Below are 57131 nucleotides of genomic sequence, written 5' to 3'. Positions count from 1 at the left end.
GCGGTCGTCGAGCTCGGCGTTCGGGTCGTCGGCGCCCTCCACGTAGGCCTTCATGAAGCCGTGGAAGGTGATCGTCTTGCCGGAGGCCGAGAACTCGGCGTCGCGGCCGTCGGCGGCGGTGCCGCCGATCTTCACGGTGACCGAGTTGCCGGTCGCGTCCTTCATCTGGGAGGCGACGGTCCGCTTCCAGATGAGCTCGTAGAGCCTGAACTGGTCGCCGGTCAGACCGGTCTCCGCCGGGGTGCGGAAACGATCACCCGAAGGCCGGATCGCCTCGTGCGCCTCCTGGGCGTTCTTGACCTTGCCCGCGTAGACGCGGGGCTGCTCCGGCAGGTACTCGGCGCCGTACAGCTGCGTGACCTGCGCCCGGGCCGCGGCCACGGCGGTGTCGGACAGCACGGTGGAGTCCGTACGCATGTAGGTGATGAAGCCGTTCTCGTACAGCTTCTGCGCCACCTGCATGGTCGCCTTCGCGCCGAAGCCGAGCTTGCGGCTGGCCTCCTGCTGGAGGGTCGTGGTGCGGAAGGGGGCGTACGGGGAGCGGCGGTACGGCTTCGACTCGACCGAGCGGACGGTGAAGCGGGTGTCGGCGAGAGAGGCGGCGAGGGCGCGGGCCTTCTCCTCGTCGAGGTGGAGGATGTTCGCGGTCTTCAGCTGCCCGTCGGCGCCGAAGTCACGGCCCTGCGCGACCCGCTTGCCGTCCACCGTCGCGAGCCGCGCGACCAGCGAGGACGGGTCGGAGGGGTCGCCGGCGCGGCCGGTGGAGAAGGTGCCGGTGAGGTCCCAGTACTCGGCGGAGCGGAAGGCGATGCGCTCGCGCTCCCGCTCGACGACGAGCCGGGTGGCGACGGACTGGACACGGCCGGCGGACAGGCCCCGCATGACCTTCTTCCACAGGACCGGCGAGACCTCGTAGCCGTAGAGGCGGTCGAGGATGCGGCGGGTCTCCTGGGCGTCGACCATCCGCTTGTTCAGCTCGCGCGGGTTGCGCACGGCCTGCTGGATCGCGTCCTTGGTGATCTCGTGGAAGACCATCCGGTGGACCGGGACCTTGGGCTTCAGGACTTCCTGGAGGTGCCAGGCGATGGCCTCGCCCTCGCGGTCCTCATCGGTGGCGAGGAAGAGCTCGTCGGACTCGGCGAGCAGCTCCTTCAGCTTCCTGACCTGCGCCTTCTTGTCGGCGTTGACGACATAGATGGGCTGGAAGTCATGGTCGACGTCGACGCCGAGGCGGCGCACCTCGCCGGTGTACTTCTCCGGCACCTCGGCGGCGCCGCTCGGGAGGTCGCGGATGTGCCCGACGCTCGCCTCGACGACATAGCCGGGGCCGAGGTAGCCCTTGATCGTCTTCGCCTTGGCAGGCGACTCGACGATGACGAGTCGGCGGCCGCCCTGTGCGGTCTCGCTGGTCGGGGACAACTTCGCTCTTCTCTCCGGTCGACGCTCTCTGGCACGTACTGACTGCGTACGTACGGCGCAGCGTACGTACGGCGCTGGCACGCACGGCAGTGGCACGTACGGTGACACTGTCGTCGCTGCGGAGTGTGACGGTACAACCCGCCCCCGTGTCAAACGGCGAAAGCCCGCAACGGCCACTCGAACGGTAACCCGACTTCTGCCCTTCCTGCCGCCCGGACTCCCGGACCGGCGGGGCGTCCGTCCGGCCGGGGCCGCGTCACAGCCGCCCGAAGCACCAGATCCCGAGGAGAAGGAAGACGGCCCCGAAGAGGGTGCTGAGCGCGGCGGCGGCGCCCGGCGTGACGCCGAGCGCGACGGGCTCGCGGTGCCGCACCCGGACGCCCGTCCAGAGCAGCAGCGCGGCTCCGAACAGCGTGAACGCCGCTCCCGCGAAGATCGCCGGCCCGCTCTCCATGCCCGTACCCCGTTCCGTCGCCCGTGGCTCTTCGGCCCCCCGAGCCGAGGCTGGCACCTCGCGGCGTCGTAGGGGCGAATTCCGGGTGAACGGCGCGGAGGGTCCCGAACGGTTTCACGAGGATGGCCGGTACTCCTGCGTCCTCCTCTCTCCTTTCGTCATATCGCTCACATCACGACACTCACGTCACGTCGATCACGTCATGTCCTCCCCATCTCGTCCTCCCCATCACGTCGATCGCATGGGTCAGCGGCAGCAGCTCGCCGGCGATGCGCATCCACTCCGACAGGTGTCCCGGGGCACGGGGGCGCCCGTCAGCAGGAGCAGGCCGGGGCCGGGCAGCGCGCCCGGCGGCACGGGCAGGTCGAGCACGGTCGCGGCGGCGGTGAGCACGAACGCGCTGATGAGCAGCCCGTTGAGGACGTACGGCAGAGCGCGACCCGCCCACGCGGGCCCCGGTGCCGGGGTGAGAGCAGGACGGCCCCGAGGGCGCCGTACCGGCGCTCGTCGGCGACGGCCATCGTCCCGCCGTCCACGCAGGAGGCGGAAGCTGCGGGCACGGCGTTGCCGACACCATGGAAACGGTCGTCGGAGACGCCGAGTTCCCGTCCGAGGAAGACGAAGAAGAAAACCTGAAGGGGCGTCCCCACCAGCAGAGTTCCGATGAACCTGGGCGGCGTCGCCCAGTTGAACAGGGCGCGGTAGGACAGGGCCCCGCCGACCGGCAGCAGCCGGGCGGAGCCGAGGAAGCGGAACTTCTCTGGTGGCCTTTCGGGCCGTACGGCGCGATGGCCCCCTCCCACCGTGCCGCACAGGCGGCTGCGAGTGCCGCGCACGCCGCCTCAGGGTCCGTCAGATACGGCCGCAGGAAGGGTGCGTCCTCCGGTACGGCGTAGCAGTCGGCGACCTGTGCGCGTACCAGCGCGGGTCGGTGGCGCGCAGCAGGTCCAGGGCAGCGTCAGGTGGATGGCGCGGAAGGCGTCCCGCAGGGGGCGCATCGCGATCCGGGGCTCGACGAGGGCGCCCTCGTCGCGCTCGATTTGTATCGACTCACCCGGTCTCCTCTCCGGTGACCGGCAGCAGGAAGCCCTCCTCGACGAGCAGCCGGATGGCCTGCGGGGTGCGGTCCCGCAGCAGGACCGGGTCCTCGCCGGTGAGCTGCCCGATGGCGTCGAGGATCCGTCCGGCGCTCAGCGAGCCGTCGCACACGCCCGCGAAGCCGGCGGCGACGTGGTCGACGCGGGTGGCGCGGCGCATCCCGCGGTTCTGCCGGAGCAGCACATGCTCGGGGTCCTCGGCGCCGGGCAGGCCGACCTGCTCCTGCACGACCTCCGGCGCGAGGACGAAGCGGTCGGCGAGCAGGGCCGCGTCGTCGTGCGTGCGCAGATAGTCCTGGCGCTCGAAGTGGGCCCGTACGGTGTCGCCGAGCGGCTGCTCGACCGGGTGCGGCCACTCCTCCAGGACGATCGACGGCTCGATCGCGCCGGAAGCGACGGCGGCGTTCTTCCGCAGGGTGATCCAGCCGAAGCCGATGCTCCTGGTCCCGCGTGCCTCGAACTCGTCGAGCCACCGCCCGTACGCCAGCCGGTACTCCTCCGGGTCGCCGCGGTGCTCGCCGCTGTCGCGCAGCCACAGCTCGGTGTACTGGGTGACGTCCTGGACCTCGCGCTGCACGATCCAGGCGTCGCAGCCGCGCGGCACCCAGGAACGCAGCCGGTCCTGCCACTCCTCGCCCTCGACGTGCTGCCAGTTGGCGAGGAACTGGGCGTATCCGCCGTCGTTGAGCCGGTCGCCGGCCTGCTGCACGAGCGTGCGGCACAGGTCGTCGCCGGCCATGCCGCCGTCCCGGTAGGTGAGCCCGGTGCCGGGGGAGATCACGAACGGCGGGTTGGAGACGATCAGGTCGTACGTGTCGCCGTCGACCGGCTCGAAGAGCGAGCCCTGCAGCAGCTCGGCGCCGCGGGCGCCGGACAGGGCGAGGGTGAGCCGGGTGAAGTCCAGGGCGCGCGGGTTGAGGTCGGTGGCGGTGACCAGGGTGGCGTGCTGGGCGGCGTGCAGGGCCTGGATGCCGGATCCGGTGCCGAGGTCGAGGGCGGTGGCGACGGGCGTGCGCACGGTGATGCCGGCGAGGGTGGTGGAGGCCCCGCCGACGCCGAGGACGACCCCTTCGTCCTTCTTGCCGATGCCGCCGGCGCCGCCGACGGCGCAGCCGAGGTCGGAGACGATGAACCAGTCCTCGCCGTCCGGGCCGCCGTACGGCCGCACGTCGACCGTAGCGAACACCGCGTCGTCCTCGCGGACCACCCAGCCGTCGGCGATCGCCTCCTCCAGGGGCAGCGCGGCCGCGGCCCGCTTCCGCTCCACCGACCGCTGGAGCAGGAAGATACGGACGAGGGTCTCCAGCGGGGAGTCCCCGCGGGTGGCCCGGAGCGCGGGCACGGTCTCGCTGCGGGCGAGGGCGGCATAGGCCTGCGCACCGAGCAGCTCGAGCAGGCCGTCGGCGGTGAAGTCGGCGGCGAGCAGCGCCTCGCGCAGTCGGGCGGCGTGCGTGGGCACCGGAAGGCTGGGGGTCGTGCTGGTCGTACTCACGTGCCCCATTGTGACGGCCACCACCGACAACGGCCGCACCGACGAGGCCGCCTGTGGACAACGGGCGAGTTCGGCGGGCGGGGAGGGGGGCGCCGCGGCCGGGTTGTGGACAACGGCCGACGACGGGCTCGGCGTACGGCCGGGGACAGCGGCGGGCCGGTCCGGCGAGGACACCGGACCGGCCCGTGGCGCGGCTGCCCGCGGGGAGGGTTACTCCTCGCTCTTGGCGGAGGCGCTGGGCTTGCCGGACGGGCTGGTGGCCGGCGTGCTCGCCGGGCCGCCCGCCTTCGGGGAGGCGGGCGGGGTGGACGCCTTCGGGGTCTGGCAGCCCGGCTGCTTGGCCATGGCCTGGCCGAGCTCGCCCGCCTGGAGCTTGGCGACGGCGTCCTGGTCCATGTTCTGGATCTTCGCGAGGTTGTCCGAGACGACCTTGAGCCCGTCGGCGAACTTCTGCTGGTTCGACGTGTCGAGCGCGTCGACCTGCTTCTTCAGTCCGTCGTACGCGACCGCCGTGGCGTTGAGCTCCTTGATGGCGTCCTGCTGGATCTTCTCCCCGTTGGCGACGGGCGGCGCCCCGGCGCTCTCGACGGCCTTGGCGAGCGCCCGGTCGGCGTCGGCGATGTCCTGGAAGGCCTTCGAGTCGGCCGCCTGGATCGTGGCGGGCTTGCTGTCGGCCGCCGTGGAGATGATCAGTTGGTTGGCGTTGGCCCGCTTCTGGATCTGCGGCTGCGCCTGGTCGCAGAACGTCTTGGCCCAGTCGTTGACCTTGTCGCCCTCGTCGTCGCCGCAACCGGACAGCACGAGCACCAGTACCGCGCCGCCGGACAGTGCGGCCGCAAGCTTCTTGTTCACCGGATCGGTCCCTTCCAAGGCTCTCGGCCCCGGAACATACACGTCGTACCGACGACTTCCACCGATCGTGCGACCGATTCATCCGATATTGAATCCGTTTGCACCAAGGAGACAGGGGCAGACGTCACGTCAGAAAGACGACGCCCGCCCCGCCATGACGACCCGTCGGCGAGCGCTACGGAGTGACCGCCGCGCCCGTCGAGGAGTCGTCCCGGTCGTCGGCCGAGTCCGCCCCGACCGCCACCGACCGCCGCTTGGAGACGCGTACCGCGACCACGATCACGGCGATCGCCACGACGGCGACCAGCGCCCGCAGCCAGGCGCTGGCGTCGTCGCCGTAACTGAACTGCACCACGGCGGGCGCGATCAGCAGCGCGACCAGGTTCATCACCTTCAGGAGCGGGTTGATCGCCGGGCCCGCGGTGTCCTTGAAGGGGTCGCCGACCGTGTCGCCGATGACGGTCGCGGCATGCGCGTCACTGCCCTTGCCGCCGTGATGACCGTCCTCGACCAGCTTCTTGGCGTTGTCCCAGGCCCCGCCGGAGTTGGCGAGGAAGACGGCCATCAGGGCGCCGGTGCCGATCGCCCCGGCGAGGTACGAGCCGAGCGCGCCGACGCCGAGGGTGAAGCCGACCGCGATGGGGGCCATCACGGCGAGCAGTCCGGGCGTGGCGAGCTCGCGCAGCGCGTCCTTGGTGCAGATGTCGACGACCCGCCCGTACTCGGGCTTCTCGCTGTGATCCATGATCCCGGGGTGCTCGCGGAACTGCCGGCGCACCTCGAAGACGACGGCACCGGCCGACCGGGACACGGCGTTGATGGCGAGGCCCGAGAAGAGGAAGACGACCGCGGCGCCGAGGATCATCCCGAAGAGGTTGTTGGGCTGGGAGATGTTCATGGAGAGGTTCATCTCGCTCGCCCTCGCCCCCACTTCACTGACGGAGGTCGCGATGGCGTCCCGGTAGGAGCCGAAGAGCGCGGCCGCGGCGAGGACGGCCGTGGCGATCGCGATGCCCTTGGTGATCGCCTTGGTGGTGTTGCCGACGGCGTCGAGGTCGGTGAGGACCTGCGCTCCGGCGCCCTGTACGTCGCCGGACATCTCGGCGATGCCCTGGGCGTTGTCGGAGACGGGGCCGAAGGTGTCCATGGCGACGATCACGCCGACCGTGGTGAGCAGCCCGGTGCCGGCGAGGGCGACCGCGAACAGCGCCAGTGTGATGGAGGCGCCGCCGAGGAGGAACGACCCGTAGACCGCGAGACCGATCAGGAAGGCCGTGTAGACGGCCGACTCCAGGCCGATGGCGACGCCGGCGAGGACGACGGTGGCGGGGCCGGTCAGCGAGGACTTGCCGATGTCGCGGACCGGGCGCCGGCTGGGCTCCGTGAAGTAGCCGGTGAGCTGCTGGATGAGGGCGGCGAGCACGATGCCGATGGCGACCGCGACCAGGGCGAGCACCCGCGGGTCTCCGCTGTGGGCGGGGATGCCGGGATCGGTGACGCCCTTGAGGTCGGCGTAGGAGGACGGGAGGTAGGCGAAGACGGCGACGGCGACGAGGGCGAGCGAGATGAGGGCGGAGAGGAAGAAGCCCCGGTTGATGGCGGTCATCCCGCTGCGGTCGGCGCGCCGCGGGGCGACCGCGAAGATACCGATCATCGCGGTGACCACGCCGATCGCCGGCACGATCAGGGGGAAGGCGAGGCCGAGGTCGCCGAAGGCGGCTTTGCCGAGGATCAGCGCGGCGACGAGGGTGACGGCGTACGACTCGAAGAGGTCGGCGGCCATGCCCGCGCAGTCGCCGACGTTGTCGCCCACGTTGTCGGCGATGGTGGCGGCGTTGCGCGGATCGTCCTCGGGGATGCCCTGCTCGACCTTGCCGACGAGGTCGGCACCGACGTCGGCGGCCTTGGTGAAGATGCCGCCGCCGACCCTCATGAACATCGCGATGAGTGCGGCGCCGAGGCCGAAGCCCTCCAGGACCTTGGGCGCGTCGGCGGCGTAGACGAGCACGACGCACGAGGCGCCGAGCAGTCCGAGGCCGACGGTGAACATGCCGACCACACCGCCGGTGCGGAAGGCGATCTTCATGGCCCGGTGGGAGACGGACGGCAGATCCTTCTCCGGTTGCCCCTCGGCGGGCGTGGCCTCCCGGGCCGCCGCGGCGACGCGTACGTTCGCACGGACGGCGAGCCGCATGCCGATGTATCCGGTGACCGCCGAGAAGAGCGCGCCGACCAGGAAGAACAGGGAGCGTCCGGCTCGCTGCGACCAGTTGTCGGCGGGCAGCAGGAAGAGCAGGAAGAAGACGACGACGGCGAAGACGCCGAGGGTGCGCAGCTGCCGGGCGAGATAGGCGTTCGCGCCCTCCTGCACGGCCGCGGCGATCTTCTTCATGGTGTCCGTGCCCTCGCCGGCCGCGAGGACCTGGCGGACCAGGACTTGCGCCACGACCAGCGCCGCGAGCGCGACCGCCGCGACGACGACCACGATCACGCGGTTCTCCTGAGTGAGCACCGCGGCTGCGAGACCCGCCATTCCGTCCTCCTTGACGTCGCGTGGTCAAGACAAGCCGGATTGTAAGGAGGCAAACCCGGTCAAAGCAGGGCGCCGCAGTGCGAAATCATGAATAGTTCGTAAGTACCACCGAATGCGGTAACGGCCCTGAACCATTCGATGGCGTGCGAGAACGAAAAAGAGGCCCTGCGATGCAAGGCCTCTTTCCGGTGGCTGATCAGCTGACCGAGTGATCGGGTGATCCCGGGAGCGGCGCCGGGGTCAGGCGAGTGGGGCGTCCGGGTTGGCGGGCCAGCTCATGCGGATGGTGCCGCCGTCCTCCCCGGCCATCACCTCGACGTCGTCGACGAGCCCGCGGATCACCGCGAGGCCCATCTCGTCCTCGCCGTCGGCATCGTCGAACTCCTCGGCCGGCGCCGCGGCACGCGCACCGGGCACACCGGCGGCATCCGCCGCCGCCACGCCCGCGCCCGGCACCTCGTCGCCGACCTCGATGGAGAAGGTCTTCTCCTCCTCGGTGAGCACGACTCTGACCGGGGTGGTCACGCCGTTGCTGCGATGCAGCCCGACCGCTCGGGAGCAGGCCTCGCCGACGGCGAGCCGGACCTCGTCGAGGACCGCCTCGTCGACCCCGGCCCTGCGCGCCACCGCGGCAGCCACCAGGCGGGCCGTGCGGACGTGCTCGGGCTGGGCGCTGAAGAGGAGTTCAACGGTGGCCATGCGATCGATCCCCCTGGGGTTCTCGGCGGCTGCGCGGGCTCTGCGGAGCGACGGCTGCGCGTGGCCTCAGTCGGCGGCGTTGATGGCCTCGTCGACCGAGGTGTGGATCGGGAACACCTTGGTCAGACCGGTGATCCGGAAGATCTTGAGAATGCGCTCCTGGTTGCAGACCAGACGCAGCGATCCCTCATGCGCGCGGACGCGCTTCAGGCCGCCCACCAGCACGCCGAGGCCGGTCGAGTCGAGGAAGTCCACGCCTTCCATGTCGACAACCAGGTGGTAGCTGCCGTCGTTCACCAACTCGACCAACTGCTCGCGCAGCTTGGGCGCGGTATACACATCAATCTCGCCACCGACCTCGACGACCGTACGGTCGCCATTGGGGCCGGGCACAGTGCGAGTCGACAGAGACAGGTCCACGGGTCCTCCAGCACCTAGCTATCGAGCGGCCGTCCCTCGAGGTCTCCCGTGCGGAGCCACGGGACGGATGCCGGCCGCGATGGCATTCAATCACTTACCGGCAGTCATGCACGACGCCTTGGAAGCATTGTCCGTCACGCCGGTGACACACTCGGTGCCGATGGCCAAGAATCACCGTCCCAGCCGACCCACCGGGGAAGCGGGCAGTCGCCCCTCTCCCGGTGAGGTCCTCGACCGGCTCTCGCGAGGCGAGAGCCGGGCCGCGCGCATCACCCATACGGAGCATCTGCCCGCCCGTGCGGGCCGTCATGCCGTCTGGCCGCACCGCATCCGGGCCGAGGTGATCGCCGCCATCGAGAAGGCCGGCATCGAGCACCCCTGGGCCCACCAGGCCGAAGCCGCCGAGCACGCTCTGGACGGCACCTCGGTGGTGATCGCCACAGGAACCGCCTCGGGCAAGTCGCTCGCCTATCTCACCCCCGTCCTGTCCACCCTCCTGGACGGCGCCGAGGCCGCCAACGGGCGCGGCACCACCGCCCTGTACCTGGCCCCCACCAAGGCCCTCGCCGCCGACCAGCGGCGCGCCGTGCGCGAGCTGGCCGCACCGCTCGGCAACCGGATCCGGGCCGCCGTCTACGACGGCGACACGCCGGTCGAGGAACGCGAGTGGGTCCGTCAGTACGCCAACTACGTGCTCACCAACCCCGACATGCTGCACCGGGGCATACTTCCCTCCCACCCCCGTTGGGCCTCCTTCCTGCGCTCCCTGCGCTATGTCGTGATCGACGAGTGCCACACCTACCGGGGGGTCTTCGGCTCCCACGTCGCCCAGGTGCTGCGCCGACTGCGCCGTGTCTGCGCCCGGTACGGCTCCGAGCCGGTCTTCCTGCTCGCGTCGGCCACCTCCGCCGAACCGGCCCTCGCCGCCGGCCGTCTCACCGGCCTGCCGGTCACGGAGGTGTCCGACGACGCCTCCCCGCGCGGCGACATGGTCTTCGCGCTGTGGGAGCCGCCGCTGACCGAGCTGCACGGCGAGCAGGGCGCCCCCGTCCGCCGCACCGCCACCGCCGAGACCGCCGACCTGCTGACCGACCTGGCGGTGCAGGGCGTCCGCTCGGTCGCCTTCGTCCGCTCCCGCCGCGGCGCCGAACTGATCTCGGTGATCGCCCAGGAACGCCTCGCCGAGGTCGACCGCTCCCTCGCCCGGCGTGTCGCCGCCTACCGGGGTGGCTATCTGCCCGAGGAGCGCCGTGCCCTGGAGCGGGCCCTGCACTCCGGGGAACTCCTCGGTCTGGCCGCCACGACGGCCCTGGAGCTGGGCGTGGACGTCTCGGGCCTGGACGCCGTCGTGATCGCCGGCTACCCGGGCACCCGGGCCTCCCTGTGGCAGCAGGCCGGCCGCGCGGGCCGCAGCGGCGAGGGCGCGCTCGCGATCCTGGTCGCCCGCGACGATCCGCTGGACACCTTCCTGGTCCACCACCCGGAGGCGATCTTCCGGCAGCCCGTCGAGTCGACCGTCCTCGACCCCGACAACCCCTACGTCCTCGCCCCGCACCTGTGCGCCGCCGCCGCCGAGCTGCCGCTGACCGAGCCCGACCTGGCACTGTTCGGCCCGGCCGTGCCGGATCTGCTGCCCCAGCTGGAGGCCGCCGGGCTGCTGCGCCGCCGCTCCACGGGCTGGTACTGGACGCGCCGGGAGCGGGCCGCCGACCTGACCGACATCCGCGGTGGCGGCGGCACGCCCGTCCGGATCGTCGAGGCCGGCACCGGCCGGCTGCTCGGCACGGTCGACGAGGCCGCTTCCCACGCCTCCGTCCACGAGGGGGCCGTCCACCTCCACCAGGGCCGCACCTATCTGGTCCGCGAGCTCGACCTCAAGGACTCGGTGGCCCTCGTCGAGGAGGCGAACCCGCCCTACTCGACCACCGCCCGCGACACCACCTCCATCTCCGTCCTGTCCACCGACACCGAGATCCCGTGGGGAGCCGGCCGCCTCTGCTACGGCTCCGTCGAGGTCACCAACCAGGTCGTCTCCTTCCTCCGCCGCCGCCTGATCACCGGCGAGGTGCTCGGCGAGACCAGACTCGACCTGCCGCCCCGCACCCTGCGCACCCGGGCCGTGTGGTGGACGGTCACCGAGGACCAGCTGGACGCCGCCCGGATCAACCCGGAGATCCTCGGCGGCGCCCTGCACGCCGCCGAACACGCCTCCATCGGCATGCTGCCGCTCTTCGCGACCTGCGACCGCTGGGACATCGGCGGAGTCTCCGTCCCGCTCCACCCCGACACCCTGCTGCCGACCGTCTTCGTCTACGACGGCCACCCCGGCGGCGCCGGCTTCGCCGAACGCGCCTTCCACACCGCCCGCTCCTGGCTCACCGCCACCCGCGAGGCCATCGCCTCCTGCGAATGCGACTCCGGCTGCCCCTCCTGCATCCAGTCCCCCAAATGCGGCAACGGCAACGACCCCCTCCACAAACGAGGCGCCGTCCGCCTGCTGACGGAGCTCCTGCGCGGAGCCCCTGAGGAGGACACCGAGAAGGGCGCAGGGGCCGGCTCGGGGCCGGGTGCGGGGCAGGAGGCGGGACCGGGTACCGGGCCGGACCCCGGACCCGACGCGGGACCAGGTGCCGGGCCGGACGCCGGACCGGACGCGCGACCAGGTGCCAGACCGGACACGGGACCAGGTGCCGGGCCGGACCCCGGACCGGACGCGCGACCGGACTCGGACGGGGCGTAGCCCGGGTGAGCCCGGGGGCCCGGGCGCCGACGAGGCAGGGCTCGTGATCAGCCTTACGGGCGAGGTGGCCCCGGCGACGGGCCGGGAAGGGACGCGGACAGCGGAGGGCCCGCGCGCGACCTGGTCGCGGTCGTCCAGGGGCCGAGGGTGACGCGGGCGGTGACGTCCGCGATGTCCTCGCGGACCCGGCAGCGCACCAGGGTGGCGCCCTGGGCCGCCGCCACCCGGGTGGCGGCCGCGCAGGCGTCCTCCTCGCCCCACAGGGCGCGGTCGGCGGCGGCGAGGGCCGCCAGGTCGGCCGCGCCGCCCGCACGGTGGCGCGCGGTGACGGCCTGGCCGAGCGCGAGCACGGCGCCGAAGACGACGCACAGCGCGCAGGCCGCGATCGCCGTCCACACCGTCGCCGCTCCCCGGTCGGCCCGGCCGGTGCCCCTCACAGCGTGTCCTCGGCGAGTGCCACCGCCGCGGCCCGCAGGGTGAGCCCCAGCCCGCCGGGCCCGGGTGTCGTCGACTCCACGGTGACCCGCCAGAGGTCGCCCTCCCGTACGACGCCGACCCTGGCGCCTTCGGGAGCGGCGGCCCTGGCCGCGGCCTCGGCGGACGGCACCGGCTCCGAGCGGGCCACCAGCCGTGCCCCGGCCCTGGCCGCGTCGACGCACTGGATCTGTGCGGCAGCCGCGGCCAGCGCCCACAGCAGAGCCGCGGTGAAGAGGACCAGGGCGGGCAGCACGACCGCGGCCTCCGCGCTCACCGAACCCCGGTCAGAACGGCGCATCGAGGGCCTTCCCGATCACCGACTCCAGGGCCTTCGTGACCGCGCCGCTGGTGAGGACCTTGTAGAGCACGGCGGCGAAGGCCGCCGCCGCGATCGTGCCCATCGCGTACTCCGTCGTGCTCATTCCGGCGTCCCGCCGTGCCGCGGCCCTCCGGGTCCGCCACCACCCGTTCACGCGCTTTCCGATCTTCATCCCGTCACTCCCGTTCGTCCCACTCGTGTCGTCGTGCCGGCGTGTCGTCATGTCGTCGTGCCGGCGCTCGCCTCGTCGGCGTGCCGTCGTGTCCCGGTGCCGTCCTTTTCTCGTCCGCTGTCACCGCCCACCGAGCAGTCCGCTCGCCAGACCGATCACCACCGGTGCCACCCCCACCGCCAGGAAGGCGGGCAGGAAGCACAAGCCGACCGGCGCGGTGATCAGCACCTGTGCCCGCTGTGCCCGGGTCGTCGCAGCGCGGGCGCGTGCCGCCCGGAGCCCGTCGGCGTGCCGCGCCACGGCCTCGGCCGCAGGGGCCCCGGAGGAGGCCGCGCGCTCCAGGCAGCGGGCCAGGCCCTCCGCGCCGGGTATCGCCCCGAACCTCCGCCACACCTCGGCCGGTTCGCCCCCGAGCCGAAGCTCCGCCGCCGTACGAACCAGCCGCTCCCCGAGCGGTCCGCCCAGCGACCGGCCGACCGCCTCGGCGGACTCGACCGGCCCGGCCCCGGCGGAGGCGCAGGCCGCCAGCAGGTCGGCGGCGAGCGGCAGCTGACGCACCGCCTGCGCGTCGACCGCGCCGCCACCCGCGACCGCGCCCGGTGGCCGTCGCGCTTGCCACCGCCTGAGTCCCCACGCGGCGCCGATCCCGGCGAGGAGACCGAGGAGCCCTCCCATCAGCACAAACGCGCCGAGACCCGCCAGGCACGGCACGCCCCAGGCCCTCAGCGGGGCAGGGAGGCCGCCCCTCCGGCCCGGCGAAGGCCCCGGCTGCGGCTGCCCGGCCGTGAGGAGTTCCGTCATCCGCCGGAGCGCCTGCCGGCGGCGGCGGCGCTCCGCGACGGCCACGGCCACCGCCGCCATGGCGCACAGAGCCGCGAGCAGTGCCGTCACGGCCGCTCACCCGCCCGCACGATCCGGGCCGCCCACCAGAGCCCCAGGGCCTCCAGAACGCCGCCGACGACCAGGCATCCCAGGCCCGCGGGAGTGTGCAGCAGCACCCACAGCGGGCGGGCGCCGAGGGCCGCACCGAGGCCGAGCCCTGCGACCGGAAGGACGGCCAGCACGGCCACCGTGGCCCACGCGCCGGCCAGTTGGGAGCGCAGCCGCTGCTGCTGGTCCCGGTGGGCGCGCAGGGCGGCCTCCAGTCGGTCGAGGCCGGCGGCCAGACCGGCGCCGCCGTCCACGGCCACCTGCCAGCAGGCGGCCATTCCCGCGAGGCCGTCGGCACCGTCCCGCCGCGCCGCGCGCCGCAGTGCCTCGGGCACGTCCCCGCCGAACCGGGCCGCCGCGAGGACCGCGGCCTCGTCCTGGTCGAGCGCCCCCGTCGTCCGTGCCGCGTAGGCGAGCGCCTGCGTGGGCTGCCGACCCGCTCTGAGCTCTCCGGCGACCGTCCCGCACAGCGTCACCACCCGGTCGGCGCGTGCCTCCTGCTCCCGCCCGGCGCGGGCCGCCCGCAGCCCGCGCCCGACCAGCGGCACGGCGGCCGCCCCGACGAGCAGCGGAAGAGGCGAGGAGCCAAGGAGCGCGAGCGCTCCCGCCACCGGCAGGCACAGCCACTCCCGCCGACCGCGCACCGCCTGCCACCACCGTCCGGCGACCACCGGCCAGAGCGACACCCCGGGGCCGCCCGGCAGGGCCAGAACCGTACGGGCCCTGCGGGCCGCCCGTTCACCCTCCGCCGTCCACCACAGCGCCGCCACCGCGCACAGCGCCGCCGCTGCCTGCGCCGGGAGTCCGCCCGGCATCGTCATCGTCGTCACCGCTCCCCTCCGATCAGCGACCGCAGTCGCCCCCAGCCCCGCTCCCGCTCGAATCCGTCCGCCGCCCAGCGCAGCGCGGGCACCGTCACCACCAGTCCGTCCCGGTCCCGTTCGAGGACGTGCACCTCGGCGATCCGCCGCCGCCCGGACCGGTCCCGCACCAGGTGCAGCACCGCCGAGAGACCGGCGCCCAACTGGCTGTGCAGGGCGGCCCGGTCGAGGCCGGCCGCCGTTCCCAGGGCTTCGAGACGGGCGGGGACGTCCGCCGCCGTGTTGGCGTGGACCGTCCCGCAGCCTCCTTCGTGGCCCGTGTTCAGGGCGGCCAGCAGGTCGACCGCCTCAGGGCCCCGGACCTCGCCGACGACGAGCCGGTCCGGCCGCATCCGCAGCGCCTGCCGCACCAGGTCCCGCAGCGTCACGAGGCCGGCGCCCTCCTGGTTGGGCGGGCGTGCCTCCAGGCGCACCACGTGGGGGTGGTCGGGGCGCAGTTCGGCCGAGTCCTCGGCGATGACGATCCGCTCCCGCGCGCCCACCAGGCCGAGCAGCGTGGACAGCAGGGTGGTCTTGCCCGAGCCGGTGCCGCCGCTGACGAGGAACGAGACGCGGGCCTCGACGAGCGCCCTCAGCACCGGCTCGCCGCCCGGCGGGACGGTGCCCGCGTCGGCCAGCTCCCGTACGGAGAAGGCCCTCGGCCGCACCACCCGCAACGACAGACAGGTGGAGCCGACGGCGACCGGCGGAAGGACGGCATGCATCCGGGTGCCGTCCGGCAGCCGGGCGTCCACCCAGGGCCGGGCGTCGTCGAGGCGTCGTCCGGCCACGGCCGCGAGCCGCTGGGCGAGCCTCCGTACCGCCGCCGCGTCCGGGAACGTCACCCCGGTCGGTTCGAGCCCCGCGCCGCGGTCCACCCAGACGCGGTCGGGCGCACAGACCAGGACGTCGGTGACGTCCGGGTCGGCGAGCAGCGGCTCCAGTGGTCCGGTGCCGACCAGTTCGCTGCGCAGTTCCTCGGCCGCGCCGAGCACTTCGGCGTCCCCGAGCAGACGGCCCTGGGCGCGCAGCGCCGCCGCGACCCGTGCCGGGGTCGGCTCGGCGCCGCTCTCGGCGAGCCGCTGCCGCACGGCGTCGAGCAGCCCCGCGCCGCTCATGCCGCACGCTCCGGGAGCAGGACCCGGTCCCAGAACGCGGTGGAGAACCGGGCGAGTGGGCCGCGGGCGTCGGTGCCGGGTGGTGATCCGCCGTCTCCGGCCGCCGAGAGGCCCGGTTCGTAGGGGAGTTCGCCGGCGAGGGGCAGTCGCAGGGCGTCGGCGATCCACCGCTCGTCGAGCCCGGGCGCGTAGGGCCCGCGCACCACCGCGCGGAGGTCCGCGAGCACCATGCCGACCTCGCAGGCCACACGCTGGGCAGCGGCGACGGCCCGCAGTTCCCCGGGGACGAGCAGCAGGCCGAGGTCGAGCTGGGCGAGGGCCTCGGTGGCGGCGCCGTCGATCCTGCGGGGCAGGTCGACCACGACGACCCCGTCGCGCCTGCGGGCGGCGGCCAGCACCGAGCGCATGGCCTCCGGTGGCACGAGGACCGAGTCGCCCCGGTCCCAGCTGAGCACCCGAAGGCCCCGCACCGAGGGCAGCGACTCCTCCAGGGCGCCGCCGGCGACGCGTCCCTTCGAGGCGGCGAAGTCGGGCCAGCGCCGCCCTTCGACCCGCTCTCCGCCCAGCAGCACGTCGAGTCCGCCGCCGAGCGGGTCGCCGTCGACGAGCAGAGTGCGCCGGCCGGCGCGCGCCGCGGCGAGGGCCAGGGCGCAGGCGAGGGTCGACGCTCCGGCGCCTCCTCGTCCGCCGATGACGCCCACGGTCAGCGCCTGCCCGTCGGCTCCTTCGACGGCGTCGGCGATCAGGTCGACGAGGCGGCCTTCGGCATCGGGCAGGATCAGGACGCTCTCCGCCCCGATCTCGACGGCGTGCCGCCACATGCCCGGGTCGTCCGGCTCGCGGCCGATGAGCAGCACGCCGGGCCGGCGGGTGGCGCCGCGGCAGCGGGCCGCCGCGTCGTCGCCGACGAGGACGAGCGGTGGGTCGGTCCAGGCCGCCCGGTGCTCGGGCACGGTGTGGTGTACCTCGGGCTCGGCACCGGCGGCGGCGCACAGCCGCAGCAGGTCGTCGAGGAGCACGAGGTCCTCGGTGACGATCAGCGGGCGGGCCGGCCGCACTCCGTCCGCGCTCTCCGCGTCCTGTGCGGCCGCGTACCCCGCCGGCCCGCCCCCGCCCCCACCTCTACTCGCACCCGCACCCGCACGTTCCCGTCCGTCCCCGCCCGGCCTGGCGGCCCGACCCGTGCTCGCGTACGGGCTGATCGCCGCCCCGTCTCGCATCCGCGTTCCGGAAGCCTTCGATCCCTTCACGGCACACCCCTCACGTGATTCCTGCGGTCCGCGGACTTCGCGGGCCGGAATCACCGTGCAGGCGTATCGGAAATCTTGTGGATCTTGGTCAAAAACTGTGGATAACTCATCGCCTGTGAATAACTTCGCCACCCGAACAGGTACTGCCCGGAGAGCATCCCTTCGACTACGGTGAGTAACGAAACGAGGGTGCTCACGCTCGGACGCCCGATGGCGGGCGTGGGTCGAAGGGAGAGGCGAAGATGGTGCAACGATGGACGAAAACGCGTCCGGACATGCGACGACCCCCGCCGGGGGGGAGAGCGGGGGTCGTCTCTCCGGCCGACTCGGGGGGGGAGGAGCCGGTCCGGGTTAGCACGGTCGCGAACGATCCGTGACTTCCATGGTGTACCCGAGAGCCTTCTCAGGCAAACCCACACGCCCGAGCGTACGCCGAATGGCGGGCACCTATGCTCGGGCTCGTGGAAAACCACTCGATGCCGCGCGCAGCCGCCTTCTTTGACCTGGACAAGACGGTCATTGCGAAGTCCTCGACGCTGACCTTCAGCAAGTCCTTCTACCGGGGCGGACTGATCAGTCGCCGTGCCGCGCTGCGGACGGCGTACATCCAGTTCGTCTACCTGGTGGGCGGAGCAGACCACGACCAGATGGAGCGGATGCGCGAATATCTTTCGACGCTCTGCAAAGGCTGGAACGTCGCCCAGGTCAAGGAGCTCGTGGCGGAAACGCTGCACGACCTCATCGACCCGCTCATCTACGACGAGGCGGCCTCGCTCATCGAGGACCACCACGCCGCCGGCCGCGACGTCGTGATCGTCTCGACGTCCGGGGCCGAGGTGGTCGAGCCCATCGGCGAGATGCTCGGCGCCGACCGGGTGGTCGCCACCCGGATGGTGGTCGGCGAGGACGGCTGCTTCACGGGCGAGGTGGAGTACTACGCGTACGGCCCGACCAAGGCGGAGGCGGTCCGCGAGCTCGCCGAGTCCGAGGGGTACGACCTGTCCCGCTGCTACGCCTACAGCGACTCCGCGACCGATCTGCCGATGCTGGAGGCCGTGGGCCACCCCTACGCCGTGAACCCCGACCGGACGCTGCGCCGGGAGGCGACCGCCCGGGACTGGCCGGTGCTGGTCTTCAACAGGCCGGTCCGGCTCAAGCAGCGGCTGCCGGAGTTCCGGATGCCGCCTCGCCCGGCCCTCGTCGCCGCCGCGGCCGTGGGCGCGGCGGCGGCCACCGCCGGACTCGTCTGGTACGCCAGTCGCCGTCGGCAGGCCGCGCTGACCCGCGCGGCGACGGCCGCCAAGGCCGTTCCTCTCGCCGATCGCTTTGCCCGGATTTGAGACGAAAGCAAAGAAGCGGAGCCAGGACTTTCGCTTCCTTCCGGACAGGAGTAGAAAGGAATCAGGCCCGCGAGACCTAGGACATCCGAGAGGATCACCTGTTGAGCAAGAAGGCCCCACGGACCTAAGCACGGAAACCTGGCACCCACGCGACGTCGACCCTTCGATTAAGGGCCAGCCGCACCAGGCGAAGGGCAAAGTTCCCCGCCTGATGGGCACATATCGAGGACGCTTGGTAACTGGGCGGACGTGCCAGCGGCGGTACCGAAGTCTGGTACCGCCGCAACCCTTGTCGGCGCAACGACAGCGCAATCCTCGTCAGGCCACCCCTTGTCAGCGCGCCCCTCTGCCGAGGGTGCGCGGCCTCAGGCCGCGCCGCGCTGCAGCGCCTCGCAGACCGCCGTCGACTCCCGGACGCCGAGCTCCACCGCCCGACCGCAGTGCGCGATCCAGGTGGCCATGCCCTCCGGGGTCCCCGACAGGTATCCCTCGAAGGCGGCCAGATAGGCCGCCCGCCCGAGTTCCGCGTGGCCGACCTCGGCCGGGCAGATCGCCTTCGGGTCGAGCCCGCTGCCGACCAGCACGATCCGCTCCGCCGCCCGCGCCACCAAGCCGTTGCGCGAGGTGAAGGGCCGCAGGGCGAGCAGCTCGCCGTGCACGACGGCGGCCGTGACCAGGGCCGGGGCGTTGCCGCCCGCGATGATCAGGTCGGCAAGCCCGTCGAGCCGGCCCGAGACCTCGGCCGGATCCGGCAGCGGCGCCTCGATCAGCGGCTCGTCCACCGCCTCGCCCGCCTGGCGCGGCCGGCCCGTCGAGTCGCGCGGCTCACCCTCGGCGACCAGGTGCAGCCGGGCGAGCACCCGCAGCGGCGACTGGCGCCAGATGGAGAGCAGCTGACCGCACTCCGCCGTCAGCCGCAGGGCCCCGCCGACCGTGCGGGCCTCCGCGTCCGCGCTGAAGTCCGTACGCCGCCGGACCTCCTCCAGGGCCCAGTCGGCGCCCGAGAGCGCGGCCGAGGCGCGCGCCCCACGCAGCGCCGCCTCGGAGGTGATCTCGTTGCTGCGGCGGCGCATCACGCGGTGGCCGTAGACCCGGTCGACGGCCTTGCGTACGGAGTCCACCGAATCGGCGACGCCCGGCAGGGAGCCGAGGGTGGCCAGGGGGTCAGAGGCGTGCGTACTCATAAGTAGGGAGGCTACGCGTCCAGGGCGCCCGCCCCACCTTGGAGTGGTCTTCTTCACGCAGCTTGACCACACGCCGCGAGCGTGCCGCTACGCTAGGTGAACATGAAGATCGCTTTCGTGGGGAAGGGCGGCAGCGGCAAGACCACGCTGTCCTCGCTCTTCATTCGACACCTCGCCGCCGCCGGGGCTCCGGTCCTCGCGGTCGACGCCGACATCAACCAGCACCTCGGGGCGGCGCTCGGCCTCTCCGACGAGGAGGCGGCGGCGCTGCCCGCGATGGGCGCGCACCTGCCGCTGATCAAGGAGTACCTGCGGGGCTCGAACCCGCGGATCGCCTCCGCCGACACGATGATCAAGACCACGCCCCCCGGGGAGGGTTCGCGGCTCCTGCGGGTCCGCGAGGACAACCCGGTCTACGAGGCCTGCGCCCGGCCGGTGGCCCTGGACGACGGCGGCATCCGGCTGATGGCCACGGGCCCGTTCACCGAGTCGGACCTCGGTGTGGCCTGCTACCACTCGAAGGTCGGCGCGGTGGAGCTGTGCCTGAACCACCTGGTGGACGGCCCGGACGAGTACGTGGTCGTCGACATGACCGCCGGCTCCGACTCCTTCGCCTCCGGCATGTTCACCCGTTTCGACATGACCTTCCTGGTCGCCGAGCCGACCCGTAAGGGCGTCTCCGTCTACCGCCAGTACAAGGAGTACGCGCGGGACTTCGGGGTCGCCCTGAGGGTCGTCGGCAACAAGGTGCAGGGCCCGGAGGACGTGGAGTTCCTGCGCGCGGAGGTGGGTGACGACCTCCTGGTGACGGTCGGCCACTCCGACTGGGTCCGCGCCATGGAGAAGGGCCGCCCGCCCCGCTTCGAGCTCCTGGAGGCCACCAACCGCACGGCCCTCCAGACGCTCCAGAACGCGGCGGACGACTCGTACGCCCACCGCGACTGGGAGCGCTACACGCGCCAGATGGTCCACTTCCATCTGAGGAACGCGGAGAGCTGGGGCAACGCCAAGACCGGGGCGGACCTGGCGGCGCAGGTCGACCCCGGGTTCGTCCTCGACGAGCGACTCGCCGTGCCCCAGCCGAGCTGAGGCGCCCCGCGTCGGCGGCCCGGGCCGGACCTCGTCACGAGATCCGGCCCGGGCCGTGGCGTCGACCGGTCTGGAGGCCGACAGGGTGGTGCCGGCGGTCAGTGGCGTCCGGCGGTCACTGGCGCGCGGCGGCCGGCTGGGTCGCCGGGGCCGGGGGGCCGGCCGGCACGGCGGGCTGGGGCGCCAGGAAGGACTGCCAGCCGCCCGGCGGGGCCTCGCCGACCTTCAGCGTGCGGAGCTTGGCGAGGACGTCCGGGTCCTGGGCGTCGAGCCAGTCGGCGAGCTGGCGGAAGGAGACGCACTTGACGTCCTTCTGCACGCAGACCGTCGCGATCGTCTCCTCGATGGCGCGCATGTACGTGCCGCCGTTCCAGGACTCGAAGTGGTTGCCGATGATCAGCGGCGCCCGGTTGCCCCGGTACGACCGCTCGAAGGCCTGCACCAGCCCGTCGCGCATCTGGTTGCCCCAGAACCGGTGCATCGACGGGTCGCCCTTGGTCGTCCCGGACTGGTTGACCAGGAAGTTGTAGTCCATGGACAGCGTCTGGAAGGCGCGCCCCGGCATGGGGACGAGCTGCAGCGACAGGTCCCACAGGCCCATGTCCTTCTTGGGCCAGATCTGGTCGTTGACGCCGCTGGTGTCGTAGCGGAAGCCCATCTGGGCCGCCGCCCGGACGAAGTTCTTGCGGCCCTCCAGGCACGGCGTGCGGGCGCCGACGAGCTCCTTGTCGTAGTCGAACGGAAGCGGCTTCTCCGCCTGCAGACCGGCGTTGGTCTTCCAGTTCTTGACGAAGGACTTGGCCTGGTTGATCTCGCTCTTCCACTCCTCGACCGACCAGGTGCCCACGCCTCCGTCCTTGCCGCAGAAGTGGCCGTTGAAGTGGGTGCCGATCTCGTTGCCCTCCTCCCACGCGCCCCGCAGCTCGCGCACGGTGTCGCGGATGCCCTCGACGTCGTTGAAGCCGATGTCGGAGCGGCCCGGGGAGTGCCGCGGCGGGTTGTACAGCTCGCGCTTCTCCTGCGGCAGGAGGTAGACGCCGCTGAGGAAGTACGTCATCGTCGCGCCGTACTTCTTGCCCACCTTGCGGAAGTGCGAGAAGAGCTTCTGGCTGTCCTCACCGGCTCCGTCCCAGGAGAACACCACGAACTGGGGCGGCTGCTGACCGGGCTTCAGGCGTTCCCAGACCGGCTGGTGGGGCTGGGCGCCGGTGAAGGCGGTGGAGCCGTCGCCGATCAGCCGCACCGCGCTCTGCGGGGCCCCGGCGGGGCCCTTCTCGGCTCCCGCGCCGCCCGGACCCCCGCCCGGGGCGGAACCGCCGGAGCCCGAACAGCCGGCCAGGCCGGTGGCGAGCGCGACGGCGAGGGCGCCGACGGCGAGCGCCCTCTTCTGGACTGAGGCCCTCTTGTGGACTGCGGTCCCTCTCGCGGCGGCTGACATCCGCACACCTCTCCTCGGATCCTCGGATTTCCGTACGAGCGGCGTCAACGTCGCACCACGACGGCCGGGGAGCGTCGCCGACAAGCGGCATGGGCACGTTCTGTCACCGGAATCGGTGAATCATTGCCCTGTTTGCCCCGAAAATAATGCCGGAGTCTTTACTCTCCATTACTGTTCATTTACCGAGCGTTGATCGGTATCCCGCCGCTGCACCCCGCACGAGCCGCGACCGCGCTGCCCCCGGAGGAGACGGGAACATGACTCTCTGCACCCCTGACCGCACGACCAACCGACCTCGCGTCCAGCGGCCCCACAGCCCGCCGGACGGCGCGGACGGTCCCCGCCGCCGCTTCCGCATCGCCGGCGCGGACGTCTCCGCGTCCATCACCGTCTTCCTGATCGCCCTGCCCCTCTCGCTCGGCATCGCCCTCGCCACCGGCGCGCCGCTCCAGGCCGGCCTGGTGGCCGCCGCCGTCGGCGGCATCGTGGCCGGCCGCCTCGGCGGTTCGCCCCTCCAGGTCAGCGGCCCCGCCGCCGGACTGACCGTGGTCACCGCGGAGCTGATCCAGCGCTACGGCTGGCGCACCACCTGCGTCATCACGCTCCTCGCCGGACTCGCCCAAGTCGGCCTGGCGGCCCTGCGGGTGGCCCGCTCCGCCCTCGCCGTCTCCCCCGCCATCGTCCACGGGATGATCGCGGGCATCGGCGTCACCATCGCCCTCGCACAGCTGCACATCATGCTCGGCGGCAGCCCCCAGAGCTCCCCCGTGGACAACGCCCTCGGACTGCCCGCCCAGCTGGCCGAGGTGTCCCCGGCCGCGGTCGCCGTCAGCGCCCTCACCGTCGCCCTGCTGCTGCTCTGGCCGCGCCTGCCCGGCCGTACAGGACGACTGCTGCGCACGGTCCCCGCGGCGCTCTCGTCGGTCGCCGCCGCGACGGCGCTCGCCGTGCTCGCCGGTCTCGGCGTGCCGCGGGTCGACCTGCCGGCCTGGACCAGCCACGCCCTGCCCGGGCTCCCGGACGGGCCGGTCCTCGGGCTCGCGGCCGGGGTGCTCACCATCACGCTGGTCACCAGCGTGCAGTCGCTGCTGTCCGCCGTCGCCATCGACAAGCTGGCCGCCAAGCGCGCCGCCGACACCGGCGGCGCCGGCGTGCCGCGCTCGCGGCTCGACCGCGAACTCGCCGGCCTCGGCGCGGCCAACATGGTCTCCGGCGCGCTCGGCGGTCTGCCCGTGGCCGGGGTCGCGGTGCGCAGTGTCGCCAACGTCACGGCAGGCGCGGTGAGTCGCAACTCGGCGATTCTGCACGGCGTGTGGATCGTGCTCGCGGCCCTGCTCCTGGTCCCGCTGCTGGAGCTCATCCCGCTGCCCGCGCTCGCCGCCCTCGTCATGGTGGTCGGCGTCCAGATGGTCAGCATCACCCACATCCGCACGGTCACCCGCCACCGCGAAGTGCTGGTGTACGCGGTGACGGTGGCGGGTGTGGTGTTCATCGGCCTCCTCCAGGGCGTGGCCATCGGCATCGCGGTGGCGGTCGCCGTGGCGATGCACCGCCTCGCCCGTACCCGGATCACCCGGGAGGAGCGGGACGGGCGCCATCTGATCCGTATCCGCGGGCAGTTGACCTTCCTCGCGGTGCCGCGGCTGAGCCGTACCCTGCACCAGCTCCCGGCGGGCGCCGACGTCGTCGTGGAGCTCGATGGTTCGTTCATGGACCACGCGGCGTACGAGACGCTGCACGACTGGCAGACCTCGCATCTGGCCCATGGCGGCAGCGTCGACATGACCGGCCCCTCCGGTCTGCGGATCACCGAACCGACGCATGGTCACGGACCGGTGGACGCATCCGACGCCGAGGGCTCCAGAGCCGGGTCCGGGTCCGGCGGGCACTCCTGTTGCCGGCCGTGGACGCCGTGGCGCAACCACCAGTGCCAGGAGCAGCCGGCCAGCGAGACCGACGGCGAAGCGCCCGGGACCACCACGACCGCGCAGCGGCTGGCGAGCGGCATCGGCGCGTTCCAGCGGGACACCGCCCCGCTGGTCAGGGACGAGCTGGCCCGGCTGGCCCGGGAGGGGCAGCGGCCTTCCCAGCTCTTCCTGACCTGCGCCGATTCCCGGCTGGTCACCAGCATGATCACGTCCAGCGGCCCCGGCGACCTGTTCACCGTACGCAATGTGGGCAATCTGGTGCCGCTGCCCGGCGAGGAGAGCGGGGACGACTCGGTCGCGGCGGCGATCGAGTACGCGGTGGAGGTGCTGCGGGTCGACTCGATCACGGTCTGCGGCCACTCCGGCTGCGGCGCGATGCAGGCCCTGCTGAACAGCGGGCCCGACGACCCCTCGAGCCCCCTGCGCCGCTGGCTGCGGCACGGCCGGCCGAGCCTGGAGCGGATGGAGAGCCGCAGGCACGCCTGGGCCAGGATCTCCGGGCGGCTGCCGGCCGACGAGGTCGAGCAGCTGTGCCTGACCAATGTCGTCCAGCAGCTGGAGCACCTGCGCGCGTACGAGTCGGTGGCGCGGCGGCTCGCCGAGGGCACGCTGACCCTGCACGGGATGTACTTCCACGTGGGCGAGGCGCAGGCCTATCTGCTGGCCGGCACGGACGAGGTGCACAGCTACGACGACGTCTTCAACCACGTGCCGCCGACGGCGGCCGGAGCCGGCGACCGGCCCGGTGCCATGCCGTTGCCGGGCAGCGGCGCCCGGGAGACCGCCCGCGCGTCCTGAACCTTCCGTTCCGTTCGTCCGTGAAAGTGTGTGGCCCCCGCTCCCCTCCGCTCGGGGAGCGGGGGCCACCTCCGCATGCCGCTCACAGGTCTAAACCAATTGCCCGGAGGCTCTTGTCACCCGGGCATCTGGCTGATGAGCTATGACGCGGGACACACAGGCACGTAGGACGCCCTGGGAAAGGGAGATGTCGTGAGCAACGAATCCTTGGCCAATCTGCTCAAGGAAGAACGCCGCTTCGCGCCGCCGGCCGAGCTGGCCGCGCACGCCAACGTCACGGCGGAGGCGTACGAGCAGGCCAAGGCGGACAGGCTGGGCTTCTGGGCCGAGCAGGCCAAGCGGCTCACCTGGGCCACCGAGCCGACCGAGATCCTGGACTGGTCGAACCCGCCCTTCGCCAAGTGGTTCGCCGACGGCGAGCTGAACGTGGCGTACAACTGCGTGGACCGGCACGTCGAGGCCGGCAACGGGGACCGGGTCGCCATCCACTTCGAGGGCGAGCCCGGCGACAGTCGCTCCCTCACCTACGCCGAGCTCAAGGACGAGGTGTCCAGGGCCGCCAACGCCCTCACCGAGCTGGGTGTCCGCAAGGGCGACCGGGTCGCCGTCTACCTGCCGATGATCCCCGAGGCCGCCATCACGATGCTGGCCTGTGCCCGCATCGGGGCCGCCCACTCGGTCGTCTTCGGCGGCTTCTCGGCCGACGCCGTCGCCTCCCGCATCCAGGACGCCGACGCCAAGCTGGTCGTCACCGCCGACGGCGGCTACCGCCGCGGCAAGCCGTCCGCGCTCAAGCCGGCGATCGACGAGGCCGTCGCCCGCTGCCCGCAGGTCGAGCACGTCCTCGTGGTCCGCCGCACCGGCCAGGAGACCGCCTTCACCGAGGGGCGCGACGTCTGGTGGGACGACGTCGTCGCCCGCCAGTCCGCCGAGCACACCCCCGAGGCCTTCGAGGCCGAGCACCCGCTGTTCATCCTCTACACCTCCGGCACGACCGGGAAGCCGAAGGGCATCCTGCACACCTCCGGCGGCTACCTGACCCAGGCCGCGTACACCCACCACGCCGTCTTCGACCTCAAGCCGGAGACCGACGTCTACTGGTGCACCGCCGACATCGGCTGGGTCACCGGCCACTCGTACATCGTGTACGGGCCGCTGGCCAACGGCGCGACCCAGGTCATGTACGAGGGCACCCCGGACACCCCGCACCAGGGGCGCTTCTGGGAGATCGTGCAGAAGTACGGCGTCACCATCCTCTACACGGCGCCGACCGCGATCCGCACCTTCATGAAGTGGGGCGACGACATCCCCGCCAAGTTCGACCTGTCGTCGCTGCGCGTCCTCGGCTCCGTCGGCGAGCCGATCAACCCCGAGGCGTGGATGTGGTACCGCAAGCACATCGGCGGCGACCGGTGCCCCATCGTGGACACCTGGTGGCAGACCGAGACCGGCGCCATGATGATCTCCCCGCTGCCGGGCGTCACCGAGACCAAGCCCGGTTCCGCCCAGCGCCCGCTGCCCGGCATCTCCGCCACCGTCGTCGACGACGAGGCGAACGAGGTGCCGAACGGAGGCGGCGGCTACCTGGTCCTGACCGAGCCGTGGCCGTCGATGCTCCGCACCATCTGGGGTGACGACCAGCGCTTCATCGACACCTACTGGTCCCGCTTCGAGGGCAGGTACTTCGCCGGCGACGGTGCGAAGAAGGACGACGACGGCGACATCTGGCTGCTCGGCCGGGTCGACGACGTCATGCTGGTCTCCGGCCACAACATCTCCACCACCGAGGTCGAGTCCGCGCTCGTCTCCCACCCGGCCGTCGCCGAGGCGGCCGTCGTCGGCGCCGCCGACGAGACGACCGGCCAGGCGATCGTCGCCTTCGTCATCCTGCGCGGAACGGCCAGCGAGGACGACAGCCTGGTCGCCGAGCTGCGCAAACACGTCGGCGCCACCCTCGGCCCGATCGCCAAGCCGAAGCGGATCCTGCCCGTGGCCGAACTGCCCAAGACCCGCTCCGGCAAGATCATGCGGCGCCTGCTGCGGGACGTCGCCGAGAACCGCGAACTGGGCGACGTCACCACCCTGACGGACTCGTCGGTCATGGACCTCATCCAGACCAAGATGCCGGCCGCCTCCAGCGAGGACTGAGCGGCGAAAACGCAGGTGAGCGCCCGTCCCGGGCCCCGGGGCGGGCGCCTTCGCGTGATCCACAGGTGGTTGTCCACAGGGCGTGCCGCCGTCCCCGTATGCGCATAAAGTGACCATCACCGGACGCCACCGAGCATCTTTAGGTAGGGTAAGGAACGCGTCAATGACGTGACAAGGAAACCTAGGTGCGCCGGGAAGTCTGGTCGGCATGTGCTCCGCGCTGCCCACCGACCGGAGGTTCTCACCGTGCCCGCGCCCACGTCCCACCGCCCCAGCTTCCTCGGCCGCCTCTCGCTGCCCGAGCGCCGGTTCCTCGCCGCCGCCCTGCGCACCGAGACCGTCGGCGGAGTGCTGCTGCTCGTGGCCGCCATCGTCGCGCTGGTGTGGGCCAACACACCCCTGAAGGACAGTTACGCCTCCCTGCGGGACCTCCACATCGGGCCGGCCGCCCTCGGGCTCGACCTCTCCGTCCAGCACTGGGCCGCCGACGGCCTGCTGGCGATCTTCTTCTTCGTCGCCGGCATCGAGCTGAAGCGTGAACTCGTCGCGGGCGAGCTGCGCGACCCCAAGGCCGCCGCCCTTCCCGTCATCGCCGCCGTCTGCGGCATGGCGGCACCCGCCCTCGTCTACGTCCTGGTCAACACGGTCGGCGACGGCAGCCTCGCGGGCTGGGCCGTGCCCACCGCCACCGACATCGCCTTCGCGCTCGCCGTCCTCGCCGTGATCGGCACCTCCCTGCCGTCCGCGCTGCGGGCCTTCCTGCTCACCCTCGCGGTGGTCGACGACCTGTTCGCCATTCTGATCATCGCGGTCTTCTTCACCGGCGACCTGAACTTCGCCGCCCTCGGCGGTGCCGTCGCCGGACTCGCCGTCTTCTGGCTGCTGCTGCGCAAGGGCGTCCACGGCTGGTACGTGTACGTGCCGCTCGCCCTGGTCATCTGGGGCCTGATGTACAACAGCGGCGTCCACGCCACCATCGCCGGCGTCGCCATGGGCCTGATGCTGCGCTGCACCACCCGGGAGGGCGAGGAGCACTCCCCCGGCGAGCACATCGAGCACCTGATACGCCCCCTCTCCGCCGGTCTCGCCGTGCCGCTGTTCGCCCTGTTCTCGGCCGGGGTCGCGGTCTCCGGCGGCGCCCTCGGCGACGTCTTCACCCAGCCCGTCACCCTCGGCGTCGTCCTCGGGCTCGTGGTCGGCAAGACCATCGGCATCTTCGGCGGCACCTGGCTCGCCGCCCGCTTCACCAGGGCCGAGCTCAACCCCGAGCTGGCCTGGCCGGACGTCTTCGCCGTCGCCTCGCTCGCCGGCATCGGCTTCACCGTCTCGCTGCTCATCGGGGAGCTCGCCTTCGCCGGCGACGCCGCCCTGACCGACGAGGTCAAGGCCGCCGTCCTCGTCGGCTCGCTGACGGCCGCCGTGCTCGCCTCCGTGCTGCTGAAGCTGCGGGTCCGCAAGTACCAGGCGCTGGTCGTGGAGGAGGAGCGCGACGACGACGAGGACGGCATCCCCGACGTCTACGAGGAGCACAACCCGGAGTACCACCTGCGCATGGCCGCGATCCACGAGCGGAAGGCCGCCGAACACCGGGAGCGCGCCCGACTGGCGGGGGCACCGCGCGATGAGGCCGACCGTCCGGCATGATCTGAGGTCGGACCGTAGAAGAGGAGAGGGAACAGCCATGAGCGACCCGTTCGACGGAGCCGAGCGCAGCCTCGGCCAGCTGGTCGCCTCGGCGACCGCCGAGATGTCCGCACTGGTGCACGACGAGATCGCCCTGGCCAAGGCCGAGATCCGCCAGGACGTCAAGCGCGGCGCGATGGGTGGCGCGGCCGGAATGGCGGCGGGCGTCGTGCTGCTGTTCTCGCTGCCGCTGCTGAGCTTCGCGCTCGCCTACGCCATCAACGCCTGGACCGGCGGGCACAACGGCAACGGCGGCTGGAACATGGTCTGGTGCTTCCTGCTCTCGTTCGCGGCGAACGTGCTGCTCGCCGGGCTGCTCGCGGTGTTCGCCGTGGCCAAGTTCAAGAAGGTCAAGAAGCCGGAGAAGACCATCGCCTCGGCCAAGCAGACGGCGGCGATCATGCAGAACGTCAAGCCGCATCCTCGTCCGGTCGCCGACGCGGCGCCGATCGCCCTGGACAAGGCCCCGTCTGTGGCACGCTCGTCTGCATGACCGTCCCTGAGAGCAGCAGCGCCAACGGCGGAAGCCCCGTCCGCATCGACGGGCCGTGGACCCACCGTGACGTGGCGGCCAACGGTGCCCGCTTCCACATCGCCGAGATGGGCGACGGCCCGCTGGTGCTCCTGTTGCACGGCTTCCCGCAGTTCTGGTGGACCTGGCGCCACCAGCTGCCCGCCCTCGCCGAGGCCGGGTTCCGGGCCGTGGCGATGGACCTGCGCGGCGTGGGCGGCAGCGACCGTACGCCACGGGGCTACGACCCGGCCAACCTGGCCCTCGACATCACCGGCGTGATCCGCTCGCTCGGCGAGCCGGACGCCGCGCTCGTCGGCCACGACCTGGGCGGCTACCTCGCCTGGACCGCCGCCGTGATGCGGCCCAAGCTGGTGCGCCGGCTCGCGGTCTCCTCCATGCCGCACCCGCGCCGCTGGCGCTCGGCGATGCTCGCCGACTTCTCGCAGACCCGGGCCGGCTCCCACGTATGGGGCTTCCAGCGGCCGTGGCTGCCGGAGCGTCAGCTCGTCGCGGACGAGGCGGCGCTCGTGGGCAGACTGATCGAGGACTGGTCCGGGCCGAATCCCCGGTCCGCCGCCGACCAGGAGGCCCTGGAGGTCTACCGGCGGGCGATGTGCATCCCGTCGACCGCGCACTGCTCGATCGAGCCGTACCGCTGGATGGTCCGCTCCCTGGCCCGGCCGGACGGCATCCAGTTCAACCGGCGCATGAAGCGGCCCGTGCGGGTGCCCACGCTGCATCTGCACGGCTCGCTCGACCCGGTGATGCGGACCCGCAGCGCGGCCGGCTCCGGGCAGTACGTGGAGGCCCCGTACCGCTGGCGGCTCTTCGACGGACTCGGGCACTTCCCCCACGAGGAGGACCCCGTCGCATTCACCACCGAGCTCGTCAACTGGCTCAAGGACCCCGAGCCGGACCGCTGACGCTCAGGCGTCCGTCGAACTGCCATGTGCCCCGCGCATACGCCAATTGGCGGGCTCCGGGGAGGTTACCGACCTTGGGGCCCGGGCACACGTCCCGGTATGGGCTGGACGCACGACTACGGTGACACGGCACGCGACCGCCGCTCGATCGGCGGATCGGCCGCCCCCGAGCGGGGCGGTACGCAGGACCACGGCCACTCGCACCCCGAGGCGGACGTGGGAATCTCGCGCATCCTGCGCCGCCGGGCCCGCTGGGTCTCGGCGCGGCTGCGCCACACCCGCACCTAGGCAATGCCCGAGGGCGGGTCCCGCGGCGCTCCCTGAGAGCCTGCGGGACCCGCCCTCGGGCGCGGTCCGGGCTCCGCTCCGAAGGGGCGCGGCCCGCGGTGCGGGCCCTGCACAGCGCGGCCCCGGGCCGGGACGCTCTAGAGGGCGCAGCCCTGGCTGTCGACCTGCTGGTTGGCCGCGCGGCCCCGGGTGATGTCCTCCTGGATCTCGTCGACCGTCAGCGCGTAGCCGGTGTTGGCGTCGTCGAGGGACCGGGCGAAGATCACGCCGTAGACCTTGCCGTCCTCGGTGAGCAGCGGGCCGCCGGAGTTGCCCTGACGGACCGTCGCGTACAGCGAGTACACGTCCCTGCGCACCTCGCCGCGGCGGTAGATGTCGGGCCCGTCGGCGGTGATCCGACCGCGCACGCGCGCCGAGCGGACGTCGTACGCGCCGTTCTCCGGGAAGCCGGCCACGATGGCGTTGTCGCCGCTGCGGGCGTCCCGGTCGGTGAACTCCAGCGGCCTGGCGTCCAGATCGGGCACGTCGAGGACCGCGATGTCGCGCTCCCAGTCGTAGAGCACGACCTTGGCGTCGTAGAGCTTGCCCTCGCCGCCTATCTGCACCGTCGGCTCGTCGACACCGCCGACGACATGGGCGTTGGTCATGACCCGGCGCTCGGCGAAGACGAAGCCGGTGCCTTCGAGGACCTTGCCGCAGCTCGGGGCGGTCCCGACGACCTTGACGATCGAGCGCTGGGCGCGCTCGGCGACCGGGCTGCCGGCGAGCGCCGGGTCCGGCGGCCGGACCTCGGTGATGGGCTCGTTGGCGAAGGGGTTGAAGACCTGGGGGAAGCCGTTCTGGGCGAGCGTGGAGGTGAAGTCGCTGAACCAGCGGGATGCCTGATCGGGCATCACCTCCTCGACGCCCAGCAGCACCTTGGAGTTGCGGACCTGCTTGGCCCACGTGGGCACGGCGGTGAGGGCCAGGGCCGAGCCGAGCAGCCAGGCGACCAGCAGCATCGCGACCACGTTGACCAGGGCGCCGCCGGTGGCGTCCAGGGCGCGCGCGGGGGTCCAGGTGATGTGCCGGCGCAGCTTGTTGCCGAGATGGGTGGTGAAGGCCTGGCCGACGGAGGCGCAGACGATGACCACCATCACGAAGATGACCGTCGCGGTCGTGGTGACCTGGCTGTGATCGGTCAGCTGGTTCCAGATGACCGGCAGCAGCAGGACGGCGACGAGACCGCCGCCGAGGAACCCGATCACCGAGAGGATGCCGACGACGAATCCCTGGCGGTAACCGATGATCGCGAACCACACGGCGGCGAGCAGCAACAGGATGTCCAGCACGTTCACCGTCAATAGCCTCGCAGATTCGTCTTCGGTCGCCCCGGGGTCAGCCTGTCATGACCTCCAGTCGAGCGGGACCCGCTTGGACCGGTCCCAGGGGCGCTCCCAGCCCGCGTAATGCAGGATCCGGTCGATCACTCCGGCGGTGAAACCCCAGACCAGGGCCGATTCGACCAGGAACGCGGGGCCCGTGTGGCCCCTGGGGTGCACAGCCGTCGCGCGGTTCGCGGGGTCCGTGAGATCCGCCACGGGGACGGTGAAGACCCGGGCGGTCTCGGCGGGGTCGACGACACCGACGGGGCTGGGGTCGCGCCACCAGCCGAGCACGGGGGTCACGACGAAGCCGCTGACGGGGATGTAGAGCCGGGGCAGCACGCCGAACAGCTGGACGCCGGCCGGGTCGAGTCCGGTCTCCTCCTGCGCCTCACGCAGCGCGGCCCGCAGCGGCCCGCTCCCGGCCGGGTCGCCGTCCTCGGGGTCCAGCGCGCCGCCGGGGAAGGAAGGCTGTCCAGCGTGCGAACGCAGGCTGCCGGAGCGCTCCATCAGCAGCAGCTCGGGGCCGCGCGCCCCCTCGCCGAAGAGCACGAGCACGGCGGACTGCCGCCCGGCGCCGTCCTCGGGCGGGAGGAAGCGGCTCAGCTGCTCGGGCGCGACCGTGCGTGCCGCCCGGTCGACGGGGGCCAGCCAGTCGGGCAGCCCGTCCCGGTCGAGCAGTCCGCCCGCTCCGTGGAGCTCTTCATCAGTGCGCGTCATAGGCACCCCCGTGTTTCACAACGCGGTCGGAGTGTGGGTTCGTTCCCCCGGTGCCCCGGGGCCGTCGGGGGCCCTCACGAGCTCGCGCCCAGCGGGGGTGCCGGGCGGCCGGGATAGTCCGGGGGCGGATTGAGCCGCTGGCCGGGGAAGCCGCCCATCTCGTACTTCAGGAGCTTCTTCGCCTTCTCCGGGTCGGTCTCGCCCTCCCCGTAGGCGGGGCAGAGGTGGGTGATCGGGCAGGCGCCGCACGCGGGCTTGCGGGCGTGGCAGATGCGCCGGCCGTGGAAGATCACCCGGTGCGAGAGCATCGTCCACTCGCTCTTCGGGAAGATCTCGGCGATCTCCGCCTCGATCTTGACCGGGTCCTCCTGCTCGGTCCACTTCCAGCGGCGGACCAGGCGCATGAAGTGGGTGTCGACGGTGATGCCGGGCACGCCGAAGGCGTTGCCGAGGACCACGAAGGCGGTCTTCCTGCCGACGCCGGGCAGCTTGACCAGGTCCTCCAGGCGCCCGGGCACCTCGCCGCCGAAGTCGTCCCTGAGGGCGGTGGCGAGCCCCATGATCGACTTGGTCTTGGCGCGAAAGAAGCCGGTCGGCCGGATCAGCTCCTCGACCTCCTCGGGGACGGCGGCGGCCAGGTCCTCGGGGGTCGGGTATTTCGCGAAGAGCGCGGGGGTGGTCTGGTTGACCCGCAGGTCGGTCGTCTGGGCGGACAGGACCGTGGCGACCAGGAGCTCGAAGGGGTTGCGGAAGTCGAGCTCGGGGTGGGCGTACGGATAGACCTCGGCGAGCTCGCGGTTGATCTTCCGGGCGCGCCGCACCATGGCGAGGCGGGATTCGGGCTTCGCCTTGGCTGCGGGCCTGGTGCCGGCCACGGGCCTGGTGCCGGCCGCGGGCTTCGCCTTGGCCGCGGGCTTGGTGCTCGCCTCTGGCTTGGTGCCGGCCGCGGGCTTCGCCTTGGCCGCGGGCTTGATCACGCCTTGGGCGGCGGGGGTGGCCGGGGTGGCGGGCTCCTCCGCCGAAGTGGAGGTCGACGGGGACTCCGTCGCCCCGACCGCCCCCTTCGGGGTACGTTTCGTCGCTTTCGTCTGTTTCGACACGCCGCGTTCGCCCACAGCGGAATTACCTTCGACCCGCACTCTTCCAGCCCCCTTGGCCTGTGCTCTCACCGGCGAGTTGGACACCCGGCCAGCCTAGGCGCCGCCACCGACATCCGCCCCGCGCACACCGGATCGCGACCCAATCGGGCCCCTGACGTACGGAAAGGCCGTCCGGTGAGTCAAACTTGTTGTGATTGATCGCACTGAGGTCGACATAGGAGAGAACTCGTGGACGACGTTCTGCGACGTGCCCCGCTGTTCGCGGCGCTCGACGACGAGCAGGCCGCTGAGCTGCGTGCCTCGATGAGTGAGGCGACGCTTGCCCGTGGCGACGCGCTGTTCCACGAGGGCGACCCGGGCGACCGGCTCTACGTGGTCACCGAGGGCAAGGTGAAGCTGCACCGGACCTCGCCCGACGGCCGCGAGAACATGCTGGCGGTCCTCGGCCCCGGCGAGCTGATCGGCGAGCTGTCCCTCTTCGACCCGGGCCCGCGCACCGCCACCGCGACCGCGCTGACCGAGGTCAAGCTGCTCGGCCTCGGCCACGGCGACCTCCAGCCCTGGCTGAACGCCCGCCCGGAGGTGGCCAGCGCCCTGCTGCGCGCCGTCGCCCGCCGCCTGCGCAAGACCAACGACCAGATGTCCGACCTGGTCTTCTCCGATGTTCCGGGCCGTGTCGCCCGCGCGCTCCTCGACCTGTCGCGCCGCTTCGGCGTGCAGTCGGAGGAGGGCATCCACGTGGTGCACGACCTCACCCAGGAGGAGCTGGCCCAGCTCGTCGGCGCCTCCCGCGAGACGGTCAACAAGGCGCTCGCCGACTTCGCCCAGCGCGGCTGGCTGCGCCTGGAGGCCCGCGCCGTGATCCTCCTGGACGTGGAGCGCCTCGCGAAGCGCTCGCGCTGAGCACCGCCTCGTAGTGAGGTCTGCTCCTGGCACCGCCTCGTAGCGCGGCCTCGCAGCGCCGCTTCTTAGCTCCGCCTCGTACGTACGAGAAGGGGGCCGCCCGGTTCGACCGGGCGGCCCCCTTCCGTATCGCCGCGTAGGGCTGCCGTCGGACTAGCGCTTCGTGCCGTCCACGATCAGCGGGTTCGAGCCGCCGCCACCACAGGGCACCGCGTAGACCGGGTTCTTCGCGGAGGCCTCCTTGTAGGCGTCGATGCACTGGTTCATCAGGACCTTGTCGGTCAGCGAGTCGTTGAGGATCTTGTTGGCGCGGGCGATGCCCTCGGCCTCGATCCGGCGGCGGTCGGACTCCGCCTTGGCCGTACGGGCGGCTTCCAGGGCCCGCTCGGTGGCCTGCTGCTGCTGGATCTTGCGGTCGATCTGGTCCTGCAGGGCCTCGGAGGGCTTCACGTTGCGCAGGTTGACGGTGGTGACGTCGATGCCGCGCGGGGCGAGGCGCTCCTTGATGAGGCCGGCGATCTCCGCGTTGATCTTCTCGCGGTCGGAGGCGTAGCCCTGCTCGCTCGTGTGGCGGGCGAAGACGTTGCGCACGATCTCACGGCTGTCGGGGTAGACGAGCCGCTGCTGGATGGCGTCCTCGCTGCCGGCCAGCTTGTAGAGCTCGACGGCCTTGGACGGCTGCACGGCCCACTTCACGGTGACCTCGGCGTACATCACACCGCCCTGGGACGAGCGGACCTCGACCACGTCCTTGTCGGAGAGGTTCAGGTCCACGGGTCGCGTGGAGAACGTCGTGACGTTGGTGAACGGCGACTTCAGGTGCATGCCGGAGGACATCGGCGTACCGACCTTGCCGAAGGCGACCGGCACGCCGACCTCGTACGCGCTGATCACGTACGTCATGCTCACGATCAGCGAGAACAGGCCGGCGAGCAGGGCGCCGACGGCGCCGAGCTTGAGACCGCGCGTGTCGTTCGCGCGGCCGACGAAGTAGAGCACCGCTGCCGCGATGACCAGCAGGATGGCTATGACGAACACGGGCTTCCCCCCGAGAGCTACGGCCAGATGTAAGCGGAGCGTAAGACACATCTCGGGGCAGGAAGGTTCCCGGGGCCCCCTCGGAGGCCCCGGCTCGTCGGAGGCCCCCGGCCTGCCGAACCGGCTCAGATCAGGCCGTGCTCCTTCAGGTAGTCCAGCTGCGCCCGCACCGAGAGCTCGGCGGCCGGCCACAGCGAGCGGTCCACGTCCGCGTACACGTGGGCCACGACCTCCGGCGCGGTCCGGTGGCCGTTCTCGACCGCCGTCTCCACCTGGGCGAGCCGGTTGGCGCGGTGCGCGAGGTAGAACTCCACGGCACCCTGCGCGTCCTCCAGGACCGGTCCGTGCCCCGGCAGGACCGTCCGCACGCCGTCGTCGAGGGTGAGCGAGCGCAGCCGCCGCAGCGAGTCCAGGTAGTCCCCGAGCCGTCCGTCCGGATGGGCCACGATCGTCGTGCCGCGCCCCAGGATGGTGTCCCCGGTCAGCACCGCCCGGTCGGCCGGCAGGTGGAAGGAGAGCGAGTCCGAGGTGTGCCCGGGTGTGGGGACGACCCGCAGTTCGAGCCCGCCGGTGGTGATCACGTCCCCCGCGGCGAGGCCCTCGTCGCCGAGCCGCAGCGCCGGATCGAGCGCCCGCACCTTGGTCCGGGTCAGCTCCGCGAAGCGCACCGCGCCCTCGGCGTGGTCCGGGTGGCCGTGGGTGAGCAGCGTGAGGCCGATCCGCTTGCCGAGCCGCTCGGCGGTCTCCACCACCCGCCGCAGATGACCTTCGTCGAGCGGGCCCGGGTCGATGACGACGGCGAGGTCGGAGTCCGGTTCGGCGACGATCCAGGTGTTGGTGCCGTCCAGGGTCATCGCGGACGGGTTCGGCGCCAGGACGTTGACGGTGCGGGCGGTCGCGGGCCCGGAGACCACGGCCCCGCACGGCTGCCCGGGGAGGGCGGCGGCGTCGCTCATGCGGCACCTCCGGGAGCGTCCGGGGTGGCGGGAGTGGCCGGGGTGGCCGGGGCGTCCGGGGTGGCCGGGGCGTCTGGGGTGGCCGAGGCGTCCGGGGTTGGGGGGGCGTCCGGGGTGGCCGGAGCGTCCGAGGTGGCCGAGGCGTCCGGGGTTGGCGGGGCGTCCGAGGTGGCCGGAACGTGCTTGGTGAACTCGTCGTGCCCGGGCCAGCTCAGGATCACCGCGTCACCGTCCAGGCGCGCCTCGGCCAGTACGGGGGTCATGTCCTGGTCCGCGGCGGCGGCCAGGGCCTCCTCGGCGCTGCGGAACCGCTGGAGCCCGCGCAGGGTCGAGATGGTCGGCGGCATCATCGTCAGCTCGCCGCGGTCGTAGCCGGCGGCCGCGTCCGCCGGGCGGATCCACACCGTACGGTCGGCCTCGGTGGAGGCGTTCCGGGTGCGCTGGCCGGCCGGGAGGGCCGCCACGAAGAACCAGGTGTCGTAGCGCCGCGGCTCGAACTCCGGGGTGATCCAGCGGGCCCAGGCGCCCAGCAGGTCCGAGCGCAGCACGAGGCCGCGCCGGTCGAGGAAGTCCGCGAAGGACAGCTCGCGGGCGACCAGCGCCTCCCGGTCCTTCTCCCAGTCGTCGCCGGTCGTGTCGCCGACGACCGTGTCCGCCGTCTCCCCGGCGAGCAGGACGCCCGCCTCCTCGTACGTCTCGCGCACGGCGGCGCACACGACGGCCTGCGCCTGCGCCGGGTCGGTGAGGCCGAGCCGGGCGGCCCACTCCTCGCGGGACGGGCCCGCCCAGCGCACCGGGTGTTCGTCACGGGGATCGACCCCGCCGCCCGGATAGGCGTAGGCGCCGCCCGCGAAGGCCATGGAGGCGCGGCGGCGCAGCATGTGGACGAGGGGGCCGCCGCCGTCTTCCGTCCCGTCGGAGCCGTCCTTCAGGAGGAGCACGGTGGCGGCCCGCTTGGGTGTCGCGGGGACCAGCTCGCCCGCGGCGAGGGCACGGATGCGGTCGGGCCACTCCGGTGGGTACCACTGACCATTCGACTGACCATTGGGCATGGCCGGATGCTATGCGCAAGCATGGAAATGCACGAGGGCCGGTTTTCCAGCCTGTGGAAAACCGGCCGTGTGCCGTGCTACGGGGTGCGATGTCGCGCTCTGTGGTTGCCTGCCCGCTGGTGTGCCTGGCTCAGGCTTCGAGTTCCACCTGGACCTCGAGCTCGACCGGCGCGTCGAGCGGGAGGACCGTGACGCCGACGGCGCTGCGGGCGTGCACGCCCTTGTCGCCGAGGACGGCGCCGAGCAGCTCGCTGGCGCCGTTGATGACGCCCGGCTGCCCGGTGAAGTCGGGGGCGGAGGCGACGAAGCCGACCACCTTCACGACCCGCTTGACGCGGTCCAGGTCACCGGCGATCGACTTCACGGCCGCCAGCGCGTTGAGCGCACAGGTCGCGGCGAGCTCCTTGGCCTCCTCGGCCGTCACCTCGCCACCGACCTTGCCGGTCACCGGCAGCTTGCCGGCCACCATCGGGAGCTGGCCCGAGGTGTACACGTACACGCCCGACCGCACCGCCGGCTGGTAGGCGGCGATCGGCGGCACGACCTCCGGCAGGGTCAGGCCCAGCTCGGCGAGCTTCGCCTCGACGGCCCCGGTCCCGCTCACGAGGACTTCTCCCGCTTCAGGTAGGCCACGAGCTGCTCGGGGTTGTTCGGCCCGGGCACGACCTGGACGAGCTCCCAGCCGTCCTCGCCCCAGGTGTCAAGAATCTGCTTCGTCGCGTGCACCAGCAGCGGCACAGTCGCGTACTCCCACTTGGTCATGAGGCGACTGTAGCCGCTGCCGGAGGGCGGTCCTCCGAGGCGTCCCCCGGGCAACCCCTAGGTGACGGCGGGGGCGCATTGGGGGGCGCGTCCGGGGCGACCCTCTGATTGGGCCGGGCTGCCAGTGGTTAGGCTCGAAGGCGTGAGCAGGCTCCAGGTCGTCAGCGGCAAGGGCGGTACCGGTAAGACGACGGTCGCCGCCGCACTCGCGCTCGCCCTCGCGACCGAGGGCAAGCGGACCCTCCTCGTCGAGGTCGAGGGCAGGCAGGGCATCGCGCAGCTCTTCGAGACGGAGGCGCTGCCGTACGAGGAGCGGAAGATTGCCGTCGCGCCGGGCGGCGGCGAGGTGTTCGCCCTCGCGATCGACGCCGAGCGCGCCCTCCTCGACTACCTCCAGATGTTCTACAAGCTGGGCAGCGCCGGCCGGGCGTTGAAGAAGCTCGGCGCGATCGACTTCGCGACGACGATAGCCCCGGGCGTCCGTGACGTGCTGCTGACCGGCAAGGCGTGCGAGGCGGTCCGCCGCCGCGAGAAGCACGGCGGCTTCACCTACGACTACGTGGTGATGGACGCGCCGCCGACCGGCCGGATCACCCGCTTCCTGAACGTCAACGACGAGGTGGCGGGCCTGGCGAGGATCGGTCCGATACATCATCAGGCCCAGGCGGTCATGCGCTTCCTGAAGTCCCCCGACACGGCCGTGCATCTGGTGACGCTGCTGGAGGAGATGCCGGTCCAGGAGACGGCGGACGGCATCGCCGAGCTGCGCGAGGCCGAACTGCCGGTCGGCCGCGCCATCGTGAACATGGTCCGCCCGCACGTTTTGGACGAGGCGGCGGTACGGGCCGCCTCCGGTGACCACCGGGAGGCCATCGCCGGGACGCTGGCGTCCGTCGGCATCAAGGGCGCCACGAAGCTGGTCGAGCCGCTGCTCGAACAGGCCGCGGAGCACGCCCAGCGGGTGGAGCTGGAGCGCGCCCAGCGGGAGGCGCTGAACGGCATCGGGGTGCCGACGTACGAGCTCCCCTTCCTGGGCGACGGGGCGGACATCGCCGGGCTGTACCGGCTGGCGAAGGAGCTGCGGAGGCAAGGGGTGGGCGCGTGACGGAGAAGACGGTGACCGGGCGGTCCGGGGCCGAGGGGACCGAGGCAGCCGGCGGAGTCCGGGGAGCCGAGGCCAGGGGAGCCGACCGAGCCCGGGGAGCCGGCGGGGTCCGGGGAGCCGGCGGGCCCCGGGGAGCCGGCGGGGTCCGGGGAGCCGGCGGGCCCCGGGGAGCCGGCGGGGTCCGGGGAGCCGGCGGGCCCCGGGGAGCCGCGGTGGACGGAACAGCCGAGATGAGCGGGACAACCGGGGAGGCCGGGGGCTCGAACGGGCTCGACACCGTGCCTGTCCTCGAGCTGGACCCGCTGATCGACGACCCCGCCACCCGGATCATCGTGTGCTGCGGCGCGGGCGGGGTCGGCAAGACGACGACCGCGGCGGCCCTCGGCGTACGGGCCGCGGAGCGCGGCCGTCGCGTCGTGGTCCTCACCATCGACCCGGCCCGCCGGCTCGCCCAGTCGATGGGCATCGACTCGCTGGACAACGTGCCGCGCAAGGTGGAGGGCATCAAGGGCTCCGACGGCGGGGAGCTGCACGCGATGATGCTCGACATGAAGCGGACCTTCGACGAGATCGTCGAGGCGCACGCGGACGCCGACCGGGCCCGGGCGATCCTGGAGAACCCGTTCTACCAGTCCCTGTCGGCCGGTTTCGCCGGCACGCAGGAGTACATGGCGATGGAGAAGCTGGGCCAGCTCCGGGCCAGGGACGAGTGGGACCTGATCGTGGTCGACACGCCGCCGTCCCGCTCGGCGCTGGACTTCCTGGACGCGCCGAAGCGGCTGGGGTCCTTCCTGGACGGCACCTTCATCAAGCTGCTCATGGCACCGGCGAAGGTGGGCGGCCGGGCCGGGATGAAGTTCCTCAATGTCGGCATGTCGATGATGACGGGGACGCTGGGGAAGCTGCTCGGGGGTCAGTTCCTGAAGGACGTGCAGACGTTCGTGGCGGCGATGGACACGATGTTCGGCGGCTTCCGGACCCGCGCGGACGCCACGTACAAGCTGCTCCAGGCGCCGGGGACGGCCTTCCTCGTGGTCGCCACACCGGAGCGGGACGCGCTGCGCGAGGCGGCGTACTTCGTGGAGCGGCTGGCCGCCGAGAAGATGCCGCTGGCCGGGCTCGTCCTCAACCGCGTCCACGACAGTGGAGCCGCCCGGCTGTCGGCCGAGCGGGCGCGGGCCGCCGCGGAAAATCTTGACGAGGGCCGCATTGTGGATCAGGGGGGCGGGAAGACTGCTGGACGTGGCTCCCGGGCCACCTCTCCCGAGCCGTCCGACTCCGCGGCGGAAGACGCCGCAGACCTCGCCACCGCCGCCGTACCCGCCGGGTCCGAGGCTGCCCCCACAGCCGAAACGGACACGGATGTCCAGCAACTGACCGCAGGACTGCTCCGCCTCCATGCCGAGCGGATGCAGGTGCTCGCTCGAGAACAGCGCACGCGCGACCGCTTCACCGCCCTCCACCCCGAGGTGGCGGTCGCGGAAGTGGCCGCCCTGCCCGGCGATGTGCACGACCTCGCGGGGCTGCGGGCGATCGGTGACCGTCTGACGCTCGGTCGCCTGCCGTGAGGGAGACGTCGCCGCGACACGCGTGACGGGCGACGTGACAGGCGCGAGCCGGGCGCACCCGGCCGACACCGACCGGCGTAGCGGGTGAGCCGACGCGTCTAGCCCGCCGCCGCGTACGTCTCGTACGTCGCGTCGTCGTCCATCGCCACGGGCAGCAGGCCCGCTCCGCGCTCGTACTCCGTGCGCGCGGTCTCCAGGAGCCGGCGCCACGAGGTGACGGTCGGCCGCCGGCGCAGCAGGGCGCGTCGCTCGCGCTCCGTCATGCCGCCCCACACGCCGAATTCCACGCGGTTGTCGAGGGCGTCGGCGAGGCATTCGGTCCGCACCGGGCATCCGGTGCACACCGCCTTCGCCCTGTTCTGCGCCGCGCCCTGCACGAAAAGTTCATCCGGATCGGTAGTGCGGCAGGCCGCCTGCGCACTCCAGTCAGCTACCCAGCCCATACCGGCGCCGTCCTCTCCCGAATCGAGGCTCCCCCACGGCGGTAGCGGCATATTCACCGCTGCCAGTTGGGACGTTACGGAAGGCGGGGACAGCGCAACACCCCCTTCGGGCCCAATCTTGGATGGCCCGAACGGACTATGCGTGCGCGGGAGATCACCCAGGGGAGTGACCCCAGGACATGACGACCATATCGGGCATGAGCCGAATTCGGGCATGAAGTCACCGCGCTTCGGGGACGCGGAAGTTCATGCCGACGTCACGCACGGGTCTTGATGCGGGACCACTCTGCTGTGACAGTTGGGAGCAGCTTAGGCCAAGGCATATACGCGTGTCCGGCGAATGAGAACGTAGGCTGCCCCCATGGCAAAGAAGCGCTCGGGCGGAGGTCTGACCGGGACCCAGCAGGCCGCCAAGTTCCTCGGGGTCAGTGTGCTCTCCGGAGCCGTGCTGGCGGGCATCGCCCTGCCCGCGGCCGGGGCGCTGGGGCTGGCGGCCAAGGGCACGGTCGAGGGGTTCGACGAAATCCCGTCCAACCTGAAGACGCCGCCGCTGAGTCAGCGCACCACGATCCTCGACTCCGAGGGCGGCCACATCGCCACCGTGTACTCGCGCGACCGGAAGGTCGTGCCGCTGGAGAAGATCTCCCCGTACATGCAGAAGGCGATCGTCGCGATCGAGGACTCGCGTTTCTACGAGCACGGCGCGGTCGACCTCAAGGGCGTGCTGCGCGCGATCAACCGCAACGCGCAGTCGGGCGGGGTCGCGCAGGGCGCGTCCACGCTCACCCAGCAGTACGTGAAGAACGTCTTCGTCGAGGAGGCCGGCGACGACCCCGAGAAGGTCGCCCAGGCCACCCAGCAGACCCTGGGCCGCAAGGTGCGCGAGCTGAAGTTCGCCATCCAGGTCGAGGAGGAGCTCGGCAAGAAGAAGATCCTGGAGAACTACCTCAACATCACGTTCTTCGGGCAGCAGGCCTACGGCATCGAGGCCGCCTCCCAGCGCTACTTCTCCAAGCCCGCCGCCGACCTCGGTCTGGAGGAGGCGGCGATGATGGCGGGCCTCGTCCAGTCGCCGAGCCGCTACGACCCGGTCAACGACATCCAGGAGGCCACCAAGCGCCGGAATGTCGTCCTCCAGCGCATGGCCGACGTCAAGGACATCAGCCAGGCGGAGGCGGACGCGGCGAAGGCCAAGCCGATCAAGCTGAAGGTGAAGTCGCCGAAGAACGGCTGCATCACCGCCGTGGACGGCGCCGGCTTCTTCTGCGACTACGTCCGCAAGACGATCCTCACCGACCCGGTCTTCGGCAAGACGGCCGAGGAGCGCCAGAAGCTGTGGAACCTGGGCGGCCTGACCATCCGGACCACCCTCGACCCGCGCGCCCAGGCCGCCGCCAACGAGGCCGCCGTCGCCAAGATCGACAAGGACGACAAGGTCGCCGCCGCGGTGGTCCAGGTCCAGCCCGGCTCCGGCAAGATCCTCTCGATGGGCCAGTCCCGCCCGTACGGCCTCGACCAGAAGCTGCACCAGACGACGCTGAACCTGTCCGTCGGCAAGAAGATGGGCGGCACGACGTACGGCTTCCAGGTCGGTTCGACGTTCAAGCCGATCACGGCCGCGGCGGCGCTGGAGAAGGGACTGAGCCCGGCGCAGTCCTTCACCACCGGCTACAAGATCTCCGTCCCCATGAGCTCCTACCGCACCTGCGCGGGCGGCCCGGCCGGCTCCGGCAACTGGGACCTGTCCAACGAGGTCGAGTCCGAGACCGGCACCTGGGACATGACCAGCGCGCTCGGCAAGTCCATCAACACGTACTTCGCGCAGCTGGAGCAGATGACCGGCCTGTGCGAGACGGTGACGATGGCCCAGAAGATGGGCTACGAGCGGGAGCTCGGCAAGAAGCTGAAGGAACTCCCCTCCATCACCCTCGGCGGCCAGGAGTCCACCCCGCTGGACATGGCGGCCGTCTACGCGACCTTCGCCAACCGCGGCACGTACTGCACCCCCGTCGCCATCGAGTCGATCACGACGGCGGGCGGCCAGAAGCTGCCGGTCCCGCAGACCGAGTGCTCGCGGGCCATGAGCGAGCGGACCGCCGACATGGTCAACCAGATGCTCAAGGGCGTCGTCGAGGACGGCACGGGTACGAAGGCCGGTCTGAGCGACCGCGACAACGCGGGCAAGACGGGTACCACCAACGACCGCAAGGACGCCTGGTTCGTCGGCTACACGCCGAACCTGTCCACGGCGGTGTGGGTCGGTGACGACGTCGGCGAGAAGCAGTCGATGTACGACATCACCATCGGCGGCCAGTACTACGACAAGGTCTGCGGTGGCTGCCTCCCCGGCCCGATCTGGAAGATCGCGATGACCGGGGCGCTCAACGCCTCCGAGACCCCCTCCTTCGTCCCGGTGAGCGTGCCGCGCGGTGCGGCGCCCGCGGACAAGGAGAAGGACAAGCGCCCGGGCGCCGACAACAAGCCGGGCGACCGGCAGCCGGGCACCACGCTCCCGGGCGGGATCGTGATCCCGCCGGACCTGATCGGCGGGACGAACGGCCGCGGGGGCGGCCGTGGCGGCGGCGGAGGCGGCGGGAACGACTGACGCCGGTCTCCCGCGCGGAGCTCGTACGGACGAAGGCGCCCCACCCGGTCTCGGGTGGGGCGCCTTCGTCGCTATGTCAGGTGCGCCGCAGGTCCGGGGACGCCGCCCGGGGACACCCCACACGGGCGAGTCCGAGAGGGGACGCGGACGGGACGCGTACGGGCCACGGACGGGGAGCGCGCCGCACGGGCGGCGTCGGCCCCTGGGGGCGCACCCCGTTCGACGGGGCCGAGGGTCGGGCCGCGGAGGTGCCGGCGAACCGGTGGGTCAGCCCGCGAGGAGCTTCTTCACGGCGGCGGCGACCCGGCCGCCCTCCGCCTGACCGGCCACCTTCGGGTTGACGATCTTCATGACGGCGCCCATGGCCCGCGGCCCTTCCGCCCCGGCGGCCCTGGCCTCCTCGACGGCGGCGGCGACGATGCCCTCGAGCTCCTCGTCGGTCAGCTGCTTCGGCAGGTACGCGTCGAGGATCTCGCCCTCCGCGCGCTCGCGCTCGGCCTGCTCGGTGCGACCGCCCTGGGCGAAGGCGTCCGCGGCCTCGCGGCGCTTCTTCGCCTCCTTGGCGATCACCTTCTGCACCTCGTCGTCGGAGAGCTCGCGCTTGGTCTTGCCCGCGACCTCCTCCTTCGTGATGGCGGCGATGGTCAGCCGCAGGGTCGAGGAGCGCAGCTCGTCGCGCTCCTTGATCGCGGCGTTGAGGTCGTCCTGAAGCTTGGCCTTGAGCGTGGTCATGGGCTCAAGTGTGTCAGTGCCGGGCCCGTACCGCCCGCACATTTCCTCGGCCGGGGTCTGCGACGATAGGGCGATGCGCGCACGGTACGGGATCCCCCTGAAGATCACGGCAGGCCTCACCGCGACGGCGGCGGCCGGACTCGTCTACGCGGCGGGCTTCGAAGCCCGCTCGTTCCGACTGCGCCGGGTGACCGTCCCGGTGCTTCCCCGGGGCATGCGTGACCTGCGGGTCCTCCAGGTCTCCGACATCCACATGGTGAGCGGCCAGCGCAAGAAGCGCGCCTGGCTCCAGTCCCTCGCCGGGCTCCGCCCCGACTTCGTGGTCAACACCGGCGACAACCTCTCCGACACGGAGGCCGTCCCCGAGGTGCTGGACGCGCTGGGGCCGCTGATGGAGTTCCCGGGCGTATACGTCTTCGGCTCCAACGACTACTACGGGCCGCGACTGCGCAACCCCGCCCGCTACCTGATGGAGAAGGTGCAGGGCCGGCACGGCCTGAACGGCAACCCGCCGGTGGTCGGCGCCGTCCACAACCCGTGGGAGGGCATGCGGGACGCCTTCGACGCGGCGGGCTGGGTGAACCTGACCAACGCCCGTGGCCGCCTGAAGCTGCCCGACCTGGACCTCGCCTTCACCGGCGTCGACGACCCGCACATCAAGCGGGACCGTTACGAGCGGGTCGCCGGCGGCCCCGACCCGGACGCCGACTTCACCATGGGCGTGGTCCACGCGCCGTACCTGCGCGCCCTCGACGCGTTCACGGAGGACGGCTACGACCTGATCCTGGCCGGTCACACCCACGGCGGGCAGCTGTGCATCCCCTTCTACGGGGCCCTGGTCACCAACTGCGACCTGGACACCGACCGCGTGAAGGGCCTCTCCACCCACACGGCGGCCGGCCACACCTCGTACCTGCACGTCTCCGCCGGCTGCGGCACCAACCGCTACACCCCGGTCCGCTTCGCCTGCCCCCCGGAGGCGACCCTCCTCACTCTCACGGCCCGGACCTGAGCCGCCGCCCGGCCGGCGGCGGACACGTACCTGGGCCCCGGCTTCCCGACCCCCGGCCTCGCCCTCGCCCTCGCCACCGTGGACCGCTTCCGACCTGCGGTGGGACGCCGCGAAAACCGGATTTCGTCTCTGGGCGCGGGTGGGCTAAAGTAATCGATGTCGCCGCGACGTGAAGAGCAGAGCAGCGACATCGGGGTGTAGCGCAGCTTGGCAGCGCGCTTCGTTCGGGACGAAGAGGTCGTGGGTTCAAATCCCGCCACCCCGACAGCCGTAAGACCAGGTCAGGGGCCTGATCCGAGACATCGGATCAGGCCCCTGAGTGGTTTCCGAAGACCTCTTGGGAGCCATGCGGGAGCCGAGGGGGAGCCGGCGCCCGCCCCTCGGGCGCCGCGCTGCAGCATCGTCCGGTAACCCTGGAAGGCTGCGACCCCGGGCTGTCGCCTGGGGCTGTCAGACCGGTGATGCATTCTGAGGCGGTCACCAACCTGGGGGAGGAATCGTGCCCGGCGTCCCTGCCACATTCCTGTCGGGGGGTCCGCGACCCGCTCAGACGCGCCGGCCGCCTGCCGAGGACCGCGGACCGTTCTGCACCACGTGCGTACTGTGCGAGGAGTCACTCGTACCGGGTCGCCAGAGGTTCTTCACGGTCGGCGCGGAAAACGGCTGGCCACTGGCCTGGCACACCCCGACCGAAAGCACGACGTGCGTTGCGGGAGTCAACCCCACTCCCGTCACGCTCGCCGCCCTCAAACCGGGCGACCACATCATGGGGCCGGGGGGCCTCCCCATGTTCGTCCACGAGTGCAGGCGGATCCGTAAGTCGAATCAGCCGCCGTACTACCGTCTTCGCACCGGCAGTTCCGCGCCGGTGTACCTTCACCGCGCGCACTTCTTCCTCGTCCCCGGCCCCGACGAGCTGGCCCGTCTGAAGGAGCAAGCACGCGCGAATCGGGTGGACCTGCTGCCCGACGACGGGTTCCTCTTTCCCACGTACGACTCGCTGCGCATCGGCCCGGCGACGATCGACCGCCTCAAGCCGGACCAGTTCGAGCAGTTCGTAGCCGAGCTGCTGGAACGATCGGAATGCTCGATCACCCGACGTGGGGGCCGAGCCAACGACATGGCCGCCGACATCCTCGCCACCGATCGCGACGGGGTCTACATCGCGGTCCAGTGCAAGCACACCCGAACCGGGCGGAACGTTGGTGCTGCGACCATGTACGAAGTGAACGGCACCGCCGCTCCCGAGCACGGGGCGAGAGTGGCGCTCGTGGTGACGAACGGCGGTTTCACCAAGTCGGCGCTGTCCTTCGCGGACAGGCACGAGATCCGGACCGTGGCACGAGACGACCTGGTGAAGTGGGCCGACGGGTCGCTCACTCTGGCCGAGATCCTTGGTGAGGTGCCTGCCGGCCCCTGAAACCTCTGACGGAGTCGTACGGGAGAGTCGAGCGCTGCCTCCCACTGGTCCGTAGCATTCCGGCCCGCCGCAAGGACCCTTCAAAAACCGCTCTACGATGAGGCGTCCAAGGGAAGGGTGGGTCTTCAGGTGCTGGTCGCGGACCGATATCGGCTCCAAGTGTGCGTCGGGCGTGGCGGCATGGGCGAGGTGTGGCGGGCGACCGACGAAGTGCTCGGGCGGGACGTCGCCGTGAAGCTGATGCTGGGTCAGGACCACGACCCCTCGGCGGCCGACCGGTTCCGGATGGAGGCGCAGACCGCGGCGCGGCTCAGCCATCCCCATGTGGTCGGCGTCTTCGACTTCGGTACGTGGGACGGAAAACTGTTCCTCGTCATGGAACTGGTGGACGGCGACAGCCTGGCCGGTGACCGGGCGAGACCCACGGTGCTGTCCGCCGAGCAGGTCGCGACGGTGGCCGCGCACGCGGCGGCCGGGCTCGCCGCGGCCCACAAGCAGGGCGTGGTGCACCGGGACATCAAGCCCGGCAACCTCCTGATGGACGCCGACGGCACGGTGAAGCTGGCCGACTTCGGCATCGCGCGCTTCGTCGACGACCCCTCGGCCGGGCTCACCACCACCGGGCAGATCGTGGGCACCGGGCTCTACCTCGCGCCCGAGCGGGCGCTCGGACGGCCCGCATCGCCCGCGTCCGACGTGTACTCGCTCGGCTGCGTCCTCTACCAACTGCTGACGGGCCAGCCTCCGTTCCGCGCCGACACCGCCACGGCGCTGCTGTACCAGCACATCGACACCCCGCCGACGCCGCCGCGGCAGCTCGGGGTGCCGATACCGGCCGCGTTCGAGGGATTCCTGCTGACGCTGCTCGCCAAGCAGCCCGAGCAGCGCCCCGGTGCACAGGCCATCGCCGACTGGTTCGCGTCCGGGGCCTGGCGCGACCGTCCGATGCCGCTGCCCCAGGCCGTACCGCAGACGGCACCGCACACGGCACCCCACACGGTGCCGCACGCGCCGCACACGGCACCCCAGATGGTTCCCCAGGCGCCGCCGCGGCCGGCGCCGCACACCGCTGCCCACGCCGCGCCCTCCGGTATCCCCCACGGGATCCCGCAGCAGCGCGGGGCCGTACCCATGGCGCCGCCCGCGCCCTCGGCTGCGCGGGTCCGGCGGGCTCAGGCGCCCGCCGAGAATCCGCTGGCCGCGATCTCACGGCGCCGGCCCCGCAGGACCGCCGCCGTCGCCGGAGCCGTCGCCTTCGTCGTCTTCCTGCTGATCGGGATGGCCTGGCTCAGCTGACCGCCCCGGCCAGGGGCGCGTCCGGCCTCAGTAGGCACGAGGGGCCATCACATGACCCTCCTGGTCCTCGGGACCGAGCAGCAGACAGCGCGGCATGCCCGGGCCCGGGGTCGCGCGGACGGCCACGGGGGTCGGCGGTTCCGTCGGCAGCTCGACGTGGACGGTGACCGGGCGGTCGGCGTGGGTCGTGGCATAGCCCGTCTCCTTGCCGTCGACGAGGACCTCGACCACCGGTTTGTGACCGGTCTGGACGGTGGCGCTGACCGAGTGGCCCCGGTAGTCGATGTGGAAGTGGTGTCGTGCTCTCATGACGTCGCCTCCGGGCCCTCGGGCCGCCGCGCCTCCGCACGCTCCCGCATGCCGTCTCCGCCCACGCATCCGCACATGGCGTCCCCTTCAGCCTAGGACGCCGGGAGGTGTCCGACACGCGGGATGACGCCGGGGCCGGCCGGCCGTCCCTCGGGGCCGGGCCGGTGCGGAGCGGTCCCGCCGAGCCGGCCGGGTGGCTCCGAGCCGCCCCGGTCCCGCCGAGCCGCCCCGGTCCCTCCGCCGCGGTCCCTCCGCCGCCGTCACGCCATGACGTACGCGAGGCAGCCCATCAGGACCAGGCCCAGGCAGATGCCCAGGTTCACCGCCCGGTACTCGAGGAAGATCGCGGCGAACTCGCGGATGGTCGCGCTCGGCCAGAAGTACGCGGCGGTCGGCGAGCCCACCACCTGGCCGTTCACGCCCGCCTTCCGCGCCATCAGGGCGGCCCGGAAGGCGTGGAAGTTGTTGGTGACGATCACGCACTCCGCTCCGGGCCGCTCCGCCTCCATGAGGGCCTTGCTGAAGAGCATGTTCTCCTCTGTGGTCCGCGAGCGGTCCTCACGCACGATCCGGTCGGCCGGAAAACCGCGTTCCACCAGGTAGTCGGCCATGGCGTGCGACTCGGCCAGCTCCTCGTCGGGACCGCGGCCACCGGAGGTGACGAGCACCGGGGTCCGGTCCACCTCCCGGCGCTTCGCCAGCGTCTCGTACACCTGGCGGCCCCGCTCCAGACGGCTCGCGAGCAGCGGCGGTACGTGGCGGCCGCCTATCAGGCCGGAGCCGAGGACGACGACGTAGTCGGCGTCGCGGCGGATGCGCATGCGGCCGTAGAGGAAGGCGTAGCCGATGAAGCAGAGGAAGAGGAAGGAGACGTAGCCGAGGACCATCAGCAGGGTGCCGACGACGATGACGAACGTCTTCGAGTGGGAGACGACGGCGGCGGCCATCAGGGCCATGACGCCGAAGATGCCGAGTCCGGCGAGCAGCGAGAGCAGGTTGGCGGGGCGGCTGCCTTCCTTGCGGACCATCTGGACGCCGTTGGCGCACAGCAGCCCGGCGAGCGCGACCGGGCCGAGGGCGAGCACGAGCAGCACGACGACCATGACCGTGACGGCGACGCCGGGCGGGGCGTCCCGCAGGCCGGCGAGCAGGCCGAGGCAGAGGAAGGTGACGGCCAGGCCGAGGTAGACCGCGTTGCTGAAGCGCCGCCGGTCGCGCAGCACACCGGCCCCGAACAGGGCGAGGAAGACGGCGGCCACGACGTAGGCGATCATGTCGTCATCGTAGACACCGCATCCGACAACCAGGCCTGCTGCGACGGGAGATGGCCGAGGCGTGACGTGCCGAGGCGGGGGGCTCCCTCGTGATGCGCGACGACGAGAAGGACGGAGCCCCGCCGCACCGCTCGACGGTGGATCTGGCGAGCGGGCGCGCCGTGATCAGGCTGAACGGCTCGGAGCGCCGCGCCCGACCGCTTGATCGAGGACATCGGCGGGAGTTATCCACAGGTTGGTCGCACGCCGAACACTTTGTCGGTCGCGCGGAGCATGATGGCTCCATGACTGAGAGCAACGACGCCAGGTCGACCGAGGACAGGTCGACCGACGACAGGCTGGCCGAGGACAGGTCGACCGAGGACAGGCCGGCCGACGGCAAGTCGACCGATGACAGCAGGACGGACAGCGGCTCGGCGTTCGAGGGGTTCGCGGACGCGCCGCTCTGGGAGCAGCGGTTCCGCGCGCCGCGGGTCTCGCTGCCGGAGTGGGCGGAGGAGGCACCGGACCGTTCGCTGTTCGTGTCGAACGCGACGGGGACGTACGAGCTGTACGCATGGGACCGGGCGACCGGCCGGCAGCGGCAGGTCACCGACCGGCCGAACGGGACGACGGACGGCACGCTGAGCCCGGACGGCCGGTGGATCTGGTGGTTCAAGGACAGCGACGGCGACGAGTTCGGGGTGTGGATGCGCCAGCCGTTCGACGGCGGCGCGGACGAGCCCGCCGTGCCGGGGCTCGAGCCGTCCTATCCCGCGGGCCTCGCCATCGGCCGGGACGGCACGGTCGTCGTGGGCCGCTCGACCGACGAGGACGGGTCGACGGTGCATCTGCTGCGGCCGGGCGCCGAGGCACCGGTGGAGATCTACCGGCACCGGCAGTCGGCCGGGGTCGGCGACCTGTCGTACGACTCCAGCCTGATCGCCGTCGAGCACACGGAACACGGCGACGCGATGCACTCGGCGATCCGGGTCCTGCGCGCGGCGGACGCGTCGGTGGTGGCCGAGCTGGACGACACCAAGGGCGGTACGGAGGAGCTGGGCCTGAGCGTCCTCGGCTTCGCCCCGGTGGCCGGGGAGACGCTGCTGCTCGTGGGGCACCAGCGGCGCGGCCGCTGGGAACCGATGCTGTGGGACGTGGCCACGGGCACGGAGACCGATCTGCGGCTCGACCTGCCGGGTGACGTGTCGGCCGAGTGGTATCCGGACGGCTCGGGGCTGCTGATCGTGCACAGCTTCGAGGCCCGCAGCGAGCTGTGGCGGTACGAGATCGCCACCGGCGCCCTGGTCCGGGTGGAGACCCCGGCCGGGTCGGTGTCGAGCGCGACGGCCCGCCCCGACGGCTCCGTGGAGTATCTGTGGTCCTCGGCCGCCCACCCGCCGGTGGTGCGGTCCACGGACGGCTCGGTCGTGCTCGACCCTCCCGGCCCCAAGGCGCCCCCGTCGGTGCCGGTGGAGGACGTGTGGGTGGAGGGGCCGGGAGGCCGGGTGCACGCCCTGGTGCAGCGCCCGGCCGAGGGCGAGGGCCCGTTCCCGACGGTCTTCGAGGTGCACGGCGGCCCGGCGTGGCACGACAGCGACGCCTTCGCCTCCGGCCCCGCCGCCTGGGTCGACCACGGCTACGCGGTGGTGCGGGTGAACTACCGCGGCTCCACCGGCTACGGCCGGGAGTGGACGGACGCGCTCAAGCACCGGGTCGGCCTGATCGAGCTGGAGGACATCGCCGCGGTCCGCGAGTGGGCGGTGGACAGCGGCCTCGCCGACCCCGAGCGGCTGGTCCTGGCCGGCGGCTCCTGGGGCGGCTATCTCACCCTGCTCGGCCTCGGCACCCAGCCGGACGCCTGGGCGGTCGGCCTCGCCGCGGTGCCCGTCGCCGACTACGTGACGGCGTACGAGGACGAGATGGAGGCGCTGAAGGCTCTGGACCGCACCCTCCTCGGCGGCTCGCCGGATGAGGTGCCGGAGCGGTTCGCCGCCTCCTCGCCGCTGACGTACGTGGACGCGGTGAAGGCACCGGTGCACATCTCGGCCGGCGTCAACGACCCGCGCTGCCCGATCCGGCAGATCGACAACTACGTCGACCGGCTGGCCGCCCGCGGCGCGGTGCACGAGGTGTACCGGTACGACGCGGGGCACGGCTCGCTCGTGGTCGACGAGCGGATCAAGCAGGTCGCCCTCGACCTGGACTTCGCGGCCCGTCACCTGGGGACGCCGGCGCCGCAGGGGACCCGGAAGGAGGTGGACTGAGCGGTCTTGCGTACCGTGGGAGCGTGTACCGGTTCCTGAGAACGCCCCGCTGGTGGGGGATCAACGTCTTCGTCCTCCTCGCCATCCCGTTCTGCCTGTTCATGGGGACCTGGCAGATGGGCAAGTTCGAGGACCGCGTCGACTCCCACCGGGAGGCGGAGCAGCGGCCCGATCCGTCGACCCGGTCGGCCGAGGCGCTGGACGCGTTGCTTCCGGTGGACAAGGAGACCTCCGGCCGGATCGCGCGGGCCAGCGGGCGGTACGGGGAGCAGTTCCTGGTCCCGGGCCGTGAGCTGGACGGCCGCTCCGGCTCGTACGTGCTGACGCTCCTGAGGACGGACGGCGGCAAGGCGCTGCCCGTGGTCCGCGGCTGGCTGCCGTCGGGCGGCAAGGCTCCGGCCCCGCCGTCCGGAGAGGTCACCGTGACGGGTGCGCTCCAGGCCTCGGAGAACGCGGGCACGAAAGGGGTCCACGCGGCGGGCGGCCTGCCCGAGGGTCAGCTCGGCATGATCAGCGCGGCGTCCCTGGTGAACGTGGTGTCGTACGACGTCTACGACGCCTGGGTCACCCTCACGGACTCCCCCGCCGGGCTCACCCCGGTTCCGGCGGCGGCCGCCGCGGGCACCGGTCTGGACGTGAAGGCGTTCCAGAACCTGGGCTACACGGCCGAGTGGTTCGTCTTCGCCGGCTTCGTGGTCTTCATGTGGTTCCGGCTGCTCCGCCGCGAGGTGGAGGCATCCCGGGACGCCGCCCTCGGGCTGTAGAGACGCCACCCTCGGGCTGTAAAGGCGCAGAGGCGTAGAGCTTGCAGAGGCGGTAGGCCGCGGGGCGCACGGGGCCCTACCCATGGCTCGCGGGAGGTCTCCCGCTCGGAAGCGTCCAGGCCCCCCGGTGGGGCGCTCAGGAGGCGTCAGGGCCCCGGTCGGGCCCTCCAAGAGACGTCCAGGACCCCGGCCCGGCGCTCAGGAGGCGTCCAGGACCCCGGTCCGGTAGATGGTGCCGGCGCACGCGTGGGGGATGGTGGCCGCCGCGACCGGGGCGCCCGGGTCGGCGGTGTGGGTCACCTCGACGCTGCCGTCCGCCGGGGTGCCGTCCGTGCCGAGCTGGGGGGAGACGTTGCCGTCGGGGCTCGTGCCCGTCGAGCCGGTGGCGCCGCCGCTCGAGGACGAGCCGCCGTCCGGGGTCGGGGTCGGGGTCGGCGTCGGGTTGGGGCCCGTGGTGGGGCAGGTCTCGCTGGGCACCCAGGCGAAGCGCACCTCGTAGGCGTTGGCCGGGGTGAGCAGCAGCGAGGTCGACTCCTGCGAGGGGTCGGGCAGACCGCTCGCGGCGTCGCCGGAGGTGTGCTCGACGACCGTGATCTTCGACTGGTCGGCCGCGCCCCGCGCCTCGAAGCCGACCAGGCCGTCGCCGACCAGACAGTCGCGGCCGGAGACGTTGGCGATGCGGAAGGTGCCGTACACCTTCCCCGTGGAGTCGGGGGGGCCGGTCTCGACGGAGCTGACGGCCAGTTGGTCGGCCGCGCAGGCCGGCCGCTCGTCCGAGGAGCCGGACGGGGCGGTGCTGCCGCCGTCGGCGCCGCCGCCGGGGCCCTCCGCCGACGCGGTGGGCTTTCCGGCGCCCTCCGCCTCGCCCTCACTGGGCTCGGGGGTGCCGGACGGCGGGACTGCGCTCTTCTGGCCGCCCTCGATGCCGGTCTCGGTGCCGGTGCCGCCCTGGGCCTGCTCGCCGTGCCCGGCGTTGACCGGCTGGTCGGCGGAGATCCCCCCGGACGAGGCCACGTGCACCAGGGCCGGCACGGCGGTGCCGACGAGGACGATCGCGGCGGCCATGCCGACCACGGCCTGCCGCTTGCGAGCGCGGCGGGCGGGCACGGCGCGACGGAGGTGGTCGAGCGCGCCCTCGGAGGGCTCGAGACCGGCCACCGCGCCCTGGAGCAGCCGCCGCAGCGCCAGCTCGTCGGGCATGCCGTTCTCCGGCGCTTCGCCCGGCGCTTCGTTCACCATCCCGCGTCCACTCAGGTCGTCCTGGTCGTCGCCGCGCCGATCACCCTGATCGTCCCGGCCGTGCTCGTCGTGGTCGTCGCGCCCCTGGGGCTTGCGCAGATCGTGCGGCTCCTGAAGCTCGTGGGGCTCCTGAGGCTCCTGGAGCTCGTGGGGATCCTGCGGCTCCTGGGCCCCCCGGGCCTCCTGCGGCTCCCGCGCCCCCTCGCCCCCCTGGATCTCCCGCGGCCCGGCGTGCTCCCCCCGCTCACCGCGCCCGCCCAGCGGCCCGCTCATCGGCCCGTCCGGCGGTCCGCCCATCGGCCCGCTCATGACGCGGCCTCCATGGCTATGCGGAGCGCCGCGATGCCGCGCGAGCCGTACGCCTTGACCGAGCCCAGCGAGATTCCGAGGGTCTCGGCGACCTGTGCCTCCGTCATGTCCGCGAAGTATCGCAGCACCAGGACCTCGCGCTGCCGCCGCTGGAGTCCGCGCATGGCCTTGATGAGCGCGTCCCGCTCCAGCTGGTCGTAGGCGCCCTCCTCCGCACTCGCCATGTCGGGCATGGGCTTGGAGAGCAGCTTGAGGCCGAGGATGCGCCGGCGCAGCGCGGAGCGCGAGAGGTTGACGACGGTCTGCCGCAGATAGGCCAGCGTCTTCTCGGGGTCGCGCACCCGGTTGCGCGCCGAGTGCACGCGGATGAAGGCCTCCTGCACGACGTCCTCGCAGGAGGCCGTGTCGTCGAGGAGGAGCGCGGCGAGGCCGAGCAGCGAGCGGTAGTGGGCGCGGTAGGTCTCGGTGAGGTGGTCGACGGTGGTACCGGCAGCCATCGTGTCGTCAGCGCCCTCGCGGGGCGCCGGAATGCCGCTCACGGCGGCCGGGCGGGTCCTGATCGGCATGGGCGCGATCACCGGCATGCCGCTGACCGGGCGCGGCCGCCGGAGCGGGCGCACCGCGGTGCTGTGCAGCGGGATGACCGCCGCGATGTCGAGTACCTCTGCCACGCCTGTTGGACACGCTTCCCCCCGTCAGGGTTGTACGCGTACGCCACCGTTTTTGACGGTGCGTCGTTTGCCCTCATGCGTACCCGTTCTCCCCGATGCCCGCTTGTGCGGCGTGCTCCACGTCACATGCTCCTGGGTGCACGCGAAGACGCTCCCGCCCGACCACTGGTTGCAGAGGGGAGGGAAGAGCATCGTCGTCCAGGACATCTGACCTGATCAAGAGGCATCCGACGCCGATTTGCTCACAAGGTCTTCAAGGTCTTCACAGAGCCTACAAAGACGAGCGGTGAGGCGATGCCGATTTCCGGACACCCGGGCGACGACGGACGAAGGGCACCGCGTCACGGCCGAGGGGACTCGCCCGCGATGCGCTCCGCGATCTGTACGGCGTTCAGCGCGGCCCCCTTGCGCAGGTTGTCCCCGCACACGAAGAACTCGAGCGCCCGCTCGTCGTCCATCGACCCGCGCACGCGTCCGACCCACGTCGGGTCGGTGCCCACCACGTCCGCGGGCGTCGGGAAGTCACCCGCCGCGGGATCGTCGTACAGCACCACGCCGGGCGAGGTGGCCAGGATCTCGTGGGCGCGGGCCACGGTGACCGGCCGCTCGAAGCGGGCGTGCACGGAGGCCGAGTGTCCGGTCACGACGGGGACCCGGACGCAGGTGGCCGCGACCCGCAGCCCCGGCAGGTCCAGGATCCTGCGGGCCTCGTCCCGGATGCCCAGCTCCTCCGAGGACCAGCCGTCCGCGGCGGGCACGCCCGACCAGGGCAGCACGTTGAGGGCGAGGGGACCGGGGAAGGGGCCGGCGTGGTCGCCGACCGCCCGCCGTACGTCTCCGGGGTGGGTGCCGAGCTCGCTGCCGGCGACCAGGGCCAGCTGCCGGCGCAGGGCCTGCGCACCCGCCCCTCCGGCGGCGCTGGCGGCCTGCTGGACGGTGACGACGATCTCGGTGAGCCCGAACTCGGCGTGCAGGGCGCCCACGGCGACGATCAGCGCCAGGGTGGAGCAGCCGGGGCTCGCGACGATGCCCCGCGGCCGGATCCGTACGGCGTGCGGATTGATCTCGGGGACCACCAGCGGCACGTCCGGGTCGGCCCGGAACGCGGCCGAGGTGTCCACGACCACCGCTCCCTTGGCAGCGGCGATCGGTGCCCACTGCGCCGCCACGGCGTCGGGCACGAGGAAGAGGGCGAGGTCGACGCCGGTCAGGTTCTCCTCGCTCAGGGCGAGAACCTCGCACTCCTCCCCCCGTACGGCCAGCTTGCGGCCGGCCGAGCGGGGGGAGGCGAGGAGTCGGATCTCGCCCCAGACGTCCGCGTGGTGCGTGAGCGTCTGGAGCAGCACCGCCCCGACGGCCCCGGTCGCTCCCACGACCGCGAGCGCCGGCCCGCGGCTCGTCAAGATGTCACCACGAGGTCAGCGACCGGTGCCGCCGTAGACGACGGCCTCGTCCGAGTCGCTGTCCAGACCGAAGGCGGTGTGGACGGCACGCACGGCCTCGTTGACGTCGTCGGCGCGGGTGACGACCGAGATGCGGATCTCGGAGGTGGAGATCAGCTCGATGTTGACGCCCGCGTCGGACAGCGCGCGGAAGAAGTCCGCGGTGACGCCCGGGTTCGTCTTCATCCCGGCGCCGACCAGGGAGATCTTGCCGATCTGGTCGTCGTAGCGCAGCGAGTCGAAGCCGATCGTGGCCTTCGTCTTCTCCAGGGCGTCGATGGCCTTGCGGCCCTCGGCCTTGGGGAGGGTGAAGGAGATGTCCGTCAGACCGGTGGAGGCGGCGGACACGTTCTGCACGATCATGTCGATGTTGATCTCGGCGTCCGCGACGGCCCGGAAGATCGCCGCGGCCTCGCCCGGCTTGTCCGGCACGCCGACGACGGTGATCTTCGCCTCGGAGGTGTCGTGGGCGACACCGGAGATGATGGCCTGCTCCACCTTGGAGTCCCCTGTCGGTTCGTTGCTGACCCACGTGCCCTGCAGCCCCGAGAAGGAGGAGCGGACGTGGATCGGGATGTTGTAGCGGCGTGCGTACTCGACGCACCGGTGCAGCAGCACCTTGGAGCCGGAGGCGGC

Annotated in this window: 50 protein-coding genes, 1 tRNA gene and 1 pseudogene (2 of these 52 cut by a window edge); 20 read left to right on the top strand and 32 right to left on the bottom strand. The window is 72.2% G+C overall.

Annotated elements, in window-relative coordinates; translation table 11 throughout:
- The 7 genes from topA to ABTZ91_RS12900 all read right to left on the bottom strand — a co-directional run.
- Positions 1-1419, bottom strand: partial view of a type I DNA topoisomerase gene (gene topA, locus ABTZ91_RS12930; RefSeq protein WP_352077178.1) — the 5' portion only. The gene continues 1446 nt to the left of window position 1, outside the view; the window shows 1419 of its 2865 coding nt (coding positions 1-1419); its start codon is at positions 1417-1419; its stop codon lies beyond the left edge, outside the window.
- A gap of 256 nt (positions 1420-1675) precedes the next feature.
- A complete protein-coding gene (locus ABTZ91_RS12925) occupies positions 1676-1873 on the bottom strand; it encodes a hypothetical protein (RefSeq protein WP_352077177.1) in 198 nt (65 codons plus the stop codon).
- Positions 1874-2923: 1050 nt separating this feature from the next.
- The gene (locus ABTZ91_RS12920; RefSeq protein WP_352077176.1) at positions 2924-4471 is read right to left on the bottom strand and encodes a class I SAM-dependent methyltransferase; all 1548 of its coding nucleotides are present in this window, start codon (positions 4469-4471) and stop codon (positions 2924-2926) included.
- A gap of 201 nt (positions 4472-4672) precedes the next feature.
- Positions 4673-5314: a small secreted protein gene (locus tag ABTZ91_RS12915; RefSeq protein WP_352077175.1), complete on the bottom strand. Its 642-nt coding sequence runs from the start codon at positions 5312-5314 to the stop codon at positions 4673-4675.
- A gap of 175 nt (positions 5315-5489) precedes the next feature.
- A complete protein-coding gene (locus ABTZ91_RS12910) occupies positions 5490-7847 on the bottom strand; it encodes a sodium-translocating pyrophosphatase (protein ID WP_352077174.1) in 2358 nt (785 codons plus the stop codon).
- Between the two features lie 240 nt (positions 7848-8087).
- Positions 8088-8546: an ATP-binding protein gene (locus ABTZ91_RS12905; protein WP_352077173.1), complete on the bottom strand. Its 459-nt coding sequence runs from the start codon at positions 8544-8546 to the stop codon at positions 8088-8090.
- Positions 8547-8612: 66 nt separating this feature from the next.
- The gene (locus tag ABTZ91_RS12900; protein ID WP_345487142.1) at positions 8613-8966 is read right to left on the bottom strand and encodes an STAS domain-containing protein; all 354 of its coding nucleotides are present in this window, start codon (positions 8964-8966) and stop codon (positions 8613-8615) included.
- 79 nt (positions 8967-9045) lie between these two features.
- On the opposite strand from ABTZ91_RS12900, the gene ABTZ91_RS12895 reads away from it, so the two are divergent.
- On the top strand, positions 9046-11706 hold the full coding sequence (locus ABTZ91_RS12895) for a DEAD/DEAH box helicase (RefSeq protein WP_407077944.1): 2661 nt from the start codon (positions 9046-9048) through the stop codon (positions 11704-11706).
- Between the two features lie 53 nt (positions 11707-11759).
- Here ABTZ91_RS12895 and ABTZ91_RS12890 read toward each other — a convergent pair whose 3' ends face one another.
- The 7 genes from ABTZ91_RS12890 to ssd all read right to left on the bottom strand — a co-directional run bounded on the left by ABTZ91_RS12890 (position 11760) and on the right by ssd (position 16802).
- Positions 11760-12143 carry an Rv3654c family TadE-like protein gene (locus ABTZ91_RS12890; protein WP_352077171.1) on the bottom strand — a complete coding sequence of 128 codons (384 nt, stop codon included), beginning with the start codon at positions 12141-12143 and terminating at the stop codon, positions 11760-11762.
- Positions 12140-12481 (bottom strand): TadE family type IV pilus minor pilin, encoded by a 342-nt coding sequence (locus ABTZ91_RS12885; protein WP_352077170.1) that lies wholly within the window; start codon positions 12479-12481, stop codon positions 12140-12142. Before ABTZ91_RS12885 ends, ABTZ91_RS12890 begins: the two co-directional genes overlap by 4 nt.
- The gene (locus ABTZ91_RS12880) at positions 12468-12674 is read right to left on the bottom strand and encodes a DUF4244 domain-containing protein (protein WP_352077169.1); all 207 of its coding nucleotides are present in this window, start codon (positions 12672-12674) and stop codon (positions 12468-12470) included. Before ABTZ91_RS12880 ends, ABTZ91_RS12885 begins: the two co-directional genes overlap by 14 nt.
- Before the next feature lie 120 nt (positions 12675-12794).
- Entirely contained in the window at positions 12795-13535 is a 741-nt protein-coding gene (locus ABTZ91_RS12875) for a type II secretion system F family protein (protein WP_407077952.1), read from the bottom strand.
- 26 nt (positions 13536-13561) lie between these two features.
- Positions 13562-14425 carry a type II secretion system F family protein gene (locus ABTZ91_RS12870; RefSeq protein ID WP_352077287.1) on the bottom strand — a complete coding sequence of 288 codons (864 nt, stop codon included), beginning with the start codon at positions 14423-14425 and terminating at the stop codon, positions 13562-13564.
- Positions 14426-14430: 5 nt separating this feature from the next.
- Positions 14431-15582 carry a TadA family conjugal transfer-associated ATPase gene (locus ABTZ91_RS12865; RefSeq protein ID WP_352077167.1) on the bottom strand — a complete coding sequence of 384 codons (1152 nt, stop codon included), beginning with the start codon at positions 15580-15582 and terminating at the stop codon, positions 14431-14433.
- Positions 15579-16802 (bottom strand): septum site-determining protein Ssd, encoded by a 1224-nt coding sequence (ssd, locus tag ABTZ91_RS12860; protein WP_352077286.1) that lies wholly within the window; start codon positions 16800-16802, stop codon positions 15579-15581. The genes ABTZ91_RS12865 and ssd overlap by 4 nt, the downstream gene beginning before the upstream one ends.
- 479 nt (positions 16803-17281) lie before the next feature.
- Here ssd and ABTZ91_RS12855 point away from each other — a divergent pair, with 479 nt between their 5' ends.
- Positions 17282-18172 (top strand): HAD-IB family hydrolase, encoded by an 891-nt coding sequence (locus ABTZ91_RS12855; RefSeq protein ID WP_352077166.1) that lies wholly within the window; start codon positions 17282-17284, stop codon positions 18170-18172.
- Between the two features lie 365 nt (positions 18173-18537).
- On the opposite strand, the gene ABTZ91_RS12850 is transcribed toward ABTZ91_RS12855, so the two are convergent.
- A complete protein-coding gene (locus ABTZ91_RS12850; protein ID WP_352077165.1) occupies positions 18538-19356 on the bottom strand; it encodes an oxidoreductase in 819 nt (272 codons plus the stop codon).
- A 102-nt stretch (positions 19357-19458) separates the two neighbouring features.
- Here ABTZ91_RS12850 and ABTZ91_RS12845 point away from each other — a divergent pair, with 102 nt between their 5' ends.
- Complete coding sequence (locus ABTZ91_RS12845; RefSeq protein ID WP_352077164.1) at positions 19459-20445, top strand: ATP-binding protein; 987 nt, start codon at positions 19459-19461, stop codon at positions 20443-20445.
- Between the two features lie 115 nt (positions 20446-20560).
- Here the strand turns inward: ABTZ91_RS12845 and ABTZ91_RS12840 are convergent, their stop codons facing one another.
- The gene (locus ABTZ91_RS12840; RefSeq protein ID WP_352077163.1) at positions 20561-21883 is read right to left on the bottom strand and encodes a hypothetical protein; all 1323 of its coding nucleotides are present in this window, start codon (positions 21881-21883) and stop codon (positions 20561-20563) included.
- Between the two features lie 257 nt (positions 21884-22140).
- Between ABTZ91_RS12840 and ABTZ91_RS12835 the strand changes: the two genes are divergently transcribed.
- The 6 genes from ABTZ91_RS12835 (at position 22141) to ABTZ91_RS12810 (ending at position 30165) form a co-directional block, all read left to right on the top strand.
- The gene (locus ABTZ91_RS12835) at positions 22141-24609 is read left to right on the top strand and encodes a SulP family inorganic anion transporter (RefSeq protein WP_352077162.1); all 2469 of its coding nucleotides are present in this window, start codon (positions 22141-22143) and stop codon (positions 24607-24609) included.
- A gap of 192 nt (positions 24610-24801) precedes the next feature.
- Entirely contained in the window at positions 24802-26757 is a 1956-nt protein-coding gene (gene acs / locus ABTZ91_RS12830; RefSeq protein ID WP_352077161.1) for an acetate--CoA ligase, read from the top strand.
- Between the two features lie 246 nt (positions 26758-27003).
- Positions 27004-28401, top strand: coding sequence for a Na+/H+ antiporter NhaA (gene nhaA, locus ABTZ91_RS12825; protein ID WP_352077160.1), 1398 nt, complete (start codon positions 27004-27006; stop codon positions 28399-28401).
- A gap of 37 nt (positions 28402-28438) precedes the next feature.
- Positions 28439-28933: a phage holin family protein gene (locus ABTZ91_RS12820; protein WP_352077159.1), complete on the top strand. Its 495-nt coding sequence runs from the start codon at positions 28439-28441 to the stop codon at positions 28931-28933.
- Positions 28930-29877 carry an alpha/beta hydrolase gene (locus tag ABTZ91_RS12815; protein WP_352077158.1) on the top strand — a complete coding sequence of 316 codons (948 nt, stop codon included), beginning with the start codon at positions 28930-28932 and terminating at the stop codon, positions 29875-29877. The genes ABTZ91_RS12820 and ABTZ91_RS12815 overlap by 4 nt, the downstream gene beginning before the upstream one ends.
- A gap of 99 nt (positions 29878-29976) precedes the next feature.
- Entirely contained in the window at positions 29977-30165 is a 189-nt protein-coding gene (locus ABTZ91_RS12810; protein WP_352077157.1) for a hypothetical protein, read from the top strand.
- A 137-nt stretch (positions 30166-30302) separates the two neighbouring features.
- Here ABTZ91_RS12810 and ABTZ91_RS12805 read toward each other — a convergent pair whose 3' ends face one another.
- The 3 genes from ABTZ91_RS12805 to nth all read right to left on the bottom strand — a co-directional run bounded on the left by ABTZ91_RS12805 (position 30303) and on the right by nth (position 33433).
- Entirely contained in the window at positions 30303-31502 is a 1200-nt protein-coding gene (locus ABTZ91_RS12805; RefSeq protein WP_352077156.1) for a MarP family serine protease, read from the bottom strand.
- Between the two features lie 48 nt (positions 31503-31550).
- Positions 31551-32249 carry a CoA pyrophosphatase gene (locus ABTZ91_RS12800; protein WP_352077155.1) on the bottom strand — a complete coding sequence of 233 codons (699 nt, stop codon included), beginning with the start codon at positions 32247-32249 and terminating at the stop codon, positions 31551-31553.
- Between the two features lie 74 nt (positions 32250-32323).
- Positions 32324-33433 (bottom strand): endonuclease III, encoded by a 1110-nt coding sequence (nth, locus tag ABTZ91_RS12795; protein ID WP_407077943.1) that lies wholly within the window; start codon positions 33431-33433, stop codon positions 32324-32326.
- Positions 33434-33577: 144 nt separating this feature from the next.
- Between nth and ABTZ91_RS12790 the strand changes: the two genes are divergently transcribed.
- On the top strand, positions 33578-34252 hold the full coding sequence (locus ABTZ91_RS12790) for a Crp/Fnr family transcriptional regulator (RefSeq protein ID WP_046910193.1): 675 nt from the start codon (positions 33578-33580) through the stop codon (positions 34250-34252).
- Between the two features lie 153 nt (positions 34253-34405).
- On the opposite strand, the gene ABTZ91_RS12785 is transcribed toward ABTZ91_RS12790, so the two are convergent.
- The 5 genes from ABTZ91_RS12785 to ABTZ91_RS12765 form a co-directional block, all read right to left on the bottom strand.
- Positions 34406-35290 (bottom strand): prohibitin family protein, encoded by an 885-nt coding sequence (locus ABTZ91_RS12785; RefSeq protein ID WP_352077154.1) that lies wholly within the window; start codon positions 35288-35290, stop codon positions 34406-34408.
- Between the two features lie 125 nt (positions 35291-35415).
- Positions 35416-36246, bottom strand: coding sequence for an MBL fold metallo-hydrolase (locus tag ABTZ91_RS12780; RefSeq protein WP_352077153.1), 831 nt, complete (start codon positions 36244-36246; stop codon positions 35416-35418).
- Positions 36243-37298 (bottom strand): NUDIX hydrolase, encoded by a 1056-nt coding sequence (locus ABTZ91_RS12775; protein WP_352077152.1) that lies wholly within the window; start codon positions 37296-37298, stop codon positions 36243-36245. Before ABTZ91_RS12775 ends, ABTZ91_RS12780 begins: the two co-directional genes overlap by 4 nt.
- A gap of 130 nt (positions 37299-37428) precedes the next feature.
- The gene (locus ABTZ91_RS12770) at positions 37429-37902 is read right to left on the bottom strand and encodes a RidA family protein (protein WP_352077151.1); all 474 of its coding nucleotides are present in this window, start codon (positions 37900-37902) and stop codon (positions 37429-37431) included.
- Positions 37899-38060 carry a DUF4177 domain-containing protein gene (locus ABTZ91_RS12765; RefSeq protein WP_005314434.1) on the bottom strand — a complete coding sequence of 54 codons (162 nt, stop codon included), beginning with the start codon at positions 38058-38060 and terminating at the stop codon, positions 37899-37901. The genes ABTZ91_RS12770 and ABTZ91_RS12765 overlap by 4 nt, the downstream gene beginning before the upstream one ends.
- Positions 38061-38202: 142 nt before the next feature.
- Between ABTZ91_RS12765 and ABTZ91_RS12760 the strand changes: the two genes are divergently transcribed.
- Positions 38203-39165: an ArsA-related P-loop ATPase gene (locus ABTZ91_RS12760; protein ID WP_352077150.1), complete on the top strand. Its 963-nt coding sequence runs from the start codon at positions 38203-38205 to the stop codon at positions 39163-39165.
- Positions 39166-39395: 230 nt separating this feature from the next.
- Positions 39396-40733 carry an ArsA family ATPase gene (locus ABTZ91_RS12755; protein ID WP_352077149.1) on the top strand — a complete coding sequence of 446 codons (1338 nt, stop codon included), beginning with the start codon at positions 39396-39398 and terminating at the stop codon, positions 40731-40733.
- Between the two features lie 98 nt (positions 40734-40831).
- Here ABTZ91_RS12755 and ABTZ91_RS12750 read toward each other — a convergent pair whose 3' ends face one another.
- Positions 40832-41176: a WhiB family transcriptional regulator gene (locus ABTZ91_RS12750; protein WP_207926774.1), complete on the bottom strand. Its 345-nt coding sequence runs from the start codon at positions 41174-41176 to the stop codon at positions 40832-40834.
- Between the two features lie 361 nt (positions 41177-41537).
- Here ABTZ91_RS12750 and ABTZ91_RS12745 point away from each other — a divergent pair, with 361 nt between their 5' ends.
- Positions 41538-43781 carry a transglycosylase domain-containing protein gene (locus ABTZ91_RS12745; RefSeq protein WP_352077148.1) on the top strand — a complete coding sequence of 748 codons (2244 nt, stop codon included), beginning with the start codon at positions 41538-41540 and terminating at the stop codon, positions 43779-43781.
- 267 nt (positions 43782-44048) lie between these two features.
- Here the strand turns inward: ABTZ91_RS12745 and ABTZ91_RS12740 are convergent, their stop codons facing one another.
- Positions 44049-44513 (bottom strand): GatB/YqeY domain-containing protein, encoded by a 465-nt coding sequence (locus tag ABTZ91_RS12740; protein WP_352077147.1) that lies wholly within the window; start codon positions 44511-44513, stop codon positions 44049-44051.
- 73 nt (positions 44514-44586) lie between these two features.
- On the opposite strand from ABTZ91_RS12740, the gene ABTZ91_RS12735 reads away from it, so the two are divergent.
- The 4 genes from ABTZ91_RS12735 (at position 44587) to ABTZ91_RS12720 (ending at position 48241) form a co-directional block, all read left to right on the top strand.
- A complete protein-coding gene (locus ABTZ91_RS12735) occupies positions 44587-45525 on the top strand; it encodes a metallophosphoesterase (protein ID WP_352077146.1) in 939 nt (312 codons plus the stop codon).
- Positions 45526-45716: 191 nt separating this feature from the next.
- Positions 45717-45790: transfer RNA gene (locus ABTZ91_RS12730), tRNA-Pro, on the top strand.
- A 522-nt stretch (positions 45791-46312) separates the two neighbouring features.
- The gene (locus ABTZ91_RS12725; RefSeq protein ID WP_352077145.1) at positions 46313-46945 is read left to right on the top strand and encodes a restriction endonuclease; all 633 of its coding nucleotides are present in this window, start codon (positions 46313-46315) and stop codon (positions 46943-46945) included.
- 159 nt (positions 46946-47104) lie between these two features.
- Positions 47105-48241 (top strand): serine/threonine-protein kinase, encoded by a 1137-nt coding sequence (locus ABTZ91_RS12720; protein ID WP_352077144.1) that lies wholly within the window; start codon positions 47105-47107, stop codon positions 48239-48241.
- A 27-nt stretch (positions 48242-48268) separates the two neighbouring features.
- On the opposite strand, the gene ABTZ91_RS12715 is transcribed toward ABTZ91_RS12720, so the two are convergent.
- Both ABTZ91_RS12715 and ABTZ91_RS12710 read right to left on the bottom strand, forming a co-directional pair.
- Positions 48269-48550, bottom strand: coding sequence for a hypothetical protein (locus tag ABTZ91_RS12715; protein ID WP_352077143.1), 282 nt, complete (start codon positions 48548-48550; stop codon positions 48269-48271).
- Between the two features lie 260 nt (positions 48551-48810).
- Complete coding sequence (locus ABTZ91_RS12710; protein WP_352077142.1) at positions 48811-49824, bottom strand: YdcF family protein; 1014 nt, start codon at positions 49822-49824, stop codon at positions 48811-48813.
- 92 nt (positions 49825-49916) lie between these two features.
- Between ABTZ91_RS12710 and ABTZ91_RS12705 the strand changes: the two are divergent.
- The 3 genes and pseudogenes from ABTZ91_RS12705 to ABTZ91_RS12695 form a co-directional block, all read left to right on the top strand.
- A pseudogene (locus tag ABTZ91_RS12705) lies at positions 49917-49979 on the top strand (DUF6191 domain-containing protein); the annotation flags it as partial.
- Positions 49980-50108: 129 nt separating this feature from the next.
- Positions 50109-52070, top strand: a complete 1962-nt coding sequence (locus ABTZ91_RS12700; RefSeq protein ID WP_352077284.1) for a prolyl oligopeptidase family serine peptidase — start codon at positions 50109-50111, stop codon at positions 52068-52070.
- Between the two features lie 23 nt (positions 52071-52093).
- The gene (locus tag ABTZ91_RS12695; RefSeq protein ID WP_352077141.1) at positions 52094-52834 is read left to right on the top strand and encodes an SURF1 family protein; all 741 of its coding nucleotides are present in this window, start codon (positions 52094-52096) and stop codon (positions 52832-52834) included.
- 198 nt (positions 52835-53032) lie between these two features.
- Here the strand turns inward: ABTZ91_RS12695 and ABTZ91_RS12690 are convergent, their stop codons facing one another.
- The 4 genes from ABTZ91_RS12690 to ABTZ91_RS12675 all read right to left on the bottom strand — a co-directional run.
- A complete protein-coding gene (locus ABTZ91_RS12690; protein ID WP_352077140.1) occupies positions 53033-54382 on the bottom strand; it encodes a hypothetical protein in 1350 nt (449 codons plus the stop codon).
- The gene (locus tag ABTZ91_RS12685) at positions 54379-54966 is read right to left on the bottom strand and encodes a SigE family RNA polymerase sigma factor (protein WP_407077951.1); all 588 of its coding nucleotides are present in this window, start codon (positions 54964-54966) and stop codon (positions 54379-54381) included. Before ABTZ91_RS12685 ends, ABTZ91_RS12690 begins: the two co-directional genes overlap by 4 nt.
- Positions 54967-55394: 428 nt before the next feature.
- Positions 55395-56456 carry an aspartate-semialdehyde dehydrogenase gene (locus ABTZ91_RS12680; RefSeq protein WP_352077138.1) on the bottom strand — a complete coding sequence of 354 codons (1062 nt, stop codon included), beginning with the start codon at positions 56454-56456 and terminating at the stop codon, positions 55395-55397.
- Between the two features lie 15 nt (positions 56457-56471).
- Positions 56472-57131, bottom strand: partial view of an aspartate kinase gene (locus ABTZ91_RS12675; RefSeq protein WP_352077137.1) — the 3' portion only. It continues 612 nt past the right edge of the window; 660 of the gene's 1272 nt are visible here — the last part of the coding sequence; its start codon lies off the right edge, out of view; it ends in the stop codon at positions 56472-56474.

It is taken from the genome of Streptomyces sp. NPDC126499 (assembly GCF_040302485.1).
Lineage (GTDB): Bacteria > Actinomycetota > Actinomycetes > Streptomycetales > Streptomycetaceae > Streptomyces.
The sequence above is the reverse complement of the archived record's forward strand: the minus strand, read 5'-3'. Positions and strand labels throughout refer to the sequence as shown.

Coding starts and splice junctions, on each gene's coding strand:
- ABTZ91_RS12925 (WP_352077177.1), bottom strand. CDS start 1,873: ATGGAGAGCGGGCCGGCGATCTTCGCGGGAGCGGCGTTCACGCTGTTC.
- ABTZ91_RS12920 (WP_352077176.1), bottom strand. CDS start 4,471: ATGGGGCACGTGAGTACGACCAGCACGACCCCCAGCCTTCCGGTGCCC.
- ABTZ91_RS12910 (WP_352077174.1), bottom strand. CDS start 7,847: ATGGCGGGTCTCGCAGCCGCGGTGCTCACTCAGGAGAACCGCGTGATC.
- ABTZ91_RS12905 (WP_352077173.1), bottom strand. CDS start 8,546: ATGGCCACCGTTGAACTCCTCTTCAGCGCCCAGCCCGAGCACGTCCGC.
- ABTZ91_RS12895 (WP_407077944.1), top strand. CDS start 9,046: ATGGCATTCAATCACTTACCGGCAGTCATGCACGACGCCTTGGAAGCA.
- ABTZ91_RS12885 (WP_352077170.1), bottom strand. CDS start 12,481: ATGCGCCGTTCTGACCGGGGTTCGGTGAGCGCGGAGGCCGCGGTCGTG.
- ABTZ91_RS12880 (WP_352077169.1), bottom strand. CDS start 12,674: ATGAAGATCGGAAAGCGCGTGAACGGGTGGTGGCGGACCCGGAGGGCC.
- ABTZ91_RS12875 (WP_407077952.1), bottom strand. CDS start 13,535: ATGGCGGCGGTGGCCGTGGCCGTCGCGGAGCGCCGCCGCCGCCGGCAG.
- ABTZ91_RS12870 (WP_352077287.1), bottom strand. CDS start 14,425: ATGACGATGCCGGGCGGACTCCCGGCGCAGGCAGCGGCGGCGCTGTGC.
- ABTZ91_RS12865 (WP_352077167.1), bottom strand. CDS start 15,582: ATGAGCGGCGCGGGGCTGCTCGACGCCGTGCGGCAGCGGCTCGCCGAG.
- ssd (WP_352077286.1), bottom strand. CDS start 16,802: ATGCGAGACGGGGCGGCGATCAGCCCGTACGCGAGCACGGGTCGGGCC.
- ABTZ91_RS12855 (WP_352077166.1), top strand. CDS start 17,282: ATGCTCGGGCTCGTGGAAAACCACTCGATGCCGCGCGCAGCCGCCTTC.
- ABTZ91_RS12850 (WP_352077165.1), bottom strand. CDS start 19,356: ATGAGTACGCACGCCTCTGACCCCCTGGCCACCCTCGGCTCCCTGCCG.
- ABTZ91_RS12845 (WP_352077164.1), top strand. CDS start 19,459: ATGAAGATCGCTTTCGTGGGGAAGGGCGGCAGCGGCAAGACCACGCTG.
- ABTZ91_RS12840 (WP_352077163.1), bottom strand. CDS start 21,883: ATGTCAGCCGCCGCGAGAGGGACCGCAGTCCACAAGAGGGCCTCAGTC.
- ABTZ91_RS12835 (WP_352077162.1), top strand. CDS start 22,141: ATGACTCTCTGCACCCCTGACCGCACGACCAACCGACCTCGCGTCCAG.
- ABTZ91_RS12820 (WP_352077159.1), top strand. CDS start 28,439: ATGAGCGACCCGTTCGACGGAGCCGAGCGCAGCCTCGGCCAGCTGGTC.
- ABTZ91_RS12815 (WP_352077158.1), top strand. CDS start 28,930: ATGACCGTCCCTGAGAGCAGCAGCGCCAACGGCGGAAGCCCCGTCCGC.
- ABTZ91_RS12810 (WP_352077157.1), top strand. CDS start 29,977: ATGGGCTGGACGCACGACTACGGTGACACGGCACGCGACCGCCGCTCG.
- ABTZ91_RS12800 (WP_352077155.1), bottom strand. CDS start 32,249: ATGACGCGCACTGATGAAGAGCTCCACGGAGCGGGCGGACTGCTCGAC.
- ABTZ91_RS12780 (WP_352077153.1), bottom strand. CDS start 36,246: ATGAGCGACGCCGCCGCCCTCCCCGGGCAGCCGTGCGGGGCCGTGGTC.
- ABTZ91_RS12775 (WP_352077152.1), bottom strand. CDS start 37,298: ATGCCCAATGGTCAGTCGAATGGTCAGTGGTACCCACCGGAGTGGCCC.
- ABTZ91_RS12765 (WP_005314434.1), bottom strand. CDS start 38,060: ATGACCAAGTGGGAGTACGCGACTGTGCCGCTGCTGGTGCACGCGACG.
- ABTZ91_RS12755 (WP_352077149.1), top strand. CDS start 39,396: ATGAGCGGGACAACCGGGGAGGCCGGGGGCTCGAACGGGCTCGACACC.
- ABTZ91_RS12750 (WP_207926774.1), bottom strand. CDS start 41,176: ATGGGCTGGGTAGCTGACTGGAGTGCGCAGGCGGCCTGCCGCACTACC.
- ABTZ91_RS12745 (WP_352077148.1), top strand. CDS start 41,538: ATGGCAAAGAAGCGCTCGGGCGGAGGTCTGACCGGGACCCAGCAGGCC.
- ABTZ91_RS12740 (WP_352077147.1), bottom strand. CDS start 44,513: ATGACCACGCTCAAGGCCAAGCTTCAGGACGACCTCAACGCCGCGATC.
- ABTZ91_RS12735 (WP_352077146.1), top strand. CDS start 44,587: ATGCGCGCACGGTACGGGATCCCCCTGAAGATCACGGCAGGCCTCACC.
- ABTZ91_RS12725 (WP_352077145.1), top strand. CDS start 46,313: ATGTTCGTCCACGAGTGCAGGCGGATCCGTAAGTCGAATCAGCCGCCG.
- ABTZ91_RS12715 (WP_352077143.1), bottom strand. CDS start 48,550: ATGAGAGCACGACACCACTTCCACATCGACTACCGGGGCCACTCGGTC.
- ABTZ91_RS12710 (WP_352077142.1), bottom strand. CDS start 49,824: ATGATCGCCTACGTCGTGGCCGCCGTCTTCCTCGCCCTGTTCGGGGCC.
- ABTZ91_RS12700 (WP_352077284.1), top strand. CDS start 50,109: ATGACTGAGAGCAACGACGCCAGGTCGACCGAGGACAGGTCGACCGAC.
- ABTZ91_RS12690 (WP_352077140.1), bottom strand. CDS start 54,382: ATGAGCGGGCCGATGGGCGGACCGCCGGACGGGCCGATGAGCGGGCCG.
- ABTZ91_RS12685 (WP_407077951.1), bottom strand. CDS start 54,966: ATGCCGGTGATCGCGCCCATGCCGATCAGGACCCGCCCGGCCGCCGTG.